A 54351-nucleotide genomic window follows, 5' to 3' on the forward strand; every position below is an offset into this window, starting at 1 on the left:
GGTCGGGAGGGGCGGCCGGACGGCCGTGCGCGTTGCGCGCCGAGGCCCGCCGCGCGTGCTTTGTGCATCGCACGGTAGTGTGGGTCGGCGTACAGATTCGTCGGGTCGGGATTGTTTAAATCACGAGCAACGTCGAGGATGCCGCTCTTCGTTTCGTTCAATCAGGGAAGCCGCGCAGCTTGCCGTCGATGCGATAGCGTGGGTTGCGGCGGTCAGGCGTGAACCTCGCGTTCAGGGACTTCGATGACACCTGTCGTTTTCGACGACTGTTTCGGCTGGCTCCATCCGGCGCAGGGGGGGCACGGTGTCGTGTTGTGCAACCCGTTCGGCTATGACACGCTGTGCACGCATCGCGGCTGGCGTGCGCTGGCGCAGCGACTGTCGGCGGCGGGCATGCCCGTGCTGCGCTTCGACTATCCGGGCGCGGGCGACTCGGCGGGCGTGGAAGAGGACGTGGGACGCATCGATGCATGGATCGCCAGCATCGCCAGCGCCGTGCAATGCCTGCGCGAGCGCACGGGTGTCGAGCGCGTATCGCTGTGCGGGTTGAGGCTCGGCGCGACCCTGGCCGCGCTCGCCGCGCAGCGCATCGGCGACATCGACGGCCTCGTGATGCTGTCGCCCGTGGTGCTGGGCAAGAGCTATATCCGCGAGTTGCGCGCGCATCGTCAGGGCTGGCTCAGTACGCCGGCGGGCATCAACGCGGTGCCGATTCCCGATAACGCCGCGTATGTCGAAGCGTTCGGCTTCGGGCTGCATGGCGACGACATCGCGCAGCTTGCCGCAGTCGATCTGCGCAACGATACGCGCTCGCCTGCGCGGCGCGTGCTGATTTTCGAATCGAGCGACCGCGCGCGGCTTGCCGCGCTCGCGCAGCATTACATCGCGCATGGCGTCGAAGTCGAGCGTCAGCCGTTCGAAGAGGCCGACCGGTTTCTCATCGAGGCGTTGTACAGCGTCGAGCCCGTTCAAGCGTTCGCGGCTGTCACGACGTGGTTCGCGGCGGGCGGCAGCGCCGAACGGCGCGATGCGCCCGTTGCGCCTGTAGCGCCTGTTGCGCAGATGGATCGGGCCGCTGCATGCGAAGGAAATGCCTGGCGCTGCGAGGAGCCCATGTTGCGGCTCACGCGCGAAGGCGCGAGCGAGTATCCCGTCGTGTTCGGCGATTATTTCGGCATCCATTGCAAGCCGGATGGGCCGCGCGCCGATGCACCCGCCGTGCTGTTCGTCAACACGGGCGCGAGCCACCATATCGGCGATGGCCGCATCTTCGTGCTGTTCGCGCGGCTGCTGGCCGCGCAAGGCATCGCGTCGCTGCGCATGGATCTGGGCGGACTCGGCGACAGTTCGCCCACCGCGCCGCATGTCGATCTGGACACGATTTACGCGGACCAGTCCCCGATCGATGCGATGGCGGGCGCCGACTGGCTGATCGCGCAGGGCCACTCGCGCATCGTCGCGTTCGGCGTATGCGGCGGCGCGTTCGTGAGCCTGCACGCGTGCGCGCGGCATCCGCAGATCGTCGGCTGCTATGGCGTGAACCTGCAGAAATTCATCTGGGACGGCATCGAGCTGACGGAGGCGACGGCGGGGCTCGCGCCCTCCGCCGTATTGCGACGCTCGGCGCTGAGCGTCGAAAAATGGAAGCGTGTGCTGCACGGCGAAAGCTCGCTCATGCGCGTGCTGCGCGGCCTGTCGACGCGCTTCGCGCGCAGCGCGGGTCTGCGTGCTGCCGAATGGGTCAGGTCTTGCACGGGCATCTCGCTGTCGAAGGACGATGTACACGATCTGATGCGGAAGCTGCATGACAAGGGCGCCAATGTTCGGCTCGCCTATGGCGAGTTTGATCTTGGAATCGAAGAACTCAAGATCCAGTTCGGTTCGAGGCTGCGCGCATTGCGGCGCTACCCCGGCGTACGAACGATGACCTTGCCGCGGCTCGATCATGCGCTCTTCACTCGCGAAGCACGCGAGGCCGCGATCACGGGGGCGAACCAATGGTTGTTCGATAGCTTTGTCGAGGTATCCGCCGTGCGTGGACGATCCGGTTCCATGCCGCGAGAGGACGCGAAGGGCGACAGGGCTGCAGCCGCGGTGTCGGTGCCGACGCCGCACGGAACCTATTCTGACGGAGTGAGCTCATGACCTTGGAACTTCCAATGGATCGCATCAATCAGCAGGCGTGGAATTCACGCGATGCATGGCGCGAATTCAACACCGAGAAAACCTGGAGCGATCTCGGCGAAGAGGCCGCATTCGCCTGGGTTGCCGCCGAGTGCGCGGGACAGCCGCTGCTCGATATCGGCATCGGCGCGGGCCGCACCGTGCCGCTGATGCGGGAAATTTCGACGAACTATGTGGGCATCGATTACACCGCCAAGCTGCTCGAGCAGTCGCAGCGGCGCTTTCCTGGCGTCGATCTTCGGCTGATGGACGCGCGCGACATGGCGGCGCTGCCGTCCGATCACTTCGCGTTGTGCGCGTTCAGCTGGAACGGCATCGATTGCGTCGACTATGAAGACCGCGAGCGCATTCTGCGGGAAATGTACCGCGTGACGAAGCCAGGTGGGGTGGTGCTGTTCTCGAGTCACAATCGCGAAGGCCCGGGCTTTCAGGAGAGCCCTCGCAACCTGCTGCCGCGTTTTTCGGTCAACCCTGCGCGATTCGGCTGGCGCGTGTTGCGCTCGATGCATCAGTTGCCGCAGGCCGTCTACAACTACCGCCGTAACGCAAAGCTGCATCGCGACTTCGAAGGCTATTCGATCAAAACGGCCGCCGCGCATTACTTCGGCATTGTGATCGTCTACACGACGCTGCGGGAGCAACGGCGGCAGCTCAGGCAACTGGGGTTCGCCATCGATGCCGTGTTCAATAGCTGCGACGGCCAGTCCATTCCCGAACAGGCGCAGACCAGCGATGCCTGGTGGTTTCACTTCATTGCGCGCAAGCCATTGACGTCGGCGCCCGTGCCAGACACGCATCCCACGGCATGACGGATGCGCCTGTGTGACGCCGCGCGCGAGCGGCGTCACGCCAGGGCGACCCGACTCACGTCCTACGGGGATGCGTGTGCGCTGCAATGGCAGTCACGATCGGTCAATTCATCAGGCTACGTGTGCTCACGAACAGTGAATCGTGTTCACGGTTGCTTCAATGGTTGCATGCGGCGCAGCGTAGCGTCGAAGCGTCGCGCGCGGACGATGAACGAGGTTTGGCATGGAGCGAGGATCGCAGATGAACGCCAGAAGGCTCCCCGTCGACGCTATAGACGTTGCATGTGCACCTGTCTTCGACGAGCGCCGCTTTCGCCACGCCCTCGGCCGCTTTGCAACAGGCGTCGTCGTGATATCGAGCGGCTGCGGTGAATCTTTGCACGCGATGACGGCCAACGCGTTCATGTCCGGCTCGCTGAATCCGCCGCTGATCGTCGTGTCGGTCGGCACGCGCGCGCGGATGCACGAAAGGTTGATGGATGACACGCACTTCGGCGTGAGCGTGCTGTCGAATGACCAGGAGCCGCACAGCCGCCATTTCGCGGGCGAACCGCAGACGTGGCTCGTGCCCTGTTTCGCCGCCGTCGACGGACTGCCTGGCGTGATGCTGCTGGAGAGGGCGGTCGCACGTTTTGCAGCCCGTATCGTCGATCGGCATCCTTGCGGCGATCACACGTTGTTCATCGGTGAAGTACTGGTTTTCTCGCTCGACGAACAGGCGCCGCTGGTGTTTTTCGGCGGACGCTACGCGTCGGTGGCGAACGGACCTTGTTGATGGAGGAATAGCAGAAGCGGATTGTGCGTTGCGATCGGCAGCGCTGCGTGAATTTGCATGCGGACTGCTAATTGATGCGATCGGAAACGACGTAATCAAAGTAACGGGTAGATGGCGGAAAAATGCTTGCGTGCCTTTCTTCGATGCAATTTTTCCCCGTTGCGCACGCTGCTGCGATGCGCTGCTTCACTTCGCTTCACGACGCGTTACACGAAAGAAACAATTCATCGGAGGGAATACCCTGTCAAGGAGATTCCCGACTGGCGTATCAGGATAAAGCGACGCAACGTACTGTTGGCTATCTATCAGAAGATGACACGAGGGCGCGTGATCAACACTTATCGCAGGCGAGAAACGCCTCATCGGGGAGAGCATGATGATGGAACAAACCAATAAAGAACGGTCCTTGGTCAGCAAGGTCATGGACGGGCTCGTGACCGGGATCGTCGAAGAGAAATACGGCGCGGTGCTCCCACCGCAAGACGTATTGTCGAAGGAATTCGACGTGAGCCGAACGGTGATGCGCGAGGCGCTGTCGATGCTGCTCGCGCGGCACATGCTCGACGTGCGGCCGAAGATCGGCACGCGCATACGTCCGATGCACGACTGGCGGATGATCGACGAGGACGTCGTGAACTGGCGCTTTCGCGCGAAGCCCGACCCGATGTTTCTGCGCGACGTGATCGAGTTCCGTGTGCTGATCGAGCCGCGCGCCGCGGCGCAGGCGGCGACGCGCGGCAACGCGTCGGACATCGCCGCGATCCGCGATGCGTTTGAGGCGTTCCGTACCAGCCCGCCCGGCGAGCCCGGCCATCAGACGGCGGACGAAGCGCTGCATACGCGCATCGTCGTCGCGAGCGGCAACCAGTTCTTCCAGCAGATGGCGGCCATCATTCGCGGCGCGCTGTCGGCGCTCAAGCCGCTCGTCGAGCAGCCGCCGGGCGCATGGGACGAAACGGTGAAACTGCATTCGCGCGTCGTCGAGGCAATCGAGGCGCACGATGCGAAGGAAGCGGAAGCGGCGTCGATGGCGGTGATCGACTATTCGATGAGCCGCCTGAGCGTGTCGATGCCCGACGCGCAGACGGAATAGAGCTGCAAGCAGAATTCCGCCAGGCCGCAAGCGCCTGTCCGGCGAAGTGGGAGACGACATCGGCGACAATGTCGGCTGTCACTCACCGATCAGGATTTTCTTGCGACCGATGAACAACGCAGCTACGCACGACCCGTCCGCACATCACGCCACGATACGCTGGGGCATCGTGGGCGCAGGCCGCATCGCCCACCGCTTCGCGCAGAGCCTCGCGCACGTCCCGAACGCGCGCCTCGCGGCCGTATGGTCGCGCCGCCGCGCACCCACCGAGGCATTTGCGCAGCAGCATGGCGGCGCAGCGCCCGACAGCTTCGACGCGCTGCTTCGGAGCGGAATCGACGCGCTCTATATCGCGACGATGCAGGACAGCCACGCGCATTACGCGTGCGCCGCGCTCGAGGCCGGCATCCACGTGCTGTGCGAAAAGCCCGCGACGGTGAATGCGGCGCAACTGGCGCGCGTGATCGACAGCGCGCGCGCTTCGCAGCGGCTCTTCATGGAAGCGATGAAGCCGCCGTTCTATCCGCTCTACCGGAAACTGCGCGAGCATCTTTCCGCCGAACCCATCGGCGATATCGGCCTCGTGCGTGCGGGCTGCTCGGTGCCCGGCGTGCCCGACGATCATCCGTCGCTGTCGTTCGAACAGGCGGGCGGCGCGCTGCTCGATATCGGCATCTACGAGATGTTCCTCGCCGTCGACTGGCTCGGCGCGCCGCTCGACGTGCAGACGCTGGGACGGCTTGGATCTACGGGCGTCGATACGTTCGCAAGCCTCAATAGCCGGCACGAAAAGGGCATCGCGCAGCTCTTCTGCGGGCTCGACCTGTTCGGCAAGGGCGATGCGTTTATCGCGGGCACGCGCGGCAACATGACGATTCACGAGAACTGGTGGAATCCGTCGCGCGCGACGGTGCGTTATGTCGACGGACGGGTCGTCGAGCTCGATGCGCCGTTCGAAGGCGGTGGCCTGAACTACGAGACGCAGCACTTCTGCGACCTGATTCGCGACGGGCAGCTCGAAAGCCCGATCATGACGCACGCAAAGTCGCACCAGATGATCTCGATGGCCGATGCGGCGCGCGCGGCGCTGGGGCTGACGTTTCCCTGCGAGTGAAGCTGCCCGCATCGCATGCGCGGTGGTAGGATCAGCGCGGACCGGATTCCACGGTCCGCTTTCGTTTTCCTTCAGGTGTCGTCGAAAGGAGCGCGATCATGCGCATGCTGGTCCGGCTGTGGCGCGAGAACAAGAGTCTCGTTGCGTTTATCGTCTTGATGGTGCTGTTTCGCAGCGCGATCGCCGACTGGAATGTCGTGCCGAGCGGCTCGATGCTGCCGACGATACGCGAGGGCGACCGCATCCTCGTCGACAAGATGGCCTACGATCTGCGCATTCCGCTCACGCATATCGCGCTCGTGCATTTGCACGATCCGCAGCGCGGCGACATCGTGACGGTCGATTCGTCGGCGGCGCACGAGCTGATCGTCAAGCGCCTGATCGGCCTGCCGGGCGATACCGTCGAGATGCGCGACAACGTGCTGTATGTGAATGGCGTGCGCGCGAGCTATCAACCGCTCGCGCTCGCGCCGCTGCCCGGCGACGCCGTGTCGCCCGGCGACTATCTGACCGAGCGCTTCGCGGGCTTCTCGCACGTCGTGCGGCTCTCGGAACTCGCGCCGAGCCCGCGCAGCTCGTTCGGCCCCGTGACGGTGCCGCCCGACGAGTATCTGATGCTCGGCGACAATCGCGACGACAGCGCGGACTCGCGCTACTTCGGCTTTTTTCCGCGTGACGAGCTGATGGGGCGCACGCGCCGTGTCGCGTACTCGCTCGATCCCGACCATTACTACAAGCCGCGTTTCGACCGTTTCGGCGCGCGGCTCGATGCGTTGGCGGCCGTGCGGTGATGGCGCGCGAGACGCGCCGCCTCAGGATTTGATGCCCATTTCACGCGTGGATGCGCCCACGCGCGACGCGGCCTCGATGATTACGCCGGGCGCTTTGCCAGCGCCTGCGCGCATTCGGCGACGAGGGCAGGGCCGCGGTAGATGAAGCCCGTATAGAGCTGCACGAGCGACGCGCCCGCGTCGAGCTTCGCTTGCGCGTCCGCACCCGAAAAAATGCCGCCCACGCCGATGATCGGCACGTCGTTGCCGACCTGCGCATGCAGCTTGCGGATCACTTCATTCGACGCGTCGAACACCGGCCGTCCCGACAGGCCGCCCGCTTCGTCGGCGTGCGGCAGGCCTTGCACGGCCGCGCGCGACAGCGTCGTGTTGGTCGCGATCACGCCTTCGAAACTGTGACGCAACAGCGTGTCGGCGATCGCCTTGATCTGCTCGTCGTCGAGATCGGGCGCGATCTTCAGCGCGAGCGGGACGAGCTTGCCGTGCAGATCGGCGAGGCGCTGCTGCTTGTCCTTGAGCGCCGCGAGCAATGCGTCGAGCTCGTCGGCCCCTTGCAGCTGGCGCAGATTCTTCGTGTTCGGCGACGAAATGTTGACGGTCACATAGCTCGCGAACGGATAGACGCGCTCGAGGCAGTACAGGTAGTCGTCGGCGGCGCGTTCGATGGGGGTGTCGGCGTTCTTGCCGATGTTCAGGCCGAGCACGCCGCGATAGCGCGCGGCCTGCACGTTCTTCACGAACTGCTCGACGCCCGCGTTGTTGAAGCCCATCCGGTTGATCACGGCATTCGCCTGCGGCAGGCGGAACATGCGCGGGCGCGGATTGCCCGGCTGCGCGCGCGGCGTCACCGTGCCGACTTCGATAAAGCCGAAACCGAGCGCGGCCAGGCCGTCGATGCACGCGCCATCCTTGTCCAGCCCGGCCGCGAGTCCGACGGGATTCCTGAACGTCAGGCCCATCACGGTGCGCGGCGAATCGGGCACGTGCGGCGCGAGCGCGCCCGCCACGCCGGCGCGTCCGGCGGCGCCGAGCAGGCGCAAGGTCAGATGGTGGGCGTCTTCCGCGTCCATGCGAAAGAGTTGAGCGCGTACGAGCGGATAAAGGGAACTGAACACGGCGGGGCGCCTGGCGGCTGAAAATGAGAACCCGCTATTTTAACGGTTCGGCGCAGCGGCTATGAGCGTTTTGGGTTTCTTGCGCGGTTGCGCGGACAGGCGGGTTGTGAGGCGAGACGCGCGTTGCGGAACGGCGTCGGGCTCGTGGATAGTCGTCGCAAGTCCCGCGCGCGAGGCGGGGCTGCTCAACCGCGGCCGATGTGCAGCACGCGCGAGCCGGCTTTTGCGGCATCGACGGGCGAGAGGTCGGGCGCGACGGGATCGAGCACCTTCCAGGCGCCGTCGAAAAGCCCTTCGAGCGGCGTGAAATTGGCCTTGTAGGCCATTTTCGGACTCTCGCGTATCCAGTAGCCGAGGTACACGTGCGGCAGCTTCAGGCTGCGCGCCTGTTCGATCTGCCAAAGGATGTTGTAGGTGCCGTAGCTCGTGTGCAGCTGGTCAGGATCGAAGAACGTGTACACCGACGACAGCCCGTCGCCGAGAATGTCGATCATGCTGACCATGCGCAGCGTGCCCGGCATGTCCGGATGACCCGCATAGCCGGGAATGGCCGGCTCGCGGAATTCGACGAGACGCGAATTGATCCTGCTTTGTAGCAGGAACTGCTCGTACTGGTCGCGGCTGTCGCGGTCCATGCCGCCGCCCGCGTGCCGCGCCGACTGATAGCGCATGTAGAGCGCATAGTGCTCTTCGTCGTAATGCAGCGGGGAGACGGTCGCGATCAGATCGCCGTGTTTTTTCCATACGCGGCGCTGCGTGCGGTTCGGCTTGAAGCGCTCGACGGGCACGCGCACGGGCACGCATGCGCGGCAGCCGTCGCAATAGGGCCGGTACGTGAACACGCCCGAGCGGCGAAAGCCCGCGCGAACGAGCTCGGTGTAGACGTCGGAGTTGATCAGATGGCTGGGCGTGGCGACCTGCGAGCGCGCAACGCGCCCTTCCAGATAGCTGCAAGGGTAAGGCGCTGTTGCATAGAATTGCAGCGCCGAAAGCGGTGAAAGCGGCAGCTCATTCGGGTGAGTCACGTTAGCAGCTCTCGAAGCGTTTCTGGTTTTGCAAATCCGGCTGTCTGCTGGCAATTGCTGGTGACGGGTGGCAGTTGGCCCGCAAAATGCCGGACGCACACGTCCATCGTGGTTATCGTCGTCTGCGCGGCGGCGCTCACGTCATGCCGACGGCAGGGCCGGCATGATCAGATCGCGCAGCACAGTCTTGTCGAATGGCCAAGGGATCGGCGCGGCGTCGACGGAAGCACGCACATGCGCGACAAACGCCTTGCGCGCGATCTCGCGGCCGCCCAGCGACGCCAGATGAGACGTGTTCTGCTGGCAGTCTATCATTTCTATTTCATGGCGTCGCAAGTGGAAGACGAGCGCGGAGAGCGCGATTTTCGACGCATCCGTCACTTCCGCATACATCGATTCGCCGAAGAACATCTTGCCGAACGACACGCCATACAAACCGCCGACGCGTTTGCCTCGATGCCAGGTCTCGACACTGTGCGCGTCGCCGTGGCGATGCAGCGACGTGTATGCCTCGATCACATCCGACGTGATCCACGTGCCGCGCTGGCCGTGACGCGGCGCGAGCGCGCAGGCGCGCATCACGGCGGGAAAGTCGACGTCGACGCGGATTTCCCAGGCGTCGTCGCGCAACACGCGCTTGAGCGTCTTCTTCAGCGACGGCGAGACCTTGAACTCGCGCGGACGCAGGATCATGCGCGGATCGGGCGTCCACCAGAGCACGGGCTGGCCGTCCGAATACCACGGGAAAATCCCGTGCCGGTACGCATCGATCAGCCGCGAAGGCAGCAGGTCGGCGCTCGCGGCGAGCAGGCCGGGCGCGCCGCTCGCCGCGGACAGCGCGCGTTCGACGGGCGGAAACGGATCGTCGGGGCCTAGCCAGGGAACCATGCTGCCTTGGTGGTCGTGACGTCAGCCGTCGCGCAGCGAGCGGAAGATGTCGCCCGTATGCAGGCCGTAGTTGCCGGATGTGCGGTCGGTGAAGAAGAAGCGCAGCGTCTGCGCGACGGTCGGGAACGCGATGTCGTTCCAGGGAATGTCGCGCTCCTCGAAGAGCCGCACTTCGAGGCTCTCTTCGCCCGCCTCGATGTCGAGATCGAGCAGCCGCGCGAGATAGAACAGATGCACCTGATGCACGTGCGGCACGTTCAGCAGCGAAAACAGGTTCTGCACTTCGACGCGCGCGCCGGCTTCCTCCAGCGTCTCGCGCGCGGCGGCCTCCGACGTGGTCTCGCCCATTTCCATGAAGCCTGCGGGCAGCGTCCAGTAGCCGTAGCGCGGCTCGATCGCGCGGCGGCACAGCAGCACCTTGTCGTCCCAAACGGGAACGGTTCCGACCACGTTGCGCGGATTCTGGTAGTGCACGGTGCCGCAGCTCGCGCAGACGAAGCGCTCCCGGTTGTCGCCGGGCGGAATGCTCAGGCTCACTGCCTGGCCGCAGACGGAACAGAATTTCATAGAGAGGGGACGGAGAATGGTGATGCGAGTGTATCACCGGCTCGCGCGTTCACGATGACGCCTGGGCGCGCGGTTCGACGCGAAGGCATTCGCGCAAATGAGGCCGACCCTGAAACAAAAAACCCGCCGACGGCGGGTTTGATGGTGCGACGGAAATTGCTCATGCTGAACTTGGTTGCGGGGGTAGGATTTGAACCTACGACCTTCGGGTTATGAGCCCGACGAGCTGCCAGACTGCTCCACCCCGCGTCCGTCGAAGAAAAGATTATATGGCAAACGCAGGGTCGATGCAATCGTTTTTTAAGAATCGACTGGAAAGCACGTGAAGCGACACGCAATTGGCTTGCCGCGACACCCGTCTCGAACACGCGCCGCCGATGTGCGAGCATGGCAGGCGGCGCGCGCGATGCCTGCGCGAGAATCGCCGTTCCTCTGTGCCGTGCAAGCCGTTGTGGGATGCGCGGCATGCATGCATTCACTTTGCTACCTCGACACGCCATGGACATCGCTCACGATTTGCAGTCGATCGCCGCGCAGGAACATGCGCTCGTCTTCCCCCATTTCGATGCCGACAGCGCGTGGCAACTCGGCGCGTATCTGCACGAGATCGCGAAAGCGCGCGGCCTCGCGCTCGCGATCGACATTCGCACGTTCGGCCAGCCGCTCTTCTTCTGCACGCTCGAAGGCGCAACGCCCGACAACGTCGACTGGGCGCGCCGCAAGGGCAACACCGTCGCGCATTTCCGCCGCAGTTCGTACGGCGTCGGACTGAAGTTGCAGCAGTCGGGCGCGACGCTCGCGGACAAGCACGGCCTCGCCGTATCCGACTATGCGTCGCATGGCGGCGCGTTTCCGCTGACCGTGAAGGGCGCGGGCGTGATCGGATCGGTGACGGTGTCGGGACTGCCGCAACGCGCGGATCACGAACTCGTCGTCGAGGCGCTGTGCGCGCAACTGGGCCACGACTACAGCAAGCTCGCGCTTGCGAAGGCGTGACGCATGCGCGTGCCGCCTTATGTGCTGCTCGCGATCGCGATCGTCGCCGAAGTGATCGCAACCTCCGCGCTGCGTGCGTCGGAAGGCTTTACGCGCGCGGTCCCCGCGCTCGTCGTGCTGCTCGGCTACGGCATTTCGTTTTACTGCCTGTCGCTGACGTTGAAGAGCCTGCCCGTGGGGATCGTCTATGCGATCTGGTCGGGCGTCGGCATCGTGCTAATCACGCTGGTGGCGATCGTGCTGTATCGCCAGGTGCCCGATCTCGCGGCCGTGGCGGGGCTCGGCCTGATCGTCGCGGGCGTGGTCGTGCTCAATCTCTATTCGAAGATGCAGGCGCACTGACGGCGCGCCGAGCGTTCAACCCGGCTCGACTCATGTTGCCGCCGCAGTCTGCGCGTCCGTTCCGGACTGCGGCGTTTTCTCTCTCCATCCTCGACGCGCCAGTAGCGCACGCCCCAGAGCAATGCCGGGACGTTCGATCATCACATAGGTAGCACAGGACATCGCGACGACCAGCACACCCGCGATCAGCACGACGGCCCAATACTGCGTGATCGAACCCGTCGAGAACTGCCGCAGCGACGGATTCGCGAACACCAGATGCAGGCAGACACCGTGCGTCAGATAGATGCCGTAGCTGATGGCGCCCAGCCGCTGGGCACCCCGCGATTTCAGCAGGCCGAAGAGGTCGCAGCCCGTCAGAACCAGATAGAAGAACGCGGCGATCAGCAGGTTCTGAACCAGCGCGTTCGAAACGCCGACGCCGGCATACGCGAGTGCGATCAATGCGGTTGCAACCAGTGATCGCACATGCACGGGTATCCCGTCGAGCCGAAGGCTGCTACGCGGCAACGAAGCGGCCATCATGCCGATGCTGAAGAGCATCAGATACGACCACACGCCGAAGCGGGCATCGACACTGAACGCCGCCGATACGCCGAAAAGCAGCACGACAAACGCGGTGCGCAGCCGTGGGACGAAGGCGATCAGCGATGTCACCGCGAGCGAGAAATAGAAGTACCACTCCCACGCGAGCGTCCACACCATACCGAACATCACGGGCGGCTCGGGGCTTCCGTTAATCCATACGTTTGCGCCGAGGCCGAGCGCCATCCAGTTGACGATTTCCTTCGTGAGCTTCGCGGGACTCACATTCAGATGCAGACCCGTCGCCGAGAATACGATCAGAAGCGTGAGGCAGAGCACGAAATAGAAGAGTGGGGCGACGCGAAAAAAGCGCGACAGGTAAAGCGAGAACAGATATCCGCGATAGTCGGCGGCGCGGTGCACGCGCGTGGATGCGGTAATCGCCTTTCCCCAGAACAGGTAGCTCGTGATGACGAAAAACACCGACACGCCGATATTCCCAAGCTGATTGAAGAACAGGTCAGGTCCGGGTCCCCAGAATCCCGCGCGCATGTAGGTGTAGTAGCCCGAAGCGTGCGCGAGGAATACGCCCAACGCGAGGAATCCACGCAGACCGTCGATGTAGCGGGAGCGCTCGTCTGCGCGAATCTCCTGCGCATCGAGTCCGCGCCAGCGCAACACGGAAATCGCACCGAAAAGCACGACGAGGACGGGAACGATGCGCCACGCCTCGTGCACGTCCAGGTTTGCCAGATGCTGATCCATTCTGCGTGTCCCCCCCTTGTCCAACGCAATGGCGGTCTCGCGTATCGCGCGCTGTCACATTGCAATCTTCCACGCAGCGTCGTGATCGGATCGTTCGACGGCGAACGGAGCGCGACCGATTGGGGCATCTGCGACACTCCGGCGGCCCTTCGTCCACGGGCTTCGCGCGCGCGGAAAGTGGGGTGGCGAACAAACGCAGGGTCCGAACGGCATTACATTGGTTCCCAGGCTCAAATGGCCCGGACCAATGGCACAAGCCAAATAGCCCAAGCCAAATAGCCCAAGCCAAATAGCCCAAGCGAAATGGCTTCGACGCAGCCGTGCGCGAGCACTGAGCTTGCGTACATGAGCGACCGCGGCTGCCATGCCTTCTTGTCGGGGAATGAATCATGAACTATATCGGCCGCGAACAGTTCGACTCGCCTTTACGGCGCGAGATGGATGCGGATGAGCTTGGTCCCCATGCGTCGGGCAACTCATCGAACGCCGCGCCGGCAGCGGACGCATCGGCGCCGAAAGCGCGCAACGCGGCTTTGCTGTCGCTGGTCGTGCCGTTCTACAACGAAGAAGCGGTGATGGACCACTTTTTCGCCGCCACCATTCCCGTTCTCGAAGCCATCGACGGAATCACGTTCGAGATCGTCTGCGTGAACGACGGCAGTCGCGACGATACGCTCGCGATGCTGCAAGCGCGCGCCGATCTCGACCGCCGTATCCGCGTGATCGATCTGACGCGCAACTTCGGCAAGGAAGCCGCGCTTTCGGCCGGGCTCGACGAGGCGCTGGGCGATGTGCTGGTGCCGTTCGACGCAGATCTGCAAGACCCGCCGCGTGTGATCGCGCAACTGGTGGACAAATGGCGCGAAGGCTATGACGTCGTGCTGGCAAGGCGCAGCAACCGGGATTCCGATTCGTACCTGAAGCGCCGGACGGCCTCGATGTTCTATCGGATGCACAACGCCGTTTGCGACACGCGGATTCCCGAGAACGTCGGCGATTTCCGGCTGATCACGCGCGACGTGGCCAACGCGCTCAGGAAGTTGCCGGAGACACGGCGTTTCATGAAGGGGCTTTTCGCATGGGTCGGCTACAAGACGGCCGTTATCGATTACGTGCGCGAGCCGCGTGCAGCGGGCGAGTCGAAGTTCTCCGGATGGAAACTATGGAACTTCGCGCTCGAAGGATTCACGAGTTTCAGTACGTTGCCATTGCGTGTGTGGACGTACGTGGGCTGCGCGGTCGCGGCTTTCGCCTTTATGTACGCGGCGTTCCTTGTCACGCGGACGTTGATTCTCGGCGTCGCCGTACCCGGCTATGCATCGATGTTGACCGTCGTGCTGATGTTGGGCGGCGTGCAGTTGATCGGCATCGGCGTGCTGGGGGAGTACATCGGACGCATCTATGTCGAGTCGAAGAAGCGTCCCGTGTATCTGATCAGGGACCGCTACCAGGCGAATAGCGCGTCCAATGTCTGACGCGCGCCAAAAGCACCTGGCGCCGCTCGCAACGCGCCTCTTCAGATACGCGGGTGTCGGCGCAGTCGGTACGGCCGCGCAATATTGCACGCTCGTCGCGCTCGTGGCATCGGGCGTGACGGGGCCCGTCGGCGGCTCGGTGAGCGGGGCCGTCGTGGGCGCCGTCGTCAACTACGAGCTGAACCGCCGATATACCTTTTCCACAGGCGAACCCATCATCCTCACGCTGCCGAAGTTCGCGGCGACGGCATGCTTCGGCATGTTGATCAATGGTCTTGTGATGAAGTGGCTGGCTGTCGACCTCGGGATCAACTACCTCGTCGCGCAGATGGTCGCCACGGGTGTCGTGCTCGTCGCGACCTTTTCGATCAACTCCGTCTGGACGTTTCGGCAGAAAGGGCAATCGGGCCGCGCTTGACCGGCGATCGGCCGAAGACACGCGCGGGTCGCTTGCCGACGCTCTCTGCTGTGTCACTTGCGGCTGCCGTATTCGATTTCCTGCCGCCACGCGAAGATGACCAGTTCCAGATAGGTGCGCTGCCGCACGTGCAGCGTCCAGTCACCGGGCGGCAGCGCGAATTCGATCATCGGCCCGCCTTCGATCCGGCGCACGCGCATTGCGCCGCCTTTGTCGTGGTCATTGCTCGTCACCCGCGTTTCGAGGAACGGCGTATCGAACTGGTTGATGCGAGCCGCGCCCGCAGACGTGCACGTCACGACGATCTGAAGTATCTGAACATAGGTGACGCTGGCGGGCGGGTTCAGCGTGCATCCGCCCGTGCTGTCCGCGAACGGGCGGCGCGCCGGCAGCGCCGACGCGGCTCCCGTCGCGAGGATATCCGGCGTTGCGGCGAGCGCATCGCGGTATCGCGCAGGAAAGTACTCGCCGCCGGCGTCGGGGCCGGGGCCTGTCGACGGGCTCGACTGGCGTAGCTCGGCTGAAGGAATGGTCGTGAACACGCTGTGCACCCAGTACAGCATGCCGGCGGCATGTATCACGCTCAAACCAAGGATCGCGAAAAGCGTGCGTCGCTTCAGGATCGCAGGCAGCCGCTCGACGGCGCCTGCGAAGGTGATGAAGATCAGCGGCGTCGCGATCGAAAGCAGACGCCATGGAAACTGGACGAAGTCCAATTGCTCCGAGATTCGCCACATCGGCGCGCTGACACGCGTGGTCAGCAGGATCAATGCGAGCGCCGCGAGGCCTGTCACGAGCGGGGCCTTCACACGTTTGTCCTTCCGATGACGCAGCAGAAACCCGAGCGCAACCAGCAGCGCGAGCACGGGCCAGCCGAACCACGACGCGGGATTGGGCGACAGGACCCGGATCAGCGGCACGGCGTTATCGGCAGGCAGGCCGTGCAGGCGCGCCTGAGTCGGGCTGAAATAGCTTCCCCACACGATGAAGGGCACGTAAATCAGGATCACGAACAACAACAGCGCGCCGACGCTTGCAGCAAGCAGGATGAGCGCCCGCCGTGGCGAATACTTCAGGAGCGCCAACGCGAACGCCACCAGCAGGCACGCCGTCACCGCGAATGTGACGATGTGCGCGAGCGCCAGCAGGCACAGCAGGACGAACAGCTTGACGCCGAGCCAGGGCTTCGGGCGCCGAAGGATCAGTTCCGCGGCGTACGCGGCGCATAGCGGCACGAGCGCCATCGCCGAATACTCGGCCGCCGCGCCGCGCTCCACGATGCAGATGAGCGCATACGGCGACATCGTGCACGCCACGGCCGTCACGACGCGCGTTTGACGCGATGCGCCGAGAAGCGCCGCGCAGCGATAGACGCCATAAAACATCACGCCCGAAAACAGTAGAACGGCGAGCCTGAAGCCGACGACGATATCGCCTGTGGCGATCGTCAGCGCGGCGGCGACCAGGTTGAATAGCTTGTGATAGAAGAACGGCAGAGGCGAACCGAAGCCATTCGCATGGGCCGGCGTCCATACGGACATGAAATCGCCGGCGCGCATCGCGGTGGTCCAGGTCTCGACGCGCGAGAACGAGAGATACGTATCGTGGCCCGCGACGATGGGCCCCGAGAGCACGGCGACGGCATACGCGAACACCAGGATGCCGGCGAGCCACAGGATCGAATCGCTTCCCCGAACCAGAGCGTCAGGCTTGGCGGCGGGCGTTCCTGTGATCACGTTGGTTCTCCTGTGGGTCGCCGGATGGCGGCCGCGCTGTGCTCATGTCGATTCCGCGTCCGGCGCTCGAGGCGGATTTCTCTCGCGGCAAGGGCGTCGTGCGCACGTTGGTGGCTTCGATTGCAGCCAGGCGAAGCGAAGCCGCATCGAACGCGGGCGGTTCAACGAGCCAAGGCCCCAGATCGAACTGTGCTGGCGTCAGGGTTTGCCGCCAGAAGATCAGGTTCACCGGACCGATTGTGCCGTTTGGGTTCACGCCCCGTTTGTGCGGCCGCCCACGTTGTCGTGTCTGCCTGTGCGGCCGCCCACGTTGCCTCTGCCGACAAGCCGTTTCCCCCGGCGAAATTGGGCGGAACGGGTCAGCAGGCTCGCTTACTTGCAGCGAATCACCATCGACCGGTTCTTCACGTTCGCCGACACCACGTTCGTGATGCCGCCGCCCGCCGTGCCGCCTTCGTCGGTGTCCTTCGACACGATGTCGTAGCCCGTCGCCCCGCACGCCTTGCCCGCCTGCACATAGCACGATGCCCAGCTCGACGCCGCGTCCGCGCCGCTGCAGTTGACCGCGAAGCCGGATTCCCCGTTGGGCAGATTGATCAGCGTCGTGTTGTTGGACGACGCGCATCCGCCGAGGCTCGCGATTCCAAGCACGGCCAATGCCGCAAGGGCGGTCGCCGGCAGGGCGGCAAGTCGCTTCACGCGGGACGAAACAGCAGTCGACTTCGACTTCATTGTGTTTTCCTTCAAGAAATAGGGTGTGAGCGAAGAGTCGCAAGGCGGTCGCTGCGAGGCCGCCATGGCCGTGGCAGCGCCGGCGACGCGCAGGCGCAAACCGTCGCCGGGAGGAGGGCAGGCCCGCAGATGAGCGCCGATGGCGGCAAGGCGTGCCCTTGCACGGACATCAGGCTTCGGGTCTGAGGCTGGGGTGTCCCGTTTCGGACACGTCGATGCGAATGCCCGCCTGTTCGACGAGGCGCCGACTGCCGGCGCCTCCCTCTGTCGCGGCGTCTTCCCAGATGCTGATCGCCTTCGGAATGTCGATCCCATGACTTTCCGCGTATGCAAACCACGCATTGGCTGCATCCGGCTCGGCGATTTCGCTGTCTCGAAGAAAATATTTTCCCATATCGTCGGTGCTCGTCCGGAAATTGCGAATGCTTTCCCCTGGATTCGCGTTGCGCGCGTCGGGTTGGCGTTGTGTCCGCGGAGCGCGTTCGACTGCATGCACGTCTGAAAGTGCGCGCACTGCGGGCCGGCGCTGGATGCGCCCGAACTGGCCGTAGAACTTATCGCGCGACGGAAGGACTTACTGTGTATCGCACGTGGCGTGCCCCGTGCTTTCGATCCAACCAAACCGTAACTGAGAGAACGAGAGGCGAGTATGGCTGAGAGGGTCAGCGGCCCTTACCGGGGTTATTACATCAGCGCGTCGGCGCGTCTCGTGCCGCCGCACGAGCAGGCACGCCGCGCGGGCGAGCGCGAAGGCCTGTACGTCGGGGCGGTCAGCCTGTCCGAGCGCGGGCCCGACGATCCGCACCGGATCGAGACGCTCGTCGAAATCGGCGACGAACATCGCTTTTCGACGGAAGACGAGGCGCTCGCTTTCGTCGAACAGGCGGGCCGCGCATACGTCGACCGGCTGCTCGACGGGCATTGAGCGCACGCGGGCAATGGCCGGATGCGGCGCATGCCGCGCACTGTCACGCGCGCGCGAAGGCCGCGCGCTACGCGTTCGCCGATGCGCAAACCGGCAGGCACGCAGTCCGTAGTCCGCAGCGCGACTCGCGCTGGACCGCCGTATGCCGCTACGAGTACCATAAAGCCCGCTGACCGGGCCAGCCGAGCGCATCTCGCGCCGTTCGCGCGCATATGCGGCCGCTGGCCTTTTCCGCCGAATTTTCCCGATGAGGTCACCATGGAGATTCGTTTCCCCGCGGACGCACCCGATTACCGCGACTTCAACCTGACGCTGGTGTTTCCGGCGCTCGTCGATGGTGAGCGGGTGCCGTGCGCGATTTCCGTCGAAGCGCTCGAAGATCATTTCGGCGCCAAATCGAACGATACGGAAGGATGGCGCCGCGCGTTCGACGCCGGCCGCGCGCATATCGAAGCCGTCGCCCGCGAGCATCTGCTGATCAGCAATGGCACGCCCGTTCTGCTCAAGAGCGGCCACTTTCCGCCAGGCAATCTGGCGGGCGCGTAAGCACCGTCCGTCTGCGAAGCGCCAGGTGCGCGATCTTCCCCGCTTGTTCCGTTCCTGGTCCGGTCTTCGTCCGTTCGTCAGACGGGCGCGGTTCGCGTCTGTTACGCGGGCTGCCGTGCCTCCGCGCGCTGCGCAGCCTGTTGTGCAGCCTGGCGCGCCGCCGCAAACGACTGCGCGATGCCTGCTTCGTACGACGTCTTCATGATCGGGCCGATCAGCGCGGTCAGCGCCGTATCGTCGAGCACGACAGGGTCCGCCAGCAGGTAGTGCATTTCCACCAGCTCGCGCAGCATTGGGTTGAAAAGTCCCAGCACGCGCAGCATCGTCTTGCCCGCGACCATCAGCCTGGGCTCGCGTTGCGCGAGTGCATACGCACGTTCGGCGATTTCGCGCTGCGTGATCGTGCCGGTGCCCGCCAGATGCAGCACGCGGCCGAAAGCCTCCGGCGTGCGCGACAGCCGTTCGACGACAGGCCCGACGTCCGGCATGAAGACGAATTCGTGCGGCACGTCGATGGGGCCGATCATCTGCGCGCGCTTGCCGAGCGCCGCGCCTTCGAATACGCCATGCAGAAAGCTGCGCTCGACGCCCGGACCGTAGAAGTCGGGCAAGCGCAAGACGAGCGTTTCGAGCCCGTCGCGTCCATGCGCATCGATGACGAGATTTTCCTGCGCGAGCCGCATCTTGCCCTTGAACGTGTGCGGCTCGCGCGGGTGCGATTCCGTGACGGGCCGGCTGCGCGGCCGGCCGTACGGATACACGGTGCCGATCAGGATCAGCCGCTGCACGCCAGCCGCGCGCAGGCCGTCGAGTGTCTTTCGCATCAGCACCGGATGCTTTTCGAACTGGTGATAGGGCACGCCGACGAGATACACGGCCGTTTGCAATCCGGCGGCGGCCGACGCGACGGAGGCGGGATCGTCGGGATTCCATGTGACGATTTCCGCGAGGGGATCGTGACCGAACGACGCTTGCAGCGCTGCCCGCCCACGTCCGATCACGCGATAGTGGCGGCCCGCCGCGTTCAGCGCGTGGGCGATGCTTTGTCCCGCGGCGCCCGCCGCGCCGAACAGGCCGATCTGTCCTGCATTGTCCATGATGACTCCCGCAAACGCGCCACCGATTTCGGCCCTGTCGAAACAGCTCCGCACTGAGCGCAAGAAATTTGATGAACAGTGTTCAGTGAACGGTGTTCAGTTTAATTTGACTTTTCAGTTTGTCAACCCGAAAATTGCCTGCATGGGAATCGCCGAAAGAAAGACACGTCAGAAGCTGGAGCTGCGCGAGCGCATCCTCGATGCCGCGCGGCGTATCGTCATGCGCGAAGGCTTTGCCGCGCTGTCGATGCGCAAGATCGCTGAGGCGATCGAATATTCGCCCGCCACGCTGTATCTGCACTTCGAAAGCCGCGACGCGATTGCGCGCGCGCTGTGCGCGGAAGGCTACGCGCAACTGCTGGCCACCTTCGAGCCGCTGATCCCGATCGCCGATCCCGCTGAGCGGCTGCGTGCGATCGGGCGCGCGTATGTCGCGTTCGGCGTCGCGAATCCGCAGACGTACCGGCTGATCTTCATGGAAGATCCGTCGTACACGGGCGCCGCGCTGGTCGGCGACGCCGGCGCGTCCGATGATGATGCCGGCGATGCCGCGTTTCGTCTGATGGTCGAGTCGATCGATGCGCTCAAGGCGCAGGGGCGTCTGCCGGGTTCGCCCGACAGCCAGGTCTGCGCGGAAGCGCTGTGGGCCACGATGCATGGCATCGTCGCGTTGCATCTGACTTGCCCCGTGTTTCCGCGCGCGCCGCTCGATGCCGTGGTCGACGCGGCGCTCGTTGCGTGGTTCGGCGCGCAGCACGCGGACGCATCCGGCGACGCGGAGGCGAGCGCGGCGGAGAACCCAGCCGGCGACGCGAATACGTCAGAAGCATCGAAAGCGTCGGAAGCACGCCGCGCGGCTTCATCGAAAACCAAGGCCGCGTAATACCGTCCGCTTATCCTGCGGGCACGACCGCCGCTGTCGCTGAAGAATTCGCCCGCGTGCTAACGTGTGTGCCGCACGTCCATTCAACCGCCTTTCGTACGAACCATGTCGACATCCGAATCGCGCAGCGCCTCCGACGAACTCATCGCCTATGTCGCCAATCGCATTGGCTTCATCGAACTGAACCGGCCGAAGGCGCTCAACGCGCTATCGCTCGGCATGATGCGCGCGATGCATGCGGCGCTCGATCAATGGCGCGACGATCCCGGCGTGCTCGCCGTCGTCGTGCGCAGCACGAGCGAGCGCGCGTTCTGCGCGGGCGGCGACATCAGATACCTGTACGAGTCGTTCCGGCGCGGCGACCGCGAAGCCGTCGACACCTTTTTCATCGACGAATACCGGCTCGATCACGCGATCTTCGCGTACACGAAGCCCTTTATCGCGTTCATGAACGGCGTCGTGATGGGCGGCGGGATGGGCATTTCGCAGGGCGCGCATCGCACGGGCGGCCTGCGCGTCGTGACGTCGTCGACGCGCATGGCGATGCCCGAGACGCGCATCGGTCTCTTTCCCGATGTCGGCGCGGGATGGTTTCTCGCGCGCACGCCGGGCGCGATCGGCCGCTATCTGGCCGTGACGGGCGAGACGATCGGCGCCGCCGACGCGCTCTACGCGGGTCTCGCCGACGTGTACTTGCCCGACGATGCGATCGCCGCGCTGATCGACGGGCTCAAGACGCAGAGCTTCGAGCGGGGCGCGGACGTCGTTGCGTGCGTGGAGCGCGAAGCGCAGTTCCACAAGGTCGCGCCGACGCCCGACATCTCGCCGCTCGCCGACGCGCGCGCGTTGATCGACAGGCACTTTGCGTTGCGCGATGTCGCGCAGATTGTCCGCTCGCTCGATCTCGAAGGCGATTGCGCGAGCGCCGACTGGGCCGAGCAGACGGCCGCCGTGCTGCGCGAGCGCTCGCCGCTGTCGATGGCCGTTTCGCTCGAAGTGGTGACGCGCGCCGAAGGGACGATGGCCGAATGTCTGCGGCGCGACCTCGATCTGACGCGCTCGTCGTTCGAACGGGGCGACGCGCCGGAAGGCATCCGCGCGCGCATCATCGACAAGGACAACAAGCCGGACTGGCGCTTTGCGTGCATCGAAGACGTGACGCGCGCGGACGTCGAGGAGATGTTCGAAAGCCCGTGGCCCGCGCACGAGCATCCGTTGCGCGACCTGCAGGGCTGAGGCCAACGCAGGCCGGACCAGGACGCAGGCCCGAACAGAACTCAGGCCGTGACCAGAACTCAGGCCATGACCAGAACTCAGGCCCGAAGAAAAAAACGCAGCGGTTTCAGTCCTCGGCTGTCATGAAGGCGCGCATGAAGACGAGCGCGCCCCATCCCCACATCGCATTCGATGCGAAGCCGAGCGCGAGGCGCGGCAGCATGTTGCCCGTTGGCCAGATGCCGCGAACGGGATCGGCGACGAACACGGTCGCCGCCGTCAGCACGACCCCGCCGAACACGAATGCGGGAATCCACGGCGCGGGGCGCTCGGGCGACACACGCAGGAGCCACGCCATCAGCACGGCCCACACGGAACTCCAGATCGCGTTCGCGATGAATTCGGGCAGGCCGATGGGAGCGAATGGAGCCGTCGAGAACCCTGTCGGGTCGATGAGGCCGGCCGCGTGCAGAAGCGCGAGCGTCGACTCGTGAAAGAACAGCGACGCGAGAAAGCCGGACACGAACGGCAGGATGATTTTTTGCATGCTTGACGGCGTCAGTCGCTGGGCGTCGACGACAAAGCGCTACGCCCGCACAGGTTGATCGGGATCGAGCGCCATTATATCGGCGGCGCGCTGCTGTTTTGGGGCGAGCGCGCGCGGAACATGCGGCGATGATGCTCGCGCGACGTATGCTGCGGCGTCAGGTAAATCACGAAAGTGGAAAACCTAAGCTCAAAAAAATCGTTCAAAAGAAAGCGCGCGATCCATAGACTCTTTTTCCATGCAGACGGCGGCGGCGTGCTCAGGCGCATGCACTGCCGGCGGATTAACACGCCGCGCGTTGCGCGCGCGTTCCACGTGATTCACATGAGAGAAGCTGTCGCGATGTCCGATCCGATGCCGATTCGCGCGTGCCCAGCCGCTTCGTGCGCGGCACGCGATCCATGCGTCGCGCGCAGGCCGCCGCGCCGTCGCCGCTGACGCGCTCTTCCGCGGTTATTTCTTCACGCGGTCTTATCCGTTTCCCCGTTCGCTTCGATGCGCCGCCTCGCGCGCGGCAATGCGCGGTCACGTCCGTTCGAAACGCGGCCACGCCGTCACGCGAGCGCGAAAGCAGGCGGGCGACGCAACCGACCAGCCGTCCGGCATCGACTGACATCAACTCGAACAAACGCAGGAGCAGCCCATGAATGTGTTCTGGTTTATTCCGACTCACGGCGACAGCCGCTATCTCGGCACGTCGCAAGGCGCGCGCGCGGCGGACTACGACTACTTCCGGCAGATCGCCGTCGCCGCCGATACGCTCGGCTACGAGGGCGTGCTGCTGCCGACGGGCCGTTCGTGCGAAGACGCATGGGTCGTCGCGTCGAGCCTGATCCCCGTCACGCAGCGGCTCAAGTTTCTGGTCGCGATCCGGCCGGGCATCGCGTCGCCGGGGCTGTCGGCGCGCATGGCGGCGACTTTCGACCGGCTGTCGGGCGGGCGTCTGCTGATCAACGTCGTGACGGGCGGCGATGCCGCCGAGCTGGAAGGCGACGGGCTCTTCGTCGATCACGACACGCGCTACGAAATCACCGACGAATTCCTGCGCATCTGGCGCGGCTTGCTGACGAGCGCGCATGGCGGCGAAGCGATCGACTTCATCGGCAAGCATCTGAAGTCGAAGGGCGGCAAGCTGCTGTATCCGCCCGTGCAGAATCCGCATCCGCCGCTGTGGTTCGGCGGATCCTCGCCGGCTGCGCACGAGATGGCGGGCGAGCACATCGACACGTATCTGACCTGGGGCGAGCCGCCCGAAGCCGTCGCGAAGAAGATCGCGGACATTCGCGCGCGCGCCGCGCAGCATGGCCGCAAGATCAAATTCGGCATCCGTCTGCACGTGATCGTGCGGGAGACGGAAGAGGAAGCGTGGGCCGCCGCGGACAAGCTGATCAGCAAGCTCGACGACGACACGATCGCGCGCGCGCAGGCCTCGTTCGCGAAGATGGATTCCGAGGGCCAGCGGCGCATGGCCGCGTTGCACGGCGGCAAGCGCGGCACGCGCAAGGAACTCGAGGTCTATCCGAACCTGTGGGCGGGCGTGGGGCTCGTGCGTGGCGGCGCGGGCACGGCACTCGTCGGCAGCCCGGAGCAGGTCGTCGCGCGCATGCAGGAATACGCGGACCTCGGCATCGAGACGTTCATTCTGTCCGGCTATCCGCATCTCGAAGAGTCATATCGCTTCGCCGAACTCGTGTTCCCGCTGCTGCCGGGCCGCCAGCGCGCGAGCGCGAGCGGTCCGCTGTCGGGGCCGTTCGGCGAGATCGTTGGCAACAACTATGTGCCGAAGGCGGCGCAAAGCTAGACCTGATCTGACGCATGCGGGCGATGCGTGATCGAACGCGTCGTCCGCGCAAAGGAGTCGTTTATGCCGACCGTTTCCGGCAAGGACATCGCGAGCGCCGCATTCGTGCGGCTCGCACGCAAGGCGGCGCCGTGGATCGTGCCGCTCGTCATCCTCATCGCATGGGAACTCGCCGCGCGCAGCGGCGTGCTGTCGACGCGCGTGCTGCCCGAGCCGCTCGCCGTCGTGAAGGCCGCATGGTCGCTGATCGAGTCGGGCGAGATGTGGGCCGACGTAAAGGTGAGCACGTGGCGCGCGGTGTCGGGTTTTGCGATCGGTGGCGGCATCGGCTTCGTGCTCGGGCTCGCGACGGGTCTCTTCAAACCCGTCGATATCGCGCTCGACACGACCGTGCAGATGATCCGCAACATCCCGGCGCTCGCGATGATTCCGCTCGTGATCCTCTGGTTCGGCATCGAAGAAGAAGCGAAGGTGTTTCTCGTCGCGCTGGGCGTGTTCTTCCCGATCTACGTGAACACGTATCACGGCATCCGTTCCGTCGACACCAATCTGATCGAAATGGCGCGCAGCTACGGCGTGAATGGATTCGCGCTGTATCGCGACGTGATCCTGCCGGGCGCGCTGCCGTCGATTCTCGTCGGCGTGCGCTTCGCGTTCGGGCTGATGTGGGTCACGCTGATCGTCGCGGAAACGATCTCCGCGCAATCTGGCATCGGCTACATGACGATGAACGCGCGCGAGTTTCTGCAAACGGATGTGGTTGTGGTCGGCATTCTGCTGTACGCGGCGCTCGGCAAGCTCGCCGACATGCTCGCGAAAACGCTTGAGCGCGTGTCGCTGCGCTGGCATCCCGCTTATCAGCAAGGAGCGAAAGCATGAGCGCAAGCACATTGCCGGCATCGTTCGGCGGCGCCGCGCGCGCGGATCTCGAAGCGCAACGACGGCAGCCGCGCGCGCACGAGGGTGCATCGACTGAAACAGCGGTTGCCGCTATCGACTCTGTCGAGCGCGATGCAGATGCGCGGCATGACGTGACCGGCCGTTCGCCCGAGGCCGACGCAGTCGCTTTGCGCAAGACCGCGCATGATAAGACCGCGCATGATAAGACCGCGCATGATAAGACCGCGCGTGATAAGACCGCGCGTGATAAGACCGCGCGTGATAAGACCGCGCGTGATAAGACCGCGCGTGATAAGACCGCGCGCGATGCGATCGATGCGTCCGTCGAATTGCGCGGCGTCGGCAAGCGCTATGGCGAGCGCGCCGTGCTCGCGGACTTCGATCTGTCGATCGAACGCGGCAGCTTCGTGTCGATCGTCGGGCGCAGCGGTTGCGGCAAGTCGACTCTGTTGCGGCTGATCGCCGGTCTCGAAGCGCCGACCTTGGGCACGCTCGACAAACGCGCGGACGGCTCGCAGCCGTTCGACACGCGGATCATGTTTCAGGACGCGCGTCTCTTGCCATGGAAGACGGTGCTGCAAAACGTGATGCTGGGCCTTGGCCGTTCATCGCGCGACGCTGCGCGCGCGGTGCTCGCCGAAGTCGGTCTGCTCGAGCGCGCGAACGACTGGCCCGCGCAGTTGTCGGGCGGCCAGCGGCAGCGCGTCGCGCTGGCTCGCGCGCTCGTGCATCAGCCGCAACTGCTGCTGCTCGACGAGCCGCTCGGCGCGCTCGACGCGTTGACCCGCATCGAAATGCATGCGCTGATCGAACGGCTGTGGCGCGAGCATCGCTTCACCGCGCTGCTCGTCACGCACGACGTGCAGGAAGCTGTCGCGCTTGGCGACCGCATTCTGCTGATCGAAGACGGCCGGATCGCGCTCGATCAACCGGTGCTGCTCGCACGTCCGCGCGAAAGGGCGTCGGCGGCGTTCGCGAGGCTCGAAGAGCGCGTCTTGCAGCGCGTGATGAAAACACGCGCGCCGCACGAGTCCCCGGCAATCGATGCGAGCGCGAGGGCGGCGAGCGAACCGGTCAGCGTGCATCCGCGCGACGTCCGCTGGGCGGTATGAGCGCTGGCCGCTGGAACCTCGCTGGAACCTCTCTACCCACTCACGGAGCCATCCGATATGAGCATTTCCGCCATCAACGTACGTAACCAGTTCAAAGGCAAAGTGAAGGAGATCATCCGGGGACCCGTCGTGTCGGAAGTCGACGTCGATACGCCGTTCGGCGTCGTCACGTCGGTGATCACGACGCGTTCGATCGACGAACTCGAACTGAAGGTCGGCGCGGAAGTCGTCGCGCTCGTGAAGTCGACGGAGGTGTCGCTCGCCAGGCTGTGAACGTTTGTGCGCGTGAACGGCATGGTTCGGCGTTCGCCCCGTGCGCGCCGGGCGACGCGTGCCGTCCACGCTTCCCTCGCCGGCGACGCGCGACGCGCGACGCGTCGCTATCTTGCGTTCGTCGCGCTGGCGGGCGGGTTGTGCATCATCTTGTCGTTGGTCGGCTTGCGCGGCTTCTTGACGGGCATGTTGTCGGGATTGGTCGCGCTTGCGGTGCCCGACGCCGCCGCGGGCGGGGGCTTCACCATCGGCGCGCTGGATTCGGACGCCGCATTCTGCGCGAGCGCCGTCCCCGCAACGCCTGCGGACGCTGCGAGCAGGACGGCCGCGCCGATTCGCGCCAATGCCTTCCGCCCGAATGGCCTGAGCGTGTTGATCGTGTGAATCATCGCGTTCTCCATGCTGTTTCTTTTTGGCTCCGTTGCGACGCGCGTGCCAGCCTGCGCGCGACGTGTGCCGTTCTCTTGTAGACCGCGCCCTCGCGTGGAAATTCTGCGTATTTGCGCGGGTTTCGGACCCTTTTCATCCGTTTCCCGTCGACGCCGCGCAACCAGCAATCCCGGCTGGAAGTGCTAGCATGGATTGAGCGATGAATTGAGCGTCGACGGGCGCATCGCAAGACGGGCGGTGTGCCGCCAGCGCGTGCGGAGGCGGCGATGACGAAATCCCTGAGTACGGATGCAATCGATACCTTGCGGCAATTGAACGATGTCGGGACGGGACAGGCGCCGCCTGCCGTCGAGCCCGTCGTCGAGAAGGAACTGCTGGGCGCGGGGCTGGTGGCGAAATCGGCGAAGGGTGCGGGTGTCGAGATCACCTGTGACGGCAGAAAATACCTGTCCGGCGATTGCGACTGAGCGCGGGCAGATGCCGACGCTAAAACGACACTGCGGATACTGCGGAAAGAGGGAGGCGCGATGGAGCCGAAAGGCATCGACATGGGCGACTACCAGGAACGCTACAAGGACTTCGATATGGAGGTCGCCGTCGAGCAGGTGCTGACGGGCGTGAAGGCGCATTTCCGCGTGCTCAAGGGCGAAGCGGTGATGCTGGACTGGCGGCTCGTGCACATCGACCGCTTCTGGCCGACGGAGCATGCCGCTGCCGAAGCGGGCTTTCAGGCCGCTCGCGAAGCGATCAATACCGAACTGCTTGCCGCGGGCGGATAAGACCCGGCGTCACATTCGATCGCGCAAAAACAAAGCCGGATGCTCCGTGGAGAACATCCGGCTCGACTGCACGTGCAACAACAGACTGCGTGGTACTACAGGGTACGGCAACTGCGTGGTACTGGTACTTCGAACTGCACCATCAACGGCACTTATTGACTGCTTCGACTGCGGTACTGCCACTTCTGGAACTGCAATTTCAACGCTACCGGGTACTGCCAGAACTGCGTACTACCTGTGCTGCGTGGTACTGCCTGATACGAAATCTGCTGCCGGTCCAGCTTCGTCTTAGTGGCCGAAGAACACCGAGCCCGGGCCCGTCTGCGGCTCATGCTTGCCGCCTTGCGACGAACCGTTTTGCACGCCGCCATACGCGACGTTGGCTTGCTGTGCCTGTTCCGCTGCCAGCGTCTGTGCGCTCTGGCCTTGCTGCGAAGACGGCGCGCCGATCGTCGGGTTGTAATGCGGAGCCGGACCGTAGCCGCTTGCGAAAGCGGGAGCAGCCAGCGTGGCGGAAGCGGCGATCAAAACTGCGGCGATAAGCTTGGTCTTCATGGTGAACTCTCCGTGATATTTGATTCAGTAAGACGTTGCGTGGTGCTTGGGTCTGTTCGCAACGTCGATGGAATGCAGTGTATACCCCTACTATCGATTCTTTGTGCCGATAATTTGAAATTACTATTCTTCGATCGGAAACAATGCTGAGACGCCCGTCCGGTGGGGGTTCCGCGTGTATGTGCCCTGATAAGCCGCTCTTACCGCTCGGAAAAACCTCATGTAAATCATGGGCTTCCAGGGCTGCTGCGACGTGGAACGAGGGGCGGGGGCCCGGCTTGCGGTAAAATAGGCGGTTTGGTTCTTACGCGTTGGCCTTGGTTCTTATGCGTCGGCCTTGGCTCTTACGCGTTTGTCGTTCGCATTTTTGCGTTCGCGTTTCCTTCGTCGTTTTCGTTCTGTCTTCTGCCCCATGTCTTCGAAGCCCATTGCCAGTCCCCGCCGCGTGTCCGTCGCGCCGATGATGGACTGGACCGACCGCCACTGCCGCTCGTTTCACCGCACGCTGTCGCGGCACACCTGGCTGTATACGGAAATGGTGACGACGGGGGCGCTGATTCACGGTGACGTCGAGCGCCATCTGGCGTTTACGGCCGACGAGGCGCCCGTTGCGCTGCAACTCGGCGGCAGCGAGCCTGACGATCTGGCGCGCTCGGCGAAGCTCGGCGAGCAATGGGGTTACGACGAGATCAATCTGAATTGCGGCTGCCCGTCTGAGCGCGTGCAGCGCGGCGCGTTCGGCGCGTGTCTGATGAGCGAGCCGCAACTCGTCGCCGATTGCGTGAAAGCGATGCGCGATGTGGTTTCGGTGCCCGTGACGGTCAAGCACCGGATCGGCGTCAATGATGTCGAGGATTACGCGTTTGTGCGTGACTTCATCGGCACGATCGCCGAGGCCGGCTGTGACGTGTTCATCGTGCACGCGCGCAATGCGATCCTCAAAGGTCTGAGCCCGAAAGAGAATCGTGAGATCCCGCCGCTCAAATATGATTACGCCTATCGGTTGAAGCGGGACTTTCCACAGCTCGAGATCATCATCAACGGCGGCATCAAGACGCTCGACGAAGTCGACGCGCATCTGGAGCACGTCGATGGCGTAATGCTCGGGCGCGAGGCATATCACAACCCGTACGTGCTCGCGGACGTCGACGCGCGTTTCTACGGCTCGACGCTACCGGCGCCGACACGCGAGGAAGCGGAAGCGAAGCTGATCGCGTACTGCCGCGCCGAACTGGCGCGCGGCACGTATCTCGGCGCGATCGTGCGTCACGCGCTGGGGCTGTATCGCGGCGTCGCGGGTTCGCGCGGATGGCGGCGCGTGTTATCGGACAGCAAAAAGCTGGCGGCGCGCGATCTTGCAATTTTCGACGAGGCGCGACAGCACTTGCGCGAACCCAGCGAAATGTTTGAATAAAGGGCTTTGCAAATACGATTCGTGTTTGTATAATCTCGCTTCTTCGTTGCTGAGCAGCATTCAGCGGCGAGCAGCGAAGGTGTAGGGCAGTGGTGGCTGTAGCTCAGTTGGTAGAGTCCAGGATTGTGATTCCTGTCGTCGTGGGTTCGAGTCCCATCAGCCACCCCAGAGAATTCAGCGGTATCGAGAAACGGCACAGCGAAAAATCGCGGTGCCGTTTTTGTTTTGGGTCCCTGTTTTCAGGGCTCATCGCGTTCGATGCAGAGCATCGAACGTTGAACCATCGCGCGCCCCTCGCACACGCCAAACGCCGTTCACTTCTTCCTCAACGGCTCCAGCAAGCTCTTCAAGCCGTTGTGATCGATTTCGTGCATCAACGCCAGCAGCCGCCCGATCTCGCCGGGCGGAAATCCTTCGCGCGCGAACCAGTTGAGGTAATGCCCCGGCAGATCCGCGATCACGCGCCCTTTGTACTTGCCATACGGCATCACACGCGTCACAAGCAATTCGAACTGTTCGACATTCATCGCCAAATCGCATTCAAACAAAGACAAAGATAAAGCACACCGCCTACGTCCGTTTCCGCTGATGCCCGCTCACATGCGCGCCCGCATCGCGCTCGAGACCGAACACATCGAGAATCGCAAGCAGCCCGACGACAGCAACCAGCAGGAACGCAACGTTGAAATCGGCCGCCGTCACCGATCGCGCATCGTGTCCATGCAGCCACGCGGCGAGCCGCATCGCGATCGCGCCGAGCGCGACACCCATGCCCATCGTCATCTGCGTGAGCGTGCTCGATAGCGTCGACGCGCCGCTCATCTGCGGCTTAGGCACATCGGCGAAGCTGAGCGTATTGACGGCCGTGAATTGCAGCGAGCGCGACAGGCCGCTCGCGAACAGCACGATACCCGTCAGCACGAGCGGCGTCGAAGCTGTCAGCAGGCTCATCGCCGCAATGCTCAGCGCGGCGAGCGCGCCATTGACGAGCAGCACCGGCCGAAAACCGAAGCGCCGCATCACGGGCGTCGTCACGAGCTTCATCGACAGATTGCCCGCGAACACCATGAGCGTCAGCAGGCCCGACTGGAATGCGTTCATCCCGAAGCCGAGCTGAAACATCAACGGCAACAGAAACGGCACCGCGCTGATCGACACGCGAAAGAGCGATCCGCCGCCCATTGCGACGGCGAACGTCTTCACGCGAAACGCCGACAGATCGACGACGGGATGCGGACTGCGGCGCAGATGAAGCAGTGCTGCCACGCCCGCCGCGAGGCCGCCTGCGAGAAACGCGAGCGCTTCGCGCCACGGCGCATCCGAGCGGCCCAGCAGTTCCATCGCGTACATGACGGCCGTGCCCGCGATGCCGCACAGCACGAAGCCGACCGTATCGAACGGGCGCATCTGCGTGTCGCGCGCCGCGCCGATAAAGCGCCACGCGAGCACGATGCCGACGATGCCGAGCGGCAGATTCAGATAGAAGATCCAGCGCCACGATGAGTAAGTCGTGATGAAGCCGCCGAGCGGCGGTCCGATGACGGGCGCGACAAGCCCCGGCCACGTGATAATCGAAATCGCGCGCATCAGGTCGTCTTTGGGCGTCGCGCGCAACACGGCGAGGCGTCCGACGGGCACCATCATCGCACCGCCGATGCCCTGCACGATGCGCGCCGCCGTGAATTCGACGAGCCCGTTGGTCATCCCGCACGCAACGGACGCCGCTGTGAACACCGCGAGCGCCGCAGCGAACACGTTGCGCACGCCGAAGCGGTCGGCGGCCCAGCCGCTGATCGGGATGAACACGGCGAGCGTCAGCAGATACGACGTGATGCCGATCGACAGATCGACGGCATGCACGCCGAAAGACCGCGCCATCTGCGGCAACGCGGTGGCGATGATCGTGCCGTCGAGGTTCTCCATGAAGAACGCCGCGGCGACGAGCGTGACGATCAGCGACTGCCGCCTGTCCGCAGAACCGGACCGCGCAGTCGGCGTATCTGACATCGACATGACACTCCGAAGGTTGTAAGCGCATCGAAACCGGCCGCATCGCGTCGCGGCCAACCGACATTCTAGCCACGCACGCGTTTTGCGCGGACATGGTAATTTCGCCCCTTGCCGTTTTGTCACTCGACAAGACCAGGAACATCAGAAAGAGGGGAACAGTTCGATGCAATACCGCAGACTCGGCGATACGGATGTGCAGGTCAGCCTGATCGGTCTCGGCACGATGACGTGGGGCGAGCAGAACACGGAGCGCGACGCGCACGCGCAGATCGACTACGCGCTCGACCACGGCATCACGCTGATCGACACCGCCGAAATGTATCCCGTGCCGCCGCGCGCCGAAACGCAGGGCTCGACGGAGCGCTACATCGGCACATGGATCGCGCAGCATCGCGGCGCACGCGACAGGATCGTGCTCGCGACGAAGATCGCCGGCCCCGCGCGCCAGCCGCACAATCCGCGTCACATTCGCGGCGAGGGCAACCAGTTCGATCGCAAGAATCTCACCGAGGCGCTGCACGACAGCCTCAAGCGTTTGCAGACGGACTACGTCGACCTGTATCAGCTGCACTGGCCCGATCGCAGCACGATGACGTTCGGTCGTCCCGCGTATCCGTGGATCGACGATGCGTACACCGTGCCCATCGAAGAAACGCTTTCCGTGCTCGCCGACTTCGTGAAGGAAGGGAAGATCCGTCATATCGGCGTGTCGAACGAAACGCCGTGGGGCGTCGCGCAGTTCATGCGCGCGTCGGAGAAGCTCGGCTTGCCGCGCATCGTGTCGATCCAGAATCCGTACAGCCTGCTGAACCGCACGTTCGAAGCGGGGCTCTCGGAGTTTGCGCATCGCGAACATGTCGGTCTGCTTGCGTACTCGCCGCTCGCGTTCGGCTGGCTGTCGGGCAAATACGAAGGCGGCGCGCGTCCGGCGGGTGCGCGCATTTCGCTGTTCGAGCGCTTTCAGCGCTACAGCAAGCCGCAGGCCATCCAGGCAACATCACGCTACGTCGAACTGGCGAAGCGCCACGGCCTGTCGCCCGCGCAATTCGCGCTCGCGTTCGTCAACAGCCGGCCGTTCGTGACGAGCAATCTGATCGGCGCAACGTCGCTCGATCAGCTCAAGGAGAACATTGCGAGCGTCGACGTGAAGCTGTCGCCAGAAGCGCTCGCCGAGATCGACGCGCTGCACGAACTGCAGCCAAATCCGGCGCCCTGAGCGCTTCGTCTGGTTTTAGTGCACCGCGGCATGCGTGCCGCGGCGCGTTCATCGCGAACGGCCGCATGGCAGGACCAGAAAGCAACACTCGAGGACAAGGCTTCCCGGCAAGACACGCGCGGCGGCACATCGCCGTGCAAACTCGCGTACGATAGCGCGCTTACATATTTACAAGCGTTTTCACGCGCCTTCGCGATACCGGCCGTCACAACGGCCGCCGCATCCGATCTCCCTTCCACAGCCGCTTGCCCGCTCCGCGTGACGTGCGCGGTGCCGCGCACCCATTTCTGTGCATGGGCCACGCGCGGCATACAATGCACGATGCTGACCCTGCATGCGCCGAACGGACGGGCACCGGCGCGATTCCGGCAACACACCCAAGCGAAATCCAAGCGAACCGACCACGACGATGAACACCTCGCGCTCCACCACTCCGATCGCCGCCTCGACATGGCCGATTTTCGTGCTGCTCGCCATTGCCGGGCTTTTCTACGTCAAATGGTTTCCGTATTACAACCGCGCGTTCACCGCGGCTTCGACGCATTCGATCGGCGCGTCGATCCTGATGGGCAGCGCGGCGAGCCCGCCCGCGCCGTCGTGGAGCGCAGCGCTCGGCTACGCGCTCGCCTACGGCAAGGCGATCTGGCAGGCGATGGTGCTCGGCCTGCTGCTCGGCTCGGCGGTGCAGGCGCTGTTGCCCGCGCACTGGGTCGCGCGATTGCTCGGCAAGACGGGATTCGGCAGCGTCGCGGCAGGCGGCTTGCTCTCGTTGCCAGGCATGATGTGCACGTGCTGCGCGGCGCCCGTCGTCGCCGGATTGCGCGAGCGGCAGGCATCGCCCGGCGGCGCGATCGCGTTCTGGCTCGGCAATTCGGTGTTGAACCCGGCGACGCTCGTCTTCATGGGCTTCGTGCTCGGCTGGCAGTGGGCCGGGCTGCGCGTGGTGCTCGGCGCCGCGATGGTGTTCGGGCTCGGCTATCTGGTGAACAGGTTCGTCAGCCCCGGCGAAGCGCAAGCGGCCGATGCGCGCCTCATCGAGCTCGTCGACGAGCAGCGCTCGGGCAGCCCGTTCGTCCGCTGGGTGTCGATCTTCGTGCGGATGGCCGTGCGCCTCGTGCCGGAATATATCGTGCTCGTCCTGCTGCTCGGTGCGGCGCGTGCGTGGCTGTTCCCGCATGTCGGCCCGGAGATCGGCAACGACTTCGTGTGGATCGTCGCGCTGGCCGTCGCCGGCATGCTGTTCGTGATCCCGACGGCGGGCGAAGTGCCCATCATCCAGGCGATGCTGTCGCTCGGCATGGGCGTCGGCCCCGCCGGCGCGCTGCTGATGACGCTGCCGCCCATCAGCGTGCCGTCGCTGGCGATGCTCGCGCGTTCGTTCCGTCCTCGTGTGCTGACGATCGTGGCCGTTTCGGTGGTCGGCTTCGGCATCGTCGGCGGGCTGCTGGCCGTGGCGTTGCGATTCTGACGAATCGCTTGATATCAAACCCGGCGTCGTTGTGCCGAATCTCGACCTAAACTGGGAAACAGGGAACTGGCGCACGGTTTGCTGCACGGTAAGGCGCGTAGGGGGCGCGTCGAGTGGTACGATGGCGCCCCTTGAAGCTGGCTAACGCGCAAATGCGCGCAAATGCGCGGCAACGGCGCGATAGCCGCGTGTCGTTCGCGTGGCAATTCGTGTGGTAAATCGCGTGGCATTGCAGCGCGGCAGCGCACCAGCATAGCGGTGAACAACCGCCAATCAGCCAATCCAGGACAACGCATGGCCCAACAAAAGACCAATCCGAAACTCGAGCAGGCGCTGACGCGCGGGGATCTCGCCATCCGTCAGGCCAACTCGGCGCGCGCGACGGCAGTGCTGCGCGCACTGGGCAAAATGATCATCGACGCGTCCGCGACGATCGGCGTCGAGGCGCACACGTCGATTCCCGACGGCGACCGCATTTACGATCCCGTCGACGGCCTGTGGCCGCAGGCGTTGCTGGTCTCGCTCGATGGCCCCGTCGAAGAAGCCGACCCCGAAGAATTGCGCACGATCCGCTTGCGCTCCGACGATCCGGGCACGATGTTTCGCGTCGAGTGGCATCGCGCGGACGGCAAGATCGGGCGTCAGGAAGGCGGCCCGTTCGCGACCGTCGAATTCATCTCCGACGTCGACGTGCCGTGGTCGGACGACGAAGAGTAATGTGATTCGATCTGCCCGAGGGCGCGGCGCACGGGTGAATAGCCTGCGCGCTGCGCCCTCAGCGCATCATCCGTCGGCGGAACAGCACCGCCGACACGCAGAACGGCACCACCACATACGCGGCCAGCACGGCCACATGCAGTGCGGCATCGTCGAGCGGACGCGCAAGCATCGCGGGGCGGATCAGGTCCACCGCGTGCGCGAGCGGCAGCAGTTGCGCCGCGAACTGCGCGGCGGGCGGCAACTGCGAGAGCGGGAAGAACACGCCCGACAGCAGCAGCATCGGCGTCAACACCAGCGTCTGATAAAACATGAAGAAATCGTACGACGGAGCGAGCGCCGTCACGATCATCGCGGTGCTGGCGAACGCGAGACCCGCGAGCACGATGACGGGCAGCGCGAGCAGCATCGACGGGAAGCTTGCGTAGCCGAGCGCGCCCGCCACCAGCATGATTGCGACGCCGGACAGCACGGCTTTGCTGCCCGCCCAGGCAACCTCGCCGAGCACGATGTCGCCGAGCGTGAGCGGCGTGTGCATGATCGCCTCCCACGTGCGCTGGACGTGCATCCGCGAAAAGCCCGAATACATCGATTCGAAGCTCGCTGACATCATCACGCTCGACGGGACCGTGCCCGCCGCAAGAAACGCGATGTACGACACGCCGTCGACATGCCCGACCATCAACCCGAGCCCGAAGCCGAGCCCGAACAGATAGATCATCGGATCGGCGAGGTTGCCGAACATCGACGCGAGCGCGAGCTTGCGCCACACCAGATAGTTGCGCCGCCACACGGCAATCCAGTTGACGGCGTTCGCCGGCAGCGCGGCGAAGCGCTCGCGCATCGGCTCGGTATGTTCGGGGGTGTCGTACGTGCGTGCGTCCATTGTCGTGGTGTCGCTTGCTTATGCGTTACGTTGCGATCGTAGCGTGAGCGTCAATCCTGCATCTCGCGGCCGGTGAGCCGCAAAAACACGTCTTCGAGATTCGCCGGCCGGTGCAGATAACGCAGCCCCGCGCGCTGCTTCAGCCGCGCATGAACCGGCTGCGGATCGTCGACATAGCAGAAGAGCGTCTCGCCGCTGATTTCCGTGCGCACGGAGAACGGCGCCAGTTCGTCGCGCAGCGCGACAGGATCGGGGCCGTACACCTCGATCACGTCGCAGCCTATTTCGGAAGCAATCAGTTCATTCGGCGCGCCTTCCGCGATCTTGCGTCCTTCTTCGATCACGCATAGCCGGTGACACAGACGCTCCGCTTCCTCCATGAAGTGCGTAGTGAGCAGAATCGTCTTGCCGCGTCCGAGCAGCGAGCGCAGCCGCTCCCAGATCAGATGACGCGCTTGCGGATCGAGGCCTGTGGTCGGCTCGTCCATGATGAGCACATCGGGATCGTTGATCAGCGCGCGAGCGAGCGTGAGACGCCGCTTCATGCCGCCCGACAGTTCGCTGACGCGCGCGTCAGCCTTGCTCTCCAGCCGCGCGAATTCGAGCAGCGTCGGCACCATCTCGCGACACTTCGCGGCGGACAGACCGAAGTAGCGGCCGAAGACGAGCAGGTTTTCGCGGACTGTGAAGTCGGGATCGAGATTGTCGAATTGCGGCACGACGCCGACGCGTGCGCGCGCGAAACGCGAGCGGCCTGGAATCGGTTCGCCGCACAGCCGGATCGCGCCGGCGTCAGGCGCGGCGATGCCAAGCAGCATGCGCAACGTCGTCGTCTTGCCCGCGCCATTGGGACCCAGCAGTCCGAAACATTCGCCGGCGCGCACGTGAAACGACAAGCCGTCGACGACGGTTTTGCCGCCATAGCGCTTCTCGACGCGGTGGAACTCGATTGCAGCTTCAGACATACGAAGACGGATGCTCCATGAATGTGCGCGGCCGCTGCACGATGTGGTGCAAAGCGCAAGTCGGCTGCCTATTTTAGGACATCGGGCTCGCAGCGTTTGGCGCGCGCGTGCGCATCGCTGGCGGCTCATGCGCGATCTTGCGGTGCGTCATGCCCGACTGCGCGCTGCCACGCACTTAGCGTTTTCCATCCCTTGCATGTCGAATTGCGGCGCACCATGATGCAAGAGAAACCGCGATGGTCGTGGAAGGGGAAAGCGAAATGGCGAGCTACAAGAAGATTCTGCTGTGTTACGACGGCTCGCGCGAAGGCCGCAAGGCGCTGCGTTGCGGCGCGGATCTGGCGCTCGATCTGCAGGCGGAAACGCATCTGCTGTCGGTTGTCGACATGCGCTCGAGCATTGCGCAAAGCGCAGGCCTGCTGACAGATGTCGCATGCGGCAGCTTCGAGAAGACGGCGCGCGAGATATTGCAGGAAGGCGTCGACTGGCTCACACAGCGCGGCGTGCGGGCGACGGGGCATTTCGCGTTTGGTCATCCTATCGATGAAATCGCGTCGCTCGCCAACGAGTTGCATGTCGATCTCGTCGTCGTCGGGCATCGCTGCCGCACGGGGTTGTCGCGCTGGTGGATGGGCGCCGGCAACACGCCGCTGCTCGATCGCGTGTCGTGCAGCATTCTCGTCGCGTGTTCGTCGCCTGCCGAAGAGGCGCAAGCGGCAGCCTGAAGCGCCGCTAGCGGTTCGGCTCGATTGAACGGATGCGCGTCAGCCGTTCAGATCGACGGCTGACAGCTTCCAGCTGAAGAGTCCCTGGCGACGGAAGATCGCGGAATAGCGCGTATCACCGACACCATGCTGATACATGACGACGAACTCGTTGATGCCGCGATAGCCCGCGCTGGTTTCCGGCGGCTGAGGCGGGGGCGTGCCGTTGGACGTGTTGTTGTTCGTGCTATTGGATGAGCTTGCGCCCGGCGCGGGAGGCTGCGCGGAATTGTCGGGCGGCGCAGCAGGCGGTGGTGGCGGGCGCTCGCCCGGTTCGCCGCGCGGCGGCATGCCGTTGAGCAACGCCGCGACGCCATCGGGTGTCGCATACGCATCGACGAGCGGACCAATCAACGCTACACCGATCATCGCGCCGATTGCGGCAAGCGGATTGCCGTTGTGCTGCACGTCGAGCCGGCGCGTCAGCAGTCCCGTTACCTGCAGTTTCAGGCTTTCACGCAGCGCCGGATAATCGACGTACTCATTGACCGTTTCGACATCGCGCGCATCGGCGGCGCGTTTGAGCCGGTCGAGCGAGATATACGGCGACGTGTACGCGAAGCCCAACGCGGCGACGATGACGATCACGATCAGCGTGATCAGCAGCGGCCGGCTTACCCGGCCTTTCGTGCGTACCAGACCTGCCATTGCGCGGGACTCTCCGTTTTCAGTGTCGATTTGATGTGGACCCGATCGACGTCAAAACGATCCCGCAAAGTTGAACGCCCGAACATGTTCTGCGGCTTTTATGTTGCACGCGCAGCGCTTGCATGGCGAATGACGTTTCGACGAAGTTCGCGATGTTCACGCATGAGCGAGCGACTACGGCAACGTCACTTGCGCGCATCAAGCCGCTTGCCTCGCCAGACGATCGTCTTCCTCGGCAATCGCGTGATCGATCATCCGGCACACGGCTTCCATCGTGCCGACCATGATCGTGCGCGACGGACCGTGATAGACCCGCACCGGCGCGCGCCGTGCGGGCTCCGCATTGAGCGCGGAGTTCAGCGACACGCGTGCGAACGCCGGTTGCGCAGACGGCAGCGGCTGAGGTTCTTCATCGAACAGCGATGCCGTGCGGCCCTTGATGCTGGATGCGGCATTCGACGCCAGCGCGACGAGCGGCTCGCAAGGGACGAGGCTGCGCAGATGGCGCAGACGGCCGAACTGGCGAAAAGGCATCAAGCGGGCAAGACGGTCCATGAGTCTCTCCAGACAGTGTTCAGATAATTAGAATTCCGTCGGCCGGATCAGCCCGACCGCGATGCCTTCCAGCGCGAACTCCGCACTGCCGGCCTGAACAAAAATATTTTCGTAATCGGGGTTCTCGGCGATCAGCTCGATGCCGTTCGGACGGCGCTTGAGGCGCTTCACGGTCACATCGTCGCCCAGACGCGCGACGATGATCTGGCCGTCTTTCGCTTCGCTCTTTTTTTGCACCGCGAGCAGGTCGCCGTCGAAGATGCCGGCGTCGCGCATCGACAGGCCGCGCACTTTCAGCAGGTAGTCGGGCTTGCTTGAGAAGAGCGCCGGGTCGCAGGTGTAGGTCTGCGAGATATGTTCTTGCGCGAGGATCGGGCTGCCCGCCGCGACACGGCCGATCAGTGGCAGCGACAGCTGCATGATGCTCGCGTGCGGCAGCGTGAACTGGTGCGGCGAGTCGTCCGAACCCGTGATGAGCCGAATGCCGCGCGACGCGCCTGCCGCCAGTTCGATCACGCCTTTGCGCGCCAATGCCCTCAGATGCTCTTCCGCCGAGTTGGCCGAGCTGAAGCCGAGTTCCGCCGCGATTTCGGCGCGAGTGGGCGGGAAGCCCGTGCGCTCGATGGCGCGGCGGATCAGATCGAAAACCTGCTGCTGTCGTGCGGTGAGTTTGGTCATGGCGCCACTGTATGGATAGACAGGTGACTGTATTTTTATACAGTATTCGGCGCATTTCAAGCTTTACTTTAAGTTCGTCGCGGCGGGTGACGTGCAAGCATCGAAAACCGGCGTTGTGACAGCCCACTTGGCGTCGCGGCGAACGGCAAGCGGTTCTTTACCACGTTTGCATATTAAAAAATGAAGAAACATTATTTTTAATGATGAAAGCCCTTCGATAGACTGGCCTCCACTGACGCAAAAGCAGCGCAGAAGCCGCGCCAAAGCCGCTTCCAGCTTGCGAAGCAGCGAATTTCGGCAGGCAGCGGAAACGCCGGACGAGCGAAATCAAACCAACAAGACGGAGAAGGTCGATGGGCAATCGGAATACGGGGTTCGCAGATGCGGTGACGGTAAAGGCGCTGCGCACGGCGCCGCGCGTGGCGAAAGACAGCGGCGCGAAGCGGTTCATTGCGGCGCTTGCGCTGGGTGTGGCGTCGGCTGTCGGCATGATCTCGCACGCGCAGGCCGACACGACGCTGCTGAATGTCTCCTACGACCCGACCCGCGAGTTGTATCAGGACGTCAACCAGGCGTTCGGCAAGGAATGGAAGGCGAAGACGGGCGAGTCGGTGACGTTCAAGCAGTCGCACGGCGGCTCGGGCTCGCAGGCGCGCTCGGTGCTCGACGGCCTGCAGGCGGATGTCGTCACGCTGGCGCTTGCCTACGACATCGACGCGCTCGCCACGAAGGGCATCGTCGACAAGAACTGGCAGAAGCGCCTGCCCGACAACGCGTCGCCGTACACGTCGACGATCGTGTTCCTCGTGCGCAAGGGCAACCCGAAGCACATCAAGGATTGGGACGATCTCGTGAAGCCGGGCGTGTCGATCGTGACGCCGAATCCGAAGACCTCGGGCGGCGCGCGCTGGAATTATCTGGCCGCGTGGGCGTATGCGGCGCATCAGCCGGGCGGCAACGACCAGAAGGCGAAAGAGTTCGTCACGAAGCTGTACAGGAACGCGGGCGTGCTCGACTCCGGCGCGCGCGGCGCGACGACGAGCTTCGTGCAGCGCGGCATCGGCGATGTGCTGATCGCCTGGGAAAACGAGGCGTTCCTGTCGATCAAGGAATTCGGCGCGGACAAGTTCGAGATCGTGGTGCCGTCGGCGAGCATTCTGGCCGAGCCGCCCGTGGCCGTGGTCGACAAGGTGGTCGACAAGCACGGCACGCGTAAGCTCGCGGAAGCGTATCTGAACTTCCTGTATAGCGACGAAGGCCAGGAGATCGCCGCGAAGAATTTTTATCGTCCGCGTTCGAACAAGGTGCCCGCCGCGCTGACCGCGAAGTTTCCGAAGCTGAAGCTGTACACGGTCGACGACTCGTTCGGCGGCTGGGTGAATGCGCAGAAGACGCACTTTGCCGATGGCGGCGTGTTCGATTCGATTTACCAGCCGCAATGACGTAGCGAAGCTGTGACGTCGGAACGGGGCGCGTCCGCGAGGCGCGCTGTCGGCCGCTTTCGGCGACAGACGAGTAGCACATATGCGGGCGAGGCATGGGCTATCCGCTCATCGCGACGCATCACCCTGAAGGGCATTGAGCATGACGACGTTTAACTTGCGCAAGCCGAGCGCGATTCCCGGCTTTGGCGTGACGCTTGGTATCACGGTGGCGTATCTGAGCCTCGTGGTGCTGATTCCGCTGGCGGCCACTTTCCTCAAGACGGCGACGCTCGACTGGAGCCAGTTCGTACGCGCCGTCACTTCGCCGCGCGTGCTCGCGTCGTACAGGCTGACGTTCTTCGCGGCGCTCGGCGGCGCGCTGATCAATGCGCTGTTCGGCTTTCTCGTCGCGTGGGTGCTGGTGCGCTACCGGTTTCCGCTGAAGCGGATCGTCGATGCCATCGTCGATCTGCCGTTCGCGCTGCCGACCTCCGTTGCCGGCATTTCGCTCGCGGCGATCTATTCAGGCAACGGCTGGATCGGCCAGTTTCTCGAACCGCTCGGCATCAAGATCGCGTTCACGCCCGCCGGCGTGCTCGTCGCCTTGACGTTCATCGGCTTGCCGTTCGTCGTGCGCACCGTGCAGCCCGTGCTCGAAGAGTTCGAGCGCGAGCAGGAAGAGGCGGCCGCGTGCCTGGGCGCATCGCGCTGGCTGACGTTCGGGCGCGTCGTGTTGCCCGCCGTGCTTCCCGCGCTGTTGACGGGCTTCGCGCTGGCGTTCGCGCGCGCGCTCGGCGAATACGGCTCGGTGATCTTCATCGCGGGCAACGTGCCGATGAAATCGGAGATCACGTCGCTGCTGATCATCACGAAGCTCGAGCAATACGACTACGCAGGCGCGACGGCGCTCGCCGTCGTGATGCTGGTGGTGTCGTTCGTGATGCTGCTGCTGATCAACACGTTGCAGTGGTATCTACAGCGACGCACCAGCCGCGCGCGCACGGCGCCTTCTGCGCCGGGCGCCGCGACGCATGGCGCCGCGCTGACGGGAGGTGCGCAATGAGCCGGAATTCCGCGATGATTGCGCGCACGGCCGTGGGCAACGCGAGTGCCGCGCGCCGTCCCGATCCCGTGACGGAGCCGCGCGCCGTGCGATGGATACTGACGGGCATCGCGCTGCTGTTTCTCGCGCTCTTTCTCGTGCTGCCGCTCGTCGCCGTGTTCTACCAGGCGCTCGCCAAAGGCGTCGCGTACTACTTCGAATCGCTCGCCGATCCCGATGCCGTGTCCGCGATCAAGCTCACGCTGCTGACGGCCGCGATCGCCGTGCCGCTCAATCTCGCGTTTGGTCTCGCGGCGTCGTGGTGCATCGCGAAGTTCGAGTTTCGCGGCAAGGCGCTGCTGACCACGCTGATCGATTTGCCGTTCTCGGTGTCGCCCGTGATCTCCGGTTTGATCTACGTGCTGATGTTCGGTGCGCAAGGCTGGTTCGGCCCGTGGCTCGCGAATCACGACGTGCAGATCATCTTCGCGGTGCCGGGCATCGTGCTCGCGACGATCTTCGTGACGTTCCCGTTCGTCGCGCGCGAGCTGATTCCGTTGATGCAGGCGCAAGGCAACGACGAAGAAGAGGCGGCGCATGTGCTCGGCGCGTCGGGCTGGCAGATGTTCCGGCGCGTCACGCTGCCGAACGTCAAGTGGGGCCTGCTGTATGGCGTGATCCTGTGCAACGCGCGGGCGATGGGCGAGTTCGGCGCGGTGTCGGTGGTGTCGGGCCACATTCGCGGGCAGACGGACACGATGCCGCTGCACGTCGAGATTCTCTACAACGAATACAACTTTTCGGCGGCGTTCGCCGTGGCGTCGCTGCTTGCATTGCTCGCGCTCGTGACGCTCGGACTCAAGCTGCTCGCCGAGCGTCATCTGTCGGCGGAATTGTCGAGCGCGCGCGACGTGCCCGCGCGCGCCGGTCCCGTTGGGTCCTCCAGCGCGGCGCCGCACGCACGGGCGGCACATTCGGTTCAGTAAGGAGAGTGGTCGAAGATGGGCATTACCGTACGCAATCTGCAAAAACGCTTTGGCGACTTCACCGCACTCGACAACGTCTCGCTCGATTTTCCGCCGGGCGAACTCGTCGCCTTGCTGGGACCCTCGGGCTGCGGCAAGACCACGCTGCTGCGCGTGATCGCGGGCCTCGAATACGCGGACGCGGGCGAGGTCCTGCTGCAAGGCCAGGACGTCGCGGAAGTGGGCGCGCGCGAGCGCAACGTCGGCTTCGTGTTCCAGCACTACGCGCTGTTCCGTCATATGACGGTGTTCGAGAACGTCGCATTCGGCCTGCGCGTGAAGCCACGCAAGGAGCGTCCTTCGGAAGCCACGATTCGCGAGAAGGTGCACGAGCTGCTGAAGCTTGTGCAGCTCGACTGGCTCGCGCAACGCTATCCGTCGGAGCTGTCGGGCGGACAGCGGCAGCGGATCGCACTGGCGCGCGCGCTGGCCGTCGAGCCCAAAGTGCTGTTGCTCGACGAACCGTTCGGCGCGCTCGATGCAAAGGTGCGCAAGGAACTGCGCAGCTGGCTGCGGCGCCTGCACGACGATCTGCATATCTCGACGATCTTCGTCACGCATGACCAGGAAGAAGCGCTCGAAGTCGCGGACCGCATCGTCGTGCTGAATCACGGGCACGTCGAGCAGGTTGGCAGCCCGCAGGACGTGTACGATCATCCGCAGACGTCGTTCGTCTACGAGTTTCTCGGCGCGGCGAACCGGCTGCATGGCAGCGTCGACGGCAAGGGTTTCGTCGTCGACGGCGCGGCGCAGCCGATCGCGATCGACGCGCATTTTCAGGGCCCGGCGTTCGCATATGTGCGTCCGCACGATCTCGTGCTGTATCCGCAGTCGGCGGGGCATCGCGAAGGTATCGTCGTCGGCGTGCGGCGCGTGGTGACGCTGGGCGGCTCGGTTCGCGTCGAGCTCGAAGCGCGCGAAGGCCGTGTGCTCGAAGCGGAACTCGATCGCGAGGCATGGCGCGGCCTGCATCTGGCCGTCGGCGATGGCGCGACGGCCGTGCCGCGCGCGCTGCGCGTGTTTCCCGCGCAGTGATTGGCGCGTTTGTTTCCCATGATGCAGCTAACAACACATTGACTCTGGCCGAACCGGAGACTTCAACATGAATTTCCAGCAATTGCGTTTCGTGCGCGAAGCCGTGCGGCAGAACATGAACCTGACGGAAGTGGCGAACGTGCTGTACACGTCGCAGTCGGGCGTGTCGAAGCAGATCAAGGACCTCGAAGACGAACTGGGCGTCGACATCTTCATCCGGCGCGGCAAACGCCTGACGGGCCTGACGGAGCCCGGCAAGGCCGTGCATCAGCTGATCGAGCGGATGCTGCTCGATGCGGAGAACCTGCGCCGCGTCGCGCGTCAATACGCGGATCAGGACAACGGCCATCTCGTCGTTGCGACGACGCACACGCAGGCCCGCTACGCGCTGCCGAAAGTGGTGCGCCAGTTCACCGAGGTCTATCCGAAGGTGCATCTCGCGCTGCGCCAGGGCAGTCCGCAGCAGATCGCGCAGATGATCATCAACGGCGAAGCGGACATCGGCATTTCGACGGAAGCGCTCGACCGTTATCCCGACATCCTGACGTTCCCGTGCTATTCGTGGCATCACGTCGTGGTCGTGCCGAAGGATCACCCGCTCGTGGGCAGCGAGAACCTGACGCTCGAAGAGATCGCGGAGTATCCCATCGTCACGTACGACCAGGACTTCACGGGCCGCTCGCACATCGACCAGGCGTTCGCGAAGACGGGCGCGCTGCCCGACGTCGTGCTGACGGCCATCGACGCCGACGTGATCAAGACCTATGTCGAGCTCGGCATGGGCATCGGCATCGTCGCGGCGATGGCGTTCGATCCGAAGCGCGATACCGAACTGGTGGCGCTCGACACGCAGCATCTGTTCGAAGCGAGCACGACGCGTGTCGGCTTGCGCAAGGGCGCGTTTCTGCGCGGCTACGCGTACCGGCTGATCGAGATGTTCGCGCCGCAACTGCACGAAGCGGACATCGCGAGCCAGTTGCGCGAAGCGGCATAAGCATCGCAGGCGTCGCGAGCCTCGCGCGAAGGCTCGCGTTTTCATCGATGGCGGCGGCGAGCGCATCGCTTACAATCGCCGCCATGAATACTTCCACGACTACCTCTACATCGTCCGCGCTGCCGCGTATCGCCGTGCTCGCCACGGGCGGCACGATCGCGGGCGCGGCGCCCGATGCCACCAATACGTCGGGCTATCAGGCGGGCGTCGTCGGCGTCGGGCAACTGCTTGCGGCCGTGCCGTCGCTGGCGACGGTTGCGAACGTGCAGGCCGAGCAGGTCGCGAGCGTCGACAGCAAGGACATGGCGCTCGCGCTGTGGACGAAGCTCGCGCAGCGCGTCGACGAACTGCTGGCATCCGACGAGATCGACGGCGTCGTCATCACGCACGGCACCGACACGCTCGAAGAAACCGCGTATCTGCTGCACCTCACTGTGAAGACCGACAAGCCCGTCGTGCTGACGGCGGCGATGCGGCCGTCGTCGGCATTGTCGGCCGATGGTCCGCTGAATCTGCTCAACGCGGTGACGGTCGCGGGCAGCGCGCATGCCAAAGGGCAGGGCGTGCTCGTTGCGTTCAACAACCGCATCCATAGTGCGCGCGATGTTGTGAAGACGAGCACCTATGCCGTCGATGCGTTTCACTCGCTGGAAATCGGCGCGCTCGGCTGGGTGCAGGACGGACGCGTCGAGTTTCAGCGTGCCGTCGTGCGGCCGCATACCACGGCGACGCCGTTCGCGATCGGCTCGATCGGCGCGCAATGGCCCGTCGTCGAAGTCGTGGCGAGCTATGCGGGCGCGTCGCGCATCGCCGTCGATGCGCTCGTGGCCGCGGGCGTGAAGGGCATCGTCGTGGCGGGCACGGGCAACGGCTCGATCCATGCGACCGTGCAGACCGCACTCGCCGAGGCCACGGCAAAGGGCGTGGCGATCGTGCGCTCGTCGCGCGTCGGCTCGGGGCATGTGATGCGCAACGGCGCCGCGTCCGACGATGCGCTCGGCTTCGTGACGGCGGGCGCGCTCAATCCATACAAGGCGCGCGTGCTGCTGATGCTCGCGCTGTCGGCGGGACACGCGACGCCGGCTGCATTACAACGAGTGTTCGATACTTACTGAGCCGTCTCGCGCGAAGGCCGCTGGTCATATCGCATATCGCTTTACGTAAGCCTTGTCACGTTCGTCCGTTGCATCCGCCGCGACGTCAGCGCCGTCGCGCGCGCTTTCCCTTCATGTTCCCGCAAGATACGTAACCTGCATCGGCGATGGCCCTGGTCACGTCGATGCAGGCCGCCATTCATCCCTACGTTTGCTGCAACATCGTCTATAACGGTCAATAGCCAGACGATTGACGCACGCACACCTTCATCACCTGAAGCGCCCGAAACGTTCATGTCTTTCCAGTAGTTGCAATTCCAACAAACGGCATCACGATTAGTGGAGACATCAGAATGAACGCTATTCCGAGGCTTTTGCCGCTCGCTGTCAGCGCGGCGCTCGCGGTCCTGCCCGCTGCGCAGGCGGCTCAAGACAACGTCCAGGCGTTGTCGAACTTCAAGGCGACGGGCAATACCAAGCCGGCCGAAGTCGTGCCGCAGACAGGCTCGCGCGCCGAAGCGCTGCGCGAGAACCTGAAGGCGATCAAGCTGCCGCCCGGCTTCAAGATCGAGCTATATGCCGTCGTACCCGAGGCGCGCGCGATGGCGATCGAGCCGTCGACGGGCGTCGTCTTCGTCGGTACGTACAAGGATCATGTGTGGCAGGTGACTGACCGCACGAAGCGGCGCGTCGCCGACGATGTCGTGCAGTTCGCCAGTTCCGTGAACTTCAAGGTGCCCAACGGCGTGTGCTTCTCGGCAGACGGCGTGTTGTACATCGTCGAGCAGAACCGCGTGCTGGCGTTTCCCGCCGCGCAGTTCTTCGGCGAACGCGGGCCCGACGTCGCGGCCGCCGTCGTCGTGCCGCTAGGCAAGCTGATTCCGACGCAGTTCGAAAGCTTCAACCACGGCGCGCGCTACTGCCGCGTCGGGCCGGACAAGAAGCTGTATATCGCGCTGGGCCAGCCCTGGAACGTGCCGCCCAAGGACAAGCTCGCCGAACTCGACAGGAACGGTCTGGCAGGCATCATTCGCATGGACCAGAACGGCAAGAACCGCGAGGTCTATGCGCACGGCGTGCGCAATTCGGTGGGCCTGGATTTCAACCCTAAAGACAAGACGCTCTGGTTCACCGACAACCAGGTGGACGGCATGGGCGACGACATCCCGCCCGGCGAACTCAACCACGCGACGAAGGCAGGCGAGAACTTCGGCTTTCCATGGTACGGCGGCGGCAAGGTGCGCACGGAAGAGTACAAGAAGGACACGCCGCCCGCAGGCGTCGTGTTCCCCGTCGTCGAATACGCGGCGCATGCGGCTGACCTCGGCATGACGTTCTATACGGGCAAGATGTTCCCGACGAAGTACCAGGGCGGCATTTTCGACGCCGAGCACGGCTCATGGAATCGCACGAAACCGGTCGGCGCGCGCATCATGTTCACGCCTGTCAAGGATGACGGCAGCGTCGGCGAGACGGAGGTGTTTGCGCAAGGCTGGCTCACGCCGAACGGCGAGTACATGGGGCGTCCCGTCGACGTGCAGCAGTTGCCGGATGGTTCGCTGCTCGTATCTGACGACTACGCGGGCGCGATCTATCGGATTTCGTACGCGAAATGAAGGCCTCGCCTGGCGGAACGACGGCTATCTGATCGCGGCGCTGCGGGATTTCAAAACGGGTGCGCGGCAGAACGACAGAATGTCGACGGTCGCGAAGACTTTGTCCGATGCGCATATCGCGAAGCTGGCAGCGTTCTGACACAGCATCAGCCATTGACCCGCATCTGGTGCGGCAGCCAATCCGACAACAACAACCGGCTCGATAACCGGCTCGACAATCCGACAGCAGGACACCCGACGATGACGTCTGACCGACCAAGGCTTCCCCGGCATCGCCGGGTGCCGCTGCGGACCCCACTTGCCGCCCTCAGCCCAGAGCGGCTTGATTTGCCCGATCCGATGCGTGCCGCGCGCCGGACCGGGCGCCCCACCAGTGCGCTGCCGTGAACATCGACACGGCAGCTTGCGTTGCCTGCTTCTACCCGGTAAAGGAGGCCCTGAAACTCAGGCCGCTTTCTGATCGGCAGCGGGCGCCTGCGCGACTTCGAAGTTCGCCATGATTTCGAGTGCACGGACCATCGCCGAGTGATCCCATGCCTTGCCGCCGTTCGCCGCGCAGACGCTGAAGAGTTGCTGCGCGCTTGCCGTATGCGGCAACGCGATGCCCAGCTTGCGCGCGCCGTCGAGCGCGAGGTTCAGGTCCTTCTGATGCAACTCGATGCGGAAGCCCGGATTGAACGTGCGCTTCGTCATGCGCTCGCCGTGCACTTCGAGGATGCGCGACGACGCGAAGCCGCCCATCAGTGCCTTGCGCACGCGCTCCGGATCGGCGCCCGAACGCGCGGCAAACAGCAGCGCTTCCGCGACGGCTTCGATGTTCAGCGCGACGATGATCTGGTTCGCAACCTTGCAGGTCTGGCCCGCGCCGTTGTCGCCGATCAGCGAGACGTTCTTGCCCATCAGATCGAACAGCGGCTTGGCGAGATCGAAGGCCTTTTCCGGTCCGCCGACCATGATCGTCAGCGTCGCATCGCGCGCGCCGATTTCGCCACCGGATACGGGCGCATCCAGATAGTCGCAACCCAGTTCGTTGATCTTCTTCGCGAATGCCTGCGTGTCGAGCGGCGAGATCGAGCTCATGTCGATCACCAGCTTGCCCTTCGTCAGACCCTTCGCGACGCCGTCATCGGCGAACAGCACGTTCGCGACGTCGGGCGTGTCGGGCACCATGACCACGACGATGTCGGCAGCCTGCGCGACAGCCGTCGAATCGGCGACGACCGTGGTCGTTTTGGCGAGATCTTCCGGCACCGGGTACGCGCCGTTGACGAACAGCGAATGGCCGCCTTTGATGAGGTTGCGCGCCATGTGCGAGCCCATGATGCCGAGGCCGATGAATCCGATCTTTGCCATTGAATAAGTCTCCAGAAATGAGGTTCGAAAAATGTGCTCGTGTGCCGACGTGGTCAGGCCGCGATCTCAGGCAGACGCATGCGCGCGCTTCACGCCCGCGACGCTTTCCAGCCACCCGAGGCCTTCCGTGGTCGTCGTGCGCGGCTTGTACTCGCAGCCGATGTAGCCCTGATAGCCGAGCGAATCGAGCAGATCGAACAGGAACCGATAGTTGATTTCGCCCGTGCCCGGCTCGTTGCGGCCCGGGTTGTCGGCGAGCTGGATGTGCGCGATGCGCGCGAAGTGCTTCTTGATCGTCGCGGCGAGTTCGCCTTCCATCCGTTGCATGTGATAGATGTCGTATTGCAGGAACAGGTTGTCGGAGCCGACGGCGTCGATCACGTCGAGCGTTTGCGCGGAACGGTTCAGCGCGAAGCCCGGAATGTCGTACGAGTTGCACGGCTCGACGAGCAGCCTGATGCCTTCCTTCTTGAGCTCGGCAGCTGCAAAGCGCAGGTTGTCGACGATCGTCGCGCGCGCCTTGTCGGCATCGATGCCCTTCGGAATGCCGACGAGGCAGTTCAGTTGCGGCACCTTCAGCGCTTTCGCGTATTCGATCGCGCGGCCCACGCCTTCCTGGAACTCGCCGACGCGGTCCGGCAGCGAAGCGATGCCACGCTCGCCCGCTTCCCAGTTGCCCGCGGGCAGGTTGTGCAGCACGAGCTTCAGCTTGTTCTGCTCGAGACGCTCCGACAGTTCGTTGATCTGATAAGGGTAGGGGAACAGAAATTCGACAGCGTCGAAGCCCGCATCCGCAGCCGCGGCAAAGCGGTCGAGGAACGGCACTTCGTTGAACAGCATCGTGAGATTGGCGGCAAAATTCGGCATGTTGCTTTTCTCTCTGGTCGGTCAAATTGAACAACGTGGTGCGGACGGACGCGCTTCGTTCGAAGCGCATCCATCCAGGTGAAGCGGATACGGCGATCAGTCGAGCAGGCTGACGGCGCTTGGTGCATCGGCGCGCGTCAGGGCGAGATCTTCGAACTCGTTGATCGCGTCGATCTCGGTGCCCATCGAGATGTTCGTCACGCGCTCGAGGATCACTTCGACGATCACGGGCACGTTGAACTCGGAGAGCATCGACTGCGCTTTTTGAAGCGCGGGCTTGATGTCTTCCGGCTTGAACACGCGGATCGCCTTGCAGCCGAGACCTTCCGCCACGGCGACGTGATCGACGCCATAGCCTTCGATTTCAGGCGCGTTGATGTTGTCGAACGCGAGCTGCACGCAGTAGTCCATGTCGAACGCGCGCTGCGCCTGGCGGATCAGGCCCAGATACGAGTTGTTCACGACGACATGCACATACGGCAGCTTGAACTGCGCGCCCACGGCCAGCTCTTCGATCATGAACTGGAAGTCGTAGTCGCCCGACAGCGCGACGATGGGGCGTTGCGGATCGGCGGCACGCACGCCGAGCGCAGCCGGAATCGTCCAGCCGAGCGGGCCCGCCTGGCCGCAGTTGATCCAGTTGCGCGCCTTGAACACGTGCAGGAACTGCGCCGCGGCAATCTGCGACAGGCCGATCGTGCTCACGTAGCAGGTGTCGCGGCCGAACACCTGGTTCATCTCTTCGTACACGCGTTGCGGCTTGATCGGCACGTTGTCGAAGTGCGTCTTGCGTTGCAGCGTGCGCTTGCGCGCCTGGCATTCCTCGACCCATGCGCCGCGGTCTTGCAGCTTGCCGGCGGCCTTCCATTCCTTCGCGACTTCGACGAACAGTTCGAGCGCGGCCTTCGCATCGGACACGATGCCGAGATCCGGGCCGAACACGCGGCCGATCTGCGTCGGTTCGATGTCGACGTGCACGAACTTGCGACCCTTCGTATAGACCTCGACGCTGCCCGTGTGACGGTTCGCCCAGCGGTTGCCGATGCCGAGCACGAAGTCGGACGCGAGCATCGTTGCGTTGCCGTAGCGATGCGACGTTTGCAGGCCGACCATGCCCGCCATCAGCGGATGATCGTCGGGAATCGCGCCCCACGACATCAGCGTCGGGATCACGGGCACGCCGAGCGTTTCCGCGAACTGCACGAGCAGGTCTTCAGCAGCTGCGTTCAGCACGCCGCCGCCCGAGACGATCAGCGGCTTGGCGGAGTCGTTGAGCATCGTGAGCGCCGCTTCGATCTGCTTGCGCGTCGCTGCCGGCTTGTAGACGGGCAGCGGCTCGTACGTGTCGATGTCGAACTCGATTTCGGCGAGCTGCACGTCGATGGGCAGATCGACCAGCACGGGGCCCGGACGGCCCGAGCGCATCAGGTGAAAGGCTTGCTGGAACACGCGCGGCACGAGCGCCGGCTCGCGCACGGTGACGGCCCACTTCGTGACGGGCTTCGCGATCGATTCGATATCGACGGCCTGGAAGTCTTCCTTGTACAGACGCGCGCGCGGCGCCTGGCCCGTGATCGCGAGGATGGGGATCGAATCGGCGGAAGCGGAATAGAGGCCCGTGATCATGTCGGTGCCTGCGGGGCCCGACGTGCCGATGCACACGCCGATATTGCCCGGCGCGGCGCGCGTATAGCCTTCCGCCATGTGCGATGCGCCTTCGACGTGGCGCGCCAGCACGTGACTGATGTTGCCCGCCTTGCGCATGGCCGAGTACAACGGATTGATAGCGGCGCCCGGAACGCCGAAAGCCGTGTCGATGCCTTCTTTTTCGAGCACGAGCACTGCTGCGTCGACGGCTCTCATCTTGGCCATGTGTGTCTCCTGAAGTCTGTCTTGCCGATGTGTCAAAGGGTGTTGGGAATACTTTAAGATTGCATCCAAGGTTTGATAAGATCATTCACGGTCGCTTATTCCAAAACAAAAAGTATGGAATGTGGGCGGCGTGCCGGTTGGGTCGGGCGCCGGGAAATGGCCGTGGCATGGGCGTGCGGCCGTATCGCATGGGAGAGCGCTGTATGGGACGGGAGTAAGCGCTGAAGCGCCAACTCCGGTCGACTCGCGTTGCGTGGGACCGGAGTAAGGCGCTGAAGCGCCAACTCTGGCCGACAGGAGAGACGACGATGGACCGCTTTAAACAGATCGAAACGTTCGTGCGCGTCGCGGACGCGGGCAGCCTCGCGTCGGCGGCGCTCGAAGAGGGCGTGTCGCCCGTGATTCTCGGGCGGCGCATCGACGCGCTCGAAAAGCGCTTGGGCGTGAAGCTGATGTACCGCTCGACGCGGCGGCTCGTCGTCAGCGAAGAAGGCGCAGCGTTTCTGGAGCGCTGCCGGGGACTGCTCAGCGAATGGAATCAGGCGGAAAACGAGCTGATGGCGGGGCGGCGCTCGGTGAACGGACATCTGATCGTGTCGGCGCCCGCCGCGTTCGGACGCAAGCACGTCGCGCCGCTCGCGCCGGAATTCCTGAAGGACAAGCCGGAGCTGCAGGTTTCGTTCAATCTCACCGACCGCGTCGTCGATCTGGTGCGCGAGGGCTATGACCTGTCGATCCGCATCGGCGGCGCCGTCGATCCGAACTTCGTCGCCGTGAAGCTCGCGACGAACCGGCGCGTGGTGTGCGGCACGCCCGAGTACTTCCGCAAGCACGGCAAGCCGAAGACGCTCGAAGACCTGCCGAAGCACAACTGTCTCGCGTTCAACCTGCAGGGCGGCCAGAACCGCGGCTGGTATTTCCGCCGCAACGGCAAGCTGACGACGGTGCGCGTCGGCGGCACGCTCGATTGCAACGACGGCGAGCTGCTGCACCGCTGGGTGTCGGAAGGGCTCGGGCTCGGCTGGCGCTCGACGTGGGAGATCGATCAGCAGCTCGCGCGCGGCGAGCTCGAAACGGTGCTCGACGAATACGCGCTGCCCGATTACGACATCCTCGCCGTGTATCCGCAGCAGCGCTATGTGCCCGCGAAAGTGCGCTACTTCATCGACTATCTGAAAGAGGTGTACGCGCGGCCCGACTACTGGGCGAATGCGTAGGGCCCACGCGTAGCACCAACCCGTAAGGCAAACGCGTAGCGCGTTACCCCACGACGATCATCCCGTTCATCGTCTCGTGTCCCGATCCGCAGAAGATGTCGCACAGAAAATCGACGTTGCCCGCCGGCCCCGCCTGCGCCAGCACCCGCACGACGGCGCCAGGCGGCACGTCGGCGCGCACGTTGTACTGCGGGATCGAGAAGCCCATCACCGTGTCCTGCGCCGTCAGCTCGAACACGACCTTCTCATTGGGTGCGAGCTTGATCTGATTGGGCGTGAAGACGAACCTGCGCGCGTGAATCCTGATCACGCGCGGCTCGGCGGCCTGGGCGTCGAAACGGCCCGAGACGGCGAGCACTACGCCCATGCCGATCAGCGTGAAGAGTCGCCGTCGTTTTCCGTCGATGGCAAGCGATTGCATAGTGGTCTCCTCTTTATGTCGTCCTGATGGGCATCTCGTTGAGCGCGAGCGCGCCGGATTGCGGCGCGACTTCCACGCGCCGCCAGCCCAGCCCGCGATACGGCTCCGACGCGTCCCACGGCACGGGCAGCTTCTTCGCTTGCGACATCGCGGGCGGCAGCGGGAACATCAGCGAGCGCGCCGCGTGATGCGCGATGCCGCCCGTCATCATGTGATGCTCCTGATGGATGTGCCCGTAGAACACGGTCACGTACTTGCGCCGGCTCAGCACGTCGATCACCTGCGCGCCGTCGCGCGTCGCCCAGTCCCATTGCGGCGCGAGATCGAAGAGCGGCCGGTGCGTGAAGAGGACGATGCGCGCGTCCTGCGGCTGGCGGTCGATATCGGCGGCGAGCCACGCGATCTGCTCCGCGCCGACGCGGCCTGCCGGGTCCGACACGTTGTCGAGCGTGATGAAGTGCACGCCTCTGTGATCGAACGTGTAATGCGTCTGTCCGAAATGCTCCTTGTACGCGGCGCCCGCATCGAGGCTCGCGTCGTGTTCGCCCGGCATCAGATAGAGCGGCTTCACTTTCAGCTGCGCGACGATCTGCTGGAACTGGCGCATGCGCTCGTGGCGCACGGCGGTGTCGTCGGTGGTGTGCGTGAGGTCGCCTGTGAAGATCACGAAATCGGGCGGCGCCGGCAGTGCGTTCAC

Annotated in this window: 58 protein-coding genes, 2 tRNA genes and 2 pseudogenes (1 of these 62 only partly in view); 34 read left to right on the forward strand and 28 right to left on the reverse strand. The window is 64.3% G+C overall.

From position 1 onward, the window contains the following. Positions 1–243: 243 nt before the first annotated feature. The 6 genes from GCT13_RS15845 (at position 244) to lepB (ending at position 6766) form a co-directional block, all read left to right on the forward strand. Positions 244–2145, forward strand: coding sequence for an alpha/beta hydrolase (locus GCT13_RS15845; protein ID WP_152759660.1), 1902 nt, complete (start codon positions 244–246; stop codon positions 2143–2145). Beyond that, entirely contained in the window at positions 2142–2993 is an 852-nt protein-coding gene (locus GCT13_RS15850) for a class I SAM-dependent methyltransferase (RefSeq protein WP_152759662.1), read from the forward strand. The genes GCT13_RS15845 and GCT13_RS15850 overlap by 4 nt, the downstream gene beginning before the upstream one ends. A 241-nt stretch (positions 2994–3234) precedes the next feature. Next, positions 3235–3768, forward strand: a complete 534-nt coding sequence (locus GCT13_RS15855) for a flavin reductase family protein (RefSeq protein ID WP_152759664.1) — start codon at positions 3235–3237, stop codon at positions 3766–3768. A 379-nt stretch (positions 3769–4147) separates the two neighbouring features. Beyond that, positions 4148–4861, forward strand: a complete 714-nt coding sequence (locus GCT13_RS15860; protein WP_152759666.1) for a FadR/GntR family transcriptional regulator — start codon at positions 4148–4150, stop codon at positions 4859–4861. A 109-nt stretch (positions 4862–4970) separates the two neighbouring features. Continuing rightward, positions 4971–5975, forward strand: coding sequence for a Gfo/Idh/MocA family protein (locus GCT13_RS15865; protein ID WP_152759668.1), 1005 nt, complete (start codon positions 4971–4973; stop codon positions 5973–5975). A gap of 98 nt (positions 5976–6073) precedes the next feature. Next, positions 6074–6766 (forward strand): signal peptidase I, encoded by a 693-nt coding sequence (lepB, locus tag GCT13_RS15870; RefSeq protein ID WP_152759670.1) that lies wholly within the window; start codon positions 6074–6076, stop codon positions 6764–6766. Between the two features lie 80 nt (positions 6767–6846). Here the strand turns inward: lepB and GCT13_RS15875 are convergent, their stop codons facing one another. The 5 genes from GCT13_RS15875 to GCT13_RS15895 form a co-directional block, all read right to left on the reverse strand. Further along, positions 6847–7881: a quinone-dependent dihydroorotate dehydrogenase gene (locus GCT13_RS15875; RefSeq protein WP_321574388.1), complete on the reverse strand. Its 1035-nt coding sequence runs from the start codon at positions 7879–7881 to the stop codon at positions 6847–6849. A gap of 185 nt (positions 7882–8066) precedes the next feature. Beyond that, complete coding sequence (locus GCT13_RS15880) at positions 8067–8906, reverse strand: arginyltransferase (protein ID WP_321574389.1); 840 nt, start codon at positions 8904–8906, stop codon at positions 8067–8069. A gap of 141 nt (positions 8907–9047) precedes the next feature. After that, positions 9048–9794, reverse strand: coding sequence for a leucyl/phenylalanyl-tRNA--protein transferase (gene aat, locus GCT13_RS15885; RefSeq protein WP_152759674.1), 747 nt, complete (start codon positions 9792–9794; stop codon positions 9048–9050). 21 nt (positions 9795–9815) lie between these two features. Beyond that, positions 9816–10361 carry an NUDIX hydrolase gene (locus tag GCT13_RS15890; protein WP_090861851.1) on the reverse strand — a complete coding sequence of 182 codons (546 nt, stop codon included), beginning with the start codon at positions 10359–10361 and terminating at the stop codon, positions 9816–9818. 172 nt (positions 10362–10533) lie between these two features. Continuing rightward, positions 10534–10610, reverse strand: a tRNA-Met gene (locus tag GCT13_RS15895). 249 nt (positions 10611–10859) lie between these two features. On the opposite strand from GCT13_RS15895, the gene GCT13_RS15900 reads away from it, so the two are divergent. Both GCT13_RS15900 and GCT13_RS15905 read left to right on the forward strand, forming a co-directional pair. Next, positions 10860–11357 carry a heme-degrading domain-containing protein gene (locus GCT13_RS15900; protein WP_087739203.1) on the forward strand — a complete coding sequence of 166 codons (498 nt, stop codon included), beginning with the start codon at positions 10860–10862 and terminating at the stop codon, positions 11355–11357. A gap of 9 nt (positions 11358–11366) precedes the next feature. After that, positions 11367–11699, forward strand: coding sequence for a DMT family transporter (locus GCT13_RS15905; protein WP_407670805.1), 333 nt, complete (start codon positions 11367–11369; stop codon positions 11697–11699). 30 nt (positions 11700–11729) lie between these two features. Here GCT13_RS15905 and GCT13_RS15910 read toward each other — a convergent pair whose 3' ends face one another. Then, positions 11730–12989 (reverse strand): acyltransferase family protein, encoded by a 1260-nt coding sequence (locus GCT13_RS15910; protein ID WP_152759677.1) that lies wholly within the window; start codon positions 12987–12989, stop codon positions 11730–11732. Between the two features lie 389 nt (positions 12990–13378). Here GCT13_RS15910 and GCT13_RS15915 point away from each other — a divergent pair, with 389 nt between their 5' ends. Both GCT13_RS15915 and GCT13_RS15920 read left to right on the forward strand, forming a co-directional pair. Next, positions 13379–14464 (forward strand): glycosyltransferase family 2 protein, encoded by a 1086-nt coding sequence (locus GCT13_RS15915; protein WP_227746868.1) that lies wholly within the window; start codon positions 13379–13381, stop codon positions 14462–14464. After that, positions 14457–14882 carry a GtrA family protein gene (locus GCT13_RS15920; RefSeq protein ID WP_152759679.1) on the forward strand — a complete coding sequence of 142 codons (426 nt, stop codon included), beginning with the start codon at positions 14457–14459 and terminating at the stop codon, positions 14880–14882. The genes GCT13_RS15915 and GCT13_RS15920 overlap by 8 nt, the downstream gene beginning before the upstream one ends. A gap of 53 nt (positions 14883–14935) precedes the next feature. Here the strand turns inward: GCT13_RS15920 and GCT13_RS15925 are convergent, their stop codons facing one another. The 4 genes from GCT13_RS15925 to GCT13_RS15940 all read right to left on the reverse strand — a co-directional run bounded on the left by GCT13_RS15925 (position 14936) and on the right by GCT13_RS15940 (position 17744). Next, entirely contained in the window at positions 14936–16618 is a 1683-nt protein-coding gene (locus GCT13_RS15925; protein WP_152759681.1) for a 6-pyruvoyl-tetrahydropterin synthase-related protein, read from the reverse strand. After that, complete coding sequence (locus GCT13_RS15930; RefSeq protein WP_152759683.1) at positions 16587–16847, reverse strand: hypothetical protein; 261 nt, start codon at positions 16845–16847, stop codon at positions 16587–16589. Before GCT13_RS15930 ends, GCT13_RS15925 begins: the two co-directional genes overlap by 32 nt. Positions 16848–16990: 143 nt before the next feature. Next, entirely contained in the window at positions 16991–17350 is a 360-nt protein-coding gene (locus tag GCT13_RS15935) for a hypothetical protein (protein ID WP_152759685.1), read from the reverse strand. Positions 17351–17519: 169 nt separating this feature from the next. Next, entirely contained in the window at positions 17520–17744 is a 225-nt protein-coding gene (locus tag GCT13_RS15940) for a hypothetical protein (RefSeq protein WP_152759687.1), read from the reverse strand. A gap of 255 nt (positions 17745–17999) precedes the next feature. Between GCT13_RS15940 and GCT13_RS15945 the strand changes: the two genes are divergently transcribed. Then, on the forward strand, positions 18000–18275 hold the full coding sequence (locus GCT13_RS15945) for a hypothetical protein (protein ID WP_152759689.1): 276 nt from the start codon (positions 18000–18002) through the stop codon (positions 18273–18275). 258 nt (positions 18276–18533) lie between these two features. Continuing rightward, positions 18534–18821: a DUF1488 family protein gene (locus GCT13_RS15950; RefSeq protein ID WP_152759691.1), complete on the forward strand. Its 288-nt coding sequence runs from the start codon at positions 18534–18536 to the stop codon at positions 18819–18821. Between the two features lie 101 nt (positions 18822–18922). On the opposite strand, the gene GCT13_RS15955 is transcribed toward GCT13_RS15950, so the two are convergent. Continuing rightward, a complete protein-coding gene (locus GCT13_RS15955; protein ID WP_152759693.1) occupies positions 18923–19918 on the reverse strand; it encodes an NAD-dependent epimerase/dehydratase family protein in 996 nt (331 codons plus the stop codon). A gap of 142 nt (positions 19919–20060) precedes the next feature. Between GCT13_RS15955 and GCT13_RS15960 the strand changes: the two genes are divergently transcribed. Both GCT13_RS15960 and GCT13_RS15965 read left to right on the forward strand, forming a co-directional pair. Further along, positions 20061–20801 (forward strand): TetR/AcrR family transcriptional regulator, encoded by a 741-nt coding sequence (locus tag GCT13_RS15960; RefSeq protein ID WP_152759695.1) that lies wholly within the window; start codon positions 20061–20063, stop codon positions 20799–20801. A gap of 105 nt (positions 20802–20906) precedes the next feature. Beyond that, positions 20907–22037, forward strand: a complete 1131-nt coding sequence (locus tag GCT13_RS15965) for an enoyl-CoA hydratase/isomerase family protein (protein ID WP_152759697.1) — start codon at positions 20907–20909, stop codon at positions 22035–22037. A 106-nt stretch (positions 22038–22143) separates the two neighbouring features. Here GCT13_RS15965 and GCT13_RS15970 read toward each other — a convergent pair whose 3' ends face one another. Both GCT13_RS15970 and GCT13_RS15975 read right to left on the reverse strand, forming a co-directional pair. Further along, on the reverse strand, positions 22144–22563 hold the full coding sequence (locus GCT13_RS15970) for a hypothetical protein (RefSeq protein ID WP_152759699.1): 420 nt from the start codon (positions 22561–22563) through the stop codon (positions 22144–22146). Between the two features lie 74 nt (positions 22564–22637). After that, on the reverse strand, positions 22638–22832 hold the full coding sequence (locus tag GCT13_RS15975; RefSeq protein WP_152759701.1) for a hypothetical protein: 195 nt from the start codon (positions 22830–22832) through the stop codon (positions 22638–22640). Positions 22833–23206: 374 nt separating this feature from the next. Here GCT13_RS15975 and ssuD point away from each other — a divergent pair, with 374 nt between their 5' ends. Beyond that, complete coding sequence (gene ssuD, locus GCT13_RS15980) at positions 23207–24364, forward strand: FMNH2-dependent alkanesulfonate monooxygenase (RefSeq protein WP_152759703.1); 1158 nt, start codon at positions 23207–23209, stop codon at positions 24362–24364. 63 nt (positions 24365–24427) lie between these two features. Continuing rightward, the gene (ssuC, locus tag GCT13_RS15985) at positions 24428–25243 is read left to right on the forward strand and encodes an aliphatic sulfonate ABC transporter permease SsuC (protein WP_152759705.1); all 816 of its coding nucleotides are present in this window, start codon (positions 24428–24430) and stop codon (positions 25241–25243) included. Between the two features lie 226 nt (positions 25244–25469). On the opposite strand, the pseudogene GCT13_RS51190 reads toward ssuC, so the two are convergent. Then, positions 25470–25610, reverse strand: a pseudogene (locus GCT13_RS51190) (pentapeptide repeat-containing protein); the annotation flags it as partial. Between GCT13_RS51190 and GCT13_RS15990 the strand changes: the two are divergent. After that, positions 25564–26376: pseudogene (locus GCT13_RS15990) on the forward strand (ATP-binding cassette domain-containing protein); the annotation flags it as partial. The pseudogenes GCT13_RS51190 and GCT13_RS15990 sit on opposite strands and share 47 nt — an antisense overlap. A 57-nt stretch (positions 26377–26433) precedes the next feature. Continuing rightward, positions 26434–26649, forward strand: coding sequence for a TOBE domain-containing protein (locus tag GCT13_RS15995; protein ID WP_087739191.1), 216 nt, complete (start codon positions 26434–26436; stop codon positions 26647–26649). A gap of 107 nt (positions 26650–26756) precedes the next feature. Here the strand turns inward: GCT13_RS15995 and GCT13_RS16000 are convergent, their stop codons facing one another. Then, on the reverse strand, positions 26757–27038 hold the full coding sequence (locus tag GCT13_RS16000) for a hypothetical protein (protein WP_152759710.1): 282 nt from the start codon (positions 27036–27038) through the stop codon (positions 26757–26759). A 267-nt stretch (positions 27039–27305) separates the two neighbouring features. Here GCT13_RS16000 and GCT13_RS16005 point away from each other — a divergent pair, with 267 nt between their 5' ends. Then, the gene (locus GCT13_RS16005) at positions 27306–27506 is read left to right on the forward strand and encodes a hypothetical protein (protein ID WP_152759713.1); all 201 of its coding nucleotides are present in this window, start codon (positions 27306–27308) and stop codon (positions 27504–27506) included. Between the two features lie 60 nt (positions 27507–27566). Further along, entirely contained in the window at positions 27567–27818 is a 252-nt protein-coding gene (locus GCT13_RS16010; RefSeq protein ID WP_090861879.1) for a hypothetical protein, read from the forward strand. A gap of 288 nt (positions 27819–28106) precedes the next feature. Here the strand turns inward: GCT13_RS16010 and GCT13_RS16015 are convergent, their stop codons facing one another. Beyond that, the gene (locus GCT13_RS16015; RefSeq protein ID WP_152759716.1) at positions 28107–28373 is read right to left on the reverse strand and encodes a hypothetical protein; all 267 of its coding nucleotides are present in this window, start codon (positions 28371–28373) and stop codon (positions 28107–28109) included. Between the two features lie 412 nt (positions 28374–28785). On the opposite strand from GCT13_RS16015, the gene dusA reads away from it, so the two are divergent. Next, entirely contained in the window at positions 28786–29787 is a 1002-nt protein-coding gene (gene dusA, locus GCT13_RS16020) for a tRNA dihydrouridine(20/20a) synthase DusA (RefSeq protein ID WP_152759719.1), read from the forward strand. 92 nt (positions 29788–29879) lie between these two features. Beyond that, positions 29880–29955, forward strand: a tRNA-His gene (locus GCT13_RS16025). Between the two features lie 146 nt (positions 29956–30101). On the opposite strand, the gene GCT13_RS16030 is transcribed toward GCT13_RS16025, so the two are convergent. Together GCT13_RS16030 and GCT13_RS16035 are read right to left on the reverse strand one after the other, a co-directional pair. After that, positions 30102–30314 carry a DUF3820 family protein gene (locus GCT13_RS16030; RefSeq protein ID WP_087735861.1) on the reverse strand — a complete coding sequence of 71 codons (213 nt, stop codon included), beginning with the start codon at positions 30312–30314 and terminating at the stop codon, positions 30102–30104. Positions 30315–30357: 43 nt separating this feature from the next. Then, positions 30358–31800 carry an MFS transporter gene (locus GCT13_RS16035; RefSeq protein ID WP_152759721.1) on the reverse strand — a complete coding sequence of 481 codons (1443 nt, stop codon included), beginning with the start codon at positions 31798–31800 and terminating at the stop codon, positions 30358–30360. Positions 31801–31960: 160 nt separating this feature from the next. Here GCT13_RS16035 and GCT13_RS16040 point away from each other — a divergent pair, with 160 nt between their 5' ends. The 3 genes from GCT13_RS16040 to GCT13_RS16050 all read left to right on the forward strand — a co-directional run bounded on the left by GCT13_RS16040 (position 31961) and on the right by GCT13_RS16050 (position 35198). Continuing rightward, positions 31961–33013 (forward strand): NADP(H)-dependent aldo-keto reductase, encoded by a 1053-nt coding sequence (locus GCT13_RS16040; protein WP_152759723.1) that lies wholly within the window; start codon positions 31961–31963, stop codon positions 33011–33013. Positions 33014–33422: 409 nt separating this feature from the next. Next, positions 33423–34481, forward strand: coding sequence for a permease (locus tag GCT13_RS16045; RefSeq protein ID WP_152759726.1), 1059 nt, complete (start codon positions 33423–33425; stop codon positions 34479–34481). 294 nt (positions 34482–34775) lie between these two features. Further along, positions 34776–35198, forward strand: a complete 423-nt coding sequence (locus GCT13_RS16050; RefSeq protein WP_152759728.1) for a hypothetical protein — start codon at positions 34776–34778, stop codon at positions 35196–35198. Positions 35199–35256: 58 nt separating this feature from the next. On the opposite strand, the gene GCT13_RS16055 is transcribed toward GCT13_RS16050, so the two are convergent. Beyond that, complete coding sequence (locus GCT13_RS16055; RefSeq protein WP_152759730.1) at positions 35257–36084, reverse strand: ABC transporter permease; 828 nt, start codon at positions 36082–36084, stop codon at positions 35257–35259. Between the two features lie 50 nt (positions 36085–36134). After that, positions 36135–37049, reverse strand: coding sequence for a nodulation factor ABC transporter ATP-binding protein NodI (gene nodI / locus GCT13_RS16060; RefSeq protein ID WP_152759733.1), 915 nt, complete (start codon positions 37047–37049; stop codon positions 36135–36137). A gap of 260 nt (positions 37050–37309) precedes the next feature. Here nodI and GCT13_RS16065 point away from each other — a divergent pair, with 260 nt between their 5' ends. After that, complete coding sequence (locus GCT13_RS16065) at positions 37310–37774, forward strand: universal stress protein (protein ID WP_152759947.1); 465 nt, start codon at positions 37310–37312, stop codon at positions 37772–37774. A 39-nt stretch (positions 37775–37813) separates the two neighbouring features. Here the strand turns inward: GCT13_RS16065 and GCT13_RS16070 are convergent, their stop codons facing one another. From GCT13_RS16070 to lexA, 3 genes are all read right to left on the reverse strand, one after another. Beyond that, positions 37814–38461 (reverse strand): DUF2939 domain-containing protein, encoded by a 648-nt coding sequence (locus GCT13_RS16070; protein WP_152759735.1) that lies wholly within the window; start codon positions 38459–38461, stop codon positions 37814–37816. Between the two features lie 198 nt (positions 38462–38659). Further along, complete coding sequence (locus GCT13_RS16075; RefSeq protein ID WP_152759737.1) at positions 38660–39016, reverse strand: hypothetical protein; 357 nt, start codon at positions 39014–39016, stop codon at positions 38660–38662. Between the two features lie 27 nt (positions 39017–39043). Continuing rightward, complete coding sequence (gene lexA / locus GCT13_RS16080; protein WP_090862039.1) at positions 39044–39694, reverse strand: transcriptional repressor LexA; 651 nt, start codon at positions 39692–39694, stop codon at positions 39044–39046. 353 nt (positions 39695–40047) lie between these two features. Here lexA and GCT13_RS16085 point away from each other — a divergent pair, with 353 nt between their 5' ends. From GCT13_RS16085 to GCT13_RS16115, 7 genes are all read left to right on the forward strand, one after another. Continuing rightward, complete coding sequence (locus GCT13_RS16085; protein WP_227746869.1) at positions 40048–41136, forward strand: sulfate ABC transporter substrate-binding protein; 1089 nt, start codon at positions 40048–40050, stop codon at positions 41134–41136. A 142-nt stretch (positions 41137–41278) separates the two neighbouring features. After that, the gene (cysT, locus tag GCT13_RS16090) at positions 41279–42181 is read left to right on the forward strand and encodes a sulfate ABC transporter permease subunit CysT (RefSeq protein ID WP_152759739.1); all 903 of its coding nucleotides are present in this window, start codon (positions 41279–41281) and stop codon (positions 42179–42181) included. Further along, the gene (gene cysW / locus GCT13_RS16095) at positions 42178–43146 is read left to right on the forward strand and encodes a sulfate ABC transporter permease subunit CysW (protein ID WP_152759741.1); all 969 of its coding nucleotides are present in this window, start codon (positions 42178–42180) and stop codon (positions 43144–43146) included. Before cysT ends, cysW begins: the two co-directional genes overlap by 4 nt. Positions 43147–43161: 15 nt before the next feature. After that, positions 43162–44220: a sulfate/molybdate ABC transporter ATP-binding protein gene (locus tag GCT13_RS16100; RefSeq protein WP_152759743.1), complete on the forward strand. Its 1059-nt coding sequence runs from the start codon at positions 43162–43164 to the stop codon at positions 44218–44220. A 67-nt stretch (positions 44221–44287) separates the two neighbouring features. Then, positions 44288–45214 carry a CysB family HTH-type transcriptional regulator gene (locus tag GCT13_RS16105; RefSeq protein ID WP_152759745.1) on the forward strand — a complete coding sequence of 309 codons (927 nt, stop codon included), beginning with the start codon at positions 44288–44290 and terminating at the stop codon, positions 45212–45214. Between the two features lie 47 nt (positions 45215–45261). Beyond that, a complete protein-coding gene (locus tag GCT13_RS16110; protein ID WP_152759747.1) occupies positions 45262–46329 on the forward strand; it encodes an asparaginase in 1068 nt (355 codons plus the stop codon). A gap of 332 nt (positions 46330–46661) precedes the next feature. Beyond that, the gene (locus GCT13_RS16115; protein WP_152759749.1) at positions 46662–47924 is read left to right on the forward strand and encodes a PQQ-dependent sugar dehydrogenase; all 1263 of its coding nucleotides are present in this window, start codon (positions 46662–46664) and stop codon (positions 47922–47924) included. Between the two features lie 444 nt (positions 47925–48368). Here the strand turns inward: GCT13_RS16115 and GCT13_RS16125 are convergent, their stop codons facing one another. The 3 genes from GCT13_RS16125 to gcl all read right to left on the reverse strand — a co-directional run bounded on the left by GCT13_RS16125 (position 48369) and on the right by gcl (position 52016). Beyond that, positions 48369–49277 carry a 2-hydroxy-3-oxopropionate reductase gene (locus tag GCT13_RS16125; RefSeq protein WP_152759751.1) on the reverse strand — a complete coding sequence of 303 codons (909 nt, stop codon included), beginning with the start codon at positions 49275–49277 and terminating at the stop codon, positions 48369–48371. Positions 49278–49343: 66 nt separating this feature from the next. Beyond that, a complete protein-coding gene (hyi, locus tag GCT13_RS16130) occupies positions 49344–50144 on the reverse strand; it encodes a hydroxypyruvate isomerase (RefSeq protein WP_152759753.1) in 801 nt (266 codons plus the stop codon). Between the two features lie 96 nt (positions 50145–50240). Then, a complete protein-coding gene (gene gcl, locus GCT13_RS16135; RefSeq protein ID WP_152759755.1) occupies positions 50241–52016 on the reverse strand; it encodes a glyoxylate carboligase in 1776 nt (591 codons plus the stop codon). A gap of 308 nt (positions 52017–52324) precedes the next feature. Here gcl and GCT13_RS16140 point away from each other — a divergent pair, with 308 nt between their 5' ends. After that, complete coding sequence (locus tag GCT13_RS16140; protein WP_152759757.1) at positions 52325–53233, forward strand: LysR family transcriptional regulator; 909 nt, start codon at positions 52325–52327, stop codon at positions 53231–53233. Between the two features lie 43 nt (positions 53234–53276). Here the strand turns inward: GCT13_RS16140 and GCT13_RS16145 are convergent, their stop codons facing one another. Both GCT13_RS16145 and GCT13_RS16150 read right to left on the reverse strand, forming a co-directional pair. Next, positions 53277–53600 (reverse strand): cupredoxin domain-containing protein, encoded by a 324-nt coding sequence (locus GCT13_RS16145; RefSeq protein WP_227746876.1) that lies wholly within the window; start codon positions 53598–53600, stop codon positions 53277–53279. A gap of 67 nt (positions 53601–53667) precedes the next feature. Then, a protein-coding gene (locus GCT13_RS16150) for a metallophosphoesterase family protein (RefSeq protein WP_152759761.1) crosses the window boundary here: on the reverse strand, positions 53668–54351 show its 3' portion. The gene runs 228 nt beyond the window's last position; the window shows 684 of its 912 coding nt (coding positions 229–912); the start codon falls outside the window, past its right edge; its stop codon occupies positions 53668–53670.

Source organism: Paraburkholderia franconis (assembly GCF_009362735.1).
Lineage (GTDB): Bacteria > Pseudomonadota > Gammaproteobacteria > Burkholderiales > Burkholderiaceae > Paraburkholderia > Paraburkholderia franconis.

Excerpts from the sequence above, each read along its gene's own strand:
- GCT13_RS15845 (WP_152759660.1), top strand. The coding sequence starts at position 244 with ATGACACCTGTCGTTTTCGACGACTGTTTCGGCTGGCTCCATCCGGCG.
- GCT13_RS15850 (WP_152759662.1), top strand. The coding sequence starts at position 2,142 with ATGACCTTGGAACTTCCAATGGATCGCATCAATCAGCAGGCGTGGAAT.
- GCT13_RS15855 (WP_152759664.1), top strand. The coding sequence starts at position 3,235 with ATGAACGCCAGAAGGCTCCCCGTCGACGCTATAGACGTTGCATGTGCA.
- GCT13_RS15860 (WP_152759666.1), top strand. The coding sequence starts at position 4,148 with ATGGAACAAACCAATAAAGAACGGTCCTTGGTCAGCAAGGTCATGGAC.
- GCT13_RS15865 (WP_152759668.1), top strand. The coding sequence starts at position 4,971 with ATGAACAACGCAGCTACGCACGACCCGTCCGCACATCACGCCACGATA.
- lepB (WP_152759670.1), top strand. The coding sequence starts at position 6,074 with ATGCGCATGCTGGTCCGGCTGTGGCGCGAGAACAAGAGTCTCGTTGCG.
- aat (WP_152759674.1), bottom strand. The coding sequence starts at position 9,794 with ATGGTTCCCTGGCTAGGCCCCGACGATCCGTTTCCGCCCGTCGAACGC.
- GCT13_RS15890 (WP_090861851.1), bottom strand. The coding sequence starts at position 10,361 with ATGAAATTCTGTTCCGTCTGCGGCCAGGCAGTGAGCCTGAGCATTCCG.
- GCT13_RS15900 (WP_087739203.1), top strand. The coding sequence starts at position 10,860 with ATGGACATCGCTCACGATTTGCAGTCGATCGCCGCGCAGGAACATGCG.
- GCT13_RS15910 (WP_152759677.1), bottom strand. The coding sequence starts at position 12,989 with ATGGATCAGCATCTGGCAAACCTGGACGTGCACGAGGCGTGGCGCATC.
- GCT13_RS15915 (WP_227746868.1), top strand. The coding sequence starts at position 13,379 with ATGAACTATATCGGCCGCGAACAGTTCGACTCGCCTTTACGGCGCGAG.
- GCT13_RS15920 (WP_152759679.1), top strand. The coding sequence starts at position 14,457 with ATGTCTGACGCGCGCCAAAAGCACCTGGCGCCGCTCGCAACGCGCCTC.
- GCT13_RS15935 (WP_152759685.1), bottom strand. The coding sequence starts at position 17,350 with ATGAAGTCGAAGTCGACTGCTGTTTCGTCCCGCGTGAAGCGACTTGCC.
- GCT13_RS15940 (WP_152759687.1), bottom strand. The coding sequence starts at position 17,744 with ATGGGAAAATATTTTCTTCGAGACAGCGAAATCGCCGAGCCGGATGCA.
- GCT13_RS15945 (WP_152759689.1), top strand. The coding sequence starts at position 18,000 with ATGGCTGAGAGGGTCAGCGGCCCTTACCGGGGTTATTACATCAGCGCG.
- GCT13_RS15950 (WP_152759691.1), top strand. The coding sequence starts at position 18,534 with ATGGAGATTCGTTTCCCCGCGGACGCACCCGATTACCGCGACTTCAAC.
- GCT13_RS15955 (WP_152759693.1), bottom strand. The coding sequence starts at position 19,918 with ATGGACAATGCAGGACAGATCGGCCTGTTCGGCGCGGCGGGCGCCGCG.
- GCT13_RS15960 (WP_152759695.1), top strand. The coding sequence starts at position 20,061 with ATGGGAATCGCCGAAAGAAAGACACGTCAGAAGCTGGAGCTGCGCGAG.
- GCT13_RS15965 (WP_152759697.1), top strand. The coding sequence starts at position 20,907 with ATGTCGACATCCGAATCGCGCAGCGCCTCCGACGAACTCATCGCCTAT.
- GCT13_RS15970 (WP_152759699.1), bottom strand. The coding sequence starts at position 22,563 with ATGCAAAAAATCATCCTGCCGTTCGTGTCCGGCTTTCTCGCGTCGCTG.
- GCT13_RS15975 (WP_152759701.1), bottom strand. The coding sequence starts at position 22,832 with ATGCGCCTGAGCACGCCGCCGCCGTCTGCATGGAAAAAGAGTCTATGG.
- ssuD (WP_152759703.1), top strand. The coding sequence starts at position 23,207 with ATGAATGTGTTCTGGTTTATTCCGACTCACGGCGACAGCCGCTATCTC.
- ssuC (WP_152759705.1), top strand. The coding sequence starts at position 24,428 with ATGCCGACCGTTTCCGGCAAGGACATCGCGAGCGCCGCATTCGTGCGG.
- GCT13_RS15995 (WP_087739191.1), top strand. The coding sequence starts at position 26,434 with ATGAGCATTTCCGCCATCAACGTACGTAACCAGTTCAAAGGCAAAGTG.
- GCT13_RS16000 (WP_152759710.1), bottom strand. The coding sequence starts at position 27,038 with ATGATTCACACGATCAACACGCTCAGGCCATTCGGGCGGAAGGCATTG.
- GCT13_RS16005 (WP_152759713.1), top strand. The coding sequence starts at position 27,306 with ATGACGAAATCCCTGAGTACGGATGCAATCGATACCTTGCGGCAATTG.
- GCT13_RS16010 (WP_090861879.1), top strand. The coding sequence starts at position 27,567 with ATGGAGCCGAAAGGCATCGACATGGGCGACTACCAGGAACGCTACAAG.
- GCT13_RS16015 (WP_152759716.1), bottom strand. The coding sequence starts at position 28,373 with ATGAAGACCAAGCTTATCGCCGCAGTTTTGATCGCCGCTTCCGCCACG.
- dusA (WP_152759719.1), top strand. The coding sequence starts at position 28,786 with ATGTCTTCGAAGCCCATTGCCAGTCCCCGCCGCGTGTCCGTCGCGCCG.
- GCT13_RS16030 (WP_087735861.1), bottom strand. The coding sequence starts at position 30,314 with ATGAATGTCGAACAGTTCGAATTGCTTGTGACGCGTGTGATGCCGTAT.
- GCT13_RS16035 (WP_152759721.1), bottom strand. The coding sequence starts at position 31,800 with ATGTCGATGTCAGATACGCCGACTGCGCGGTCCGGTTCTGCGGACAGG.
- GCT13_RS16040 (WP_152759723.1), top strand. The coding sequence starts at position 31,961 with ATGCAATACCGCAGACTCGGCGATACGGATGTGCAGGTCAGCCTGATC.
- GCT13_RS16045 (WP_152759726.1), top strand. The coding sequence starts at position 33,423 with ATGAACACCTCGCGCTCCACCACTCCGATCGCCGCCTCGACATGGCCG.
- GCT13_RS16050 (WP_152759728.1), top strand. The coding sequence starts at position 34,776 with ATGGCCCAACAAAAGACCAATCCGAAACTCGAGCAGGCGCTGACGCGC.
- GCT13_RS16055 (WP_152759730.1), bottom strand. The coding sequence starts at position 36,084 with ATGGACGCACGCACGTACGACACCCCCGAACATACCGAGCCGATGCGC.
- nodI (WP_152759733.1), bottom strand. The coding sequence starts at position 37,049 with ATGTCTGAAGCTGCAATCGAGTTCCACCGCGTCGAGAAGCGCTATGGC.
- GCT13_RS16065 (WP_152759947.1), top strand. The coding sequence starts at position 37,310 with ATGGCGAGCTACAAGAAGATTCTGCTGTGTTACGACGGCTCGCGCGAA.
- GCT13_RS16070 (WP_152759735.1), bottom strand. The coding sequence starts at position 38,461 with ATGGCAGGTCTGGTACGCACGAAAGGCCGGGTAAGCCGGCCGCTGCTG.
- GCT13_RS16075 (WP_152759737.1), bottom strand. The coding sequence starts at position 39,016 with ATGGACCGTCTTGCCCGCTTGATGCCTTTTCGCCAGTTCGGCCGTCTG.
- lexA (WP_090862039.1), bottom strand. The coding sequence starts at position 39,694 with ATGACCAAACTCACCGCACGACAGCAGCAGGTTTTCGATCTGATCCGC.
- GCT13_RS16085 (WP_227746869.1), top strand. The coding sequence starts at position 40,048 with ATGGGCAATCGGAATACGGGGTTCGCAGATGCGGTGACGGTAAAGGCG.
- cysT (WP_152759739.1), top strand. The coding sequence starts at position 41,279 with ATGACGACGTTTAACTTGCGCAAGCCGAGCGCGATTCCCGGCTTTGGC.
- cysW (WP_152759741.1), top strand. The coding sequence starts at position 42,178 with ATGAGCCGGAATTCCGCGATGATTGCGCGCACGGCCGTGGGCAACGCG.
- GCT13_RS16100 (WP_152759743.1), top strand. The coding sequence starts at position 43,162 with ATGGGCATTACCGTACGCAATCTGCAAAAACGCTTTGGCGACTTCACC.
- GCT13_RS16105 (WP_152759745.1), top strand. The coding sequence starts at position 44,288 with ATGAATTTCCAGCAATTGCGTTTCGTGCGCGAAGCCGTGCGGCAGAAC.
- GCT13_RS16110 (WP_152759747.1), top strand. The coding sequence starts at position 45,262 with ATGGCGGCGGCGAGCGCATCGCTTACAATCGCCGCCATGAATACTTCC.
- GCT13_RS16115 (WP_152759749.1), top strand. The coding sequence starts at position 46,662 with ATGAACGCTATTCCGAGGCTTTTGCCGCTCGCTGTCAGCGCGGCGCTC.
- GCT13_RS16125 (WP_152759751.1), bottom strand. The coding sequence starts at position 49,277 with ATGGCAAAGATCGGATTCATCGGCCTCGGCATCATGGGCTCGCACATG.
- hyi (WP_152759753.1), bottom strand. The coding sequence starts at position 50,144 with ATGCCGAATTTTGCCGCCAATCTCACGATGCTGTTCAACGAAGTGCCG.
- gcl (WP_152759755.1), bottom strand. The coding sequence starts at position 52,016 with ATGGCCAAGATGAGAGCCGTCGACGCAGCAGTGCTCGTGCTCGAAAAA.
- GCT13_RS16140 (WP_152759757.1), top strand. The coding sequence starts at position 52,325 with ATGGACCGCTTTAAACAGATCGAAACGTTCGTGCGCGTCGCGGACGCG.
- GCT13_RS16145 (WP_227746876.1), bottom strand. The coding sequence starts at position 53,600 with ATGGGCGTAGTGCTCGCCGTCTCGGGCCGTTTCGACGCCCAGGCCGCC.